This window comes from Nocardia sp. NPDC047038 (genome assembly GCF_040644075.1).
GTDB lineage: Bacteria > Actinomycetota > Actinomycetes > Mycobacteriales > Mycobacteriaceae > Nocardia > Nocardia sichangensis.
In genome coordinates, this window is sequence record NZ_JBEYVQ010000002.1 from 473,048 (window position 1) to 528,105 (window position 55,058).

Genomic DNA, 55,058 nt, shown 5'->3' on the forward strand with positions numbered 1-55,058 from the left:
GCCGCCGCGACCGCGAGTGAGCGGACGCCACCGCTGACGCGAAGCCGCCGCGCCGTAGTCGTTGAAATCCACCATGGCCCAGCGGTTCCCGCTCAGCGCGTTGCGTAGCACCATCGGCCAGGCCTGCCGACCGAACTGTCCTGCGAGCAGAGCACGAAGGCGGTCGAGCACGCGTTCGCCTGTTCGTAGCCGCGCGGCACCCGGCCCGTTCGCAGACCACTGTTCGGCGGCGAACGCGGTGCCGACCTCGCTCACGCGGCGCAAGCGATCGCGCAGCGACCTCTCGCTTTGAGTGCGTTCCCGGTGAGCGTGGCGACGATCTGGCCACCGCGACCGGGTCACGGGTAAGTCAGCTCGCTCGACCGGAGTCGTCGGGCAGCTCCGTTCGCTTCGTGACAGTCGTTGCGGTGCCATCAGGTGCGTTCCCCGTTCCCGCGTCGGCGAAGCCGCGCGCATAGCGGGTACCTGCCAAGAGCAGCAGAATGCCGACTACGAGGAAGGCGGCGACGCGGACCAAGCCGTCCAAGGTGGCCAGGTCGAAGAGAAACAGTTTGGCCAGTGCGGCTGCCGTGACCAGTAAACCGGAACCCAAGGCGAGTTTGGCGACCGCGGGTGCGTCGGCGAGTGCGCGAAGTCCGAACAGGAGGGCGCTGGTCGCGGCTGCCATCCACAGGATGGTCGCGGCGCTGTGGCCGAGGAGGAACCCGTTCGGCGTTCCGGTCGCGACGCCGAGGGAGACCGTCATCGTGGTCACCGCGTAGAGTCCGGCGACGCTCGCGGCGATCCATGGCCACGCGCTGCCCGCGGCAGGTCCGGGCAATCGCCGCGCGCACCACATCGCCACCGCGATCACCGCGAGGGCCAGCGTCGCGCCGAGCACGGTCGCCACGCCGAGGTTCGCCTCCGAGCGATGTTGCGAGGCAAGCACTCCCGGGCTCGCGACATTCAGTAGCGCCAAGCCGCCGAGCACCGCGAACGCCGCGCCGAGGCCCGCCGCCGGGCGGGACGTCCGCTGGCCCGCGACGCCGAGGAAGACCAACGCCACCAGCAGCAGAGCCGTGGGCAAGGTCCGCGTCTCGGTAACGCCGACACATGCCTCGAGCGCAGCGATCGAGCCCGCGACGGCGGCCACGAGGGCCGTGTGCCCCGGGATCCGTACCAACTCGTTCACTTTCGGCGCCATGCTCACCGCGGCGACGAGCAGGAGCACCGCGGCGGCGATCGACGCTACCGACACCGCGATGTGCCGTTCGGAATACATCCCCGGGGCGAGCAGCATCGGCACGAGCGCTGCCGCCATCGTCAGCGAGGCGGTGAGATCGGCGGGCCGGTGCCGGACGACGACGATCGTCCCGGTGATTCCGACCAACGCGACCGCCAGCGCGGCCACGAGCACCCAGGTGCGCTCTCCAGCGCCGGGAGTTCCGAGAACCGCACCCGCGACGAACCCAAACGTCGCCAGTACGGCAGGCAATGTGCGCGCCACGTGCAGATATGGCCAGTTCCGCGTCAATTGCACCGGCACGCAGACCAATTGCAACACGATCAGGAACGCGAGCAGTACCACCCGCGTGGTCACCACCGGAGACAGCGTCGCCGCGGCGAGCACCACCAGGACCGCGAGTGGCTGCGAGCGCCACCGCATCGCCAAACCGACGCCCGCGGTGGCGACACCGAAAGCGACGGCGAGCCCGAGTACCGGATGCAGCCAGTGGTAGATGGCGGTCACCGCGACGACATCGAGATAGGCGCCCGCGATGCCGGTGGCCGCCAGTGCGATACCGCCGACCCGCCCTCCGGTCCGCTGGAAGACTCGTACTCCCACAGCCAACAGCACAGCCGAGAAAACCGCTCCCGCAATCACTCTCGGCACCGGCCCGAAGAATCCCGCCTGGGCAGCCAGAACCAGGAGCATCGCGACGCCGATCAACGTCACCGCGACACCCGCCAGCGCCAAGAGCCGGCTGATCACCCCGTCACGTTGCCACCACGGCGTATGCGGCACCGGTGGCCCCGCGCGCGGTGGGACAGGCGGGCGAGGCGGCACCGCCCCTGGCATCGGTCCCCGCGCGTTGGGCGGCCACTGAGCGCCACCCCACGCACCGCTGGGCGGTGGGGCGAAACGCGGAACGTATGCGGGCTGCGGAGGGGGAACCGGCACACCGGCCGCCGACGATTGTCCCGGCCAAGGCGGCGTAATCGGCGGTATCGCACCGGACGCCGCGTACCCCGCTCCCGCGAAACCGCCGCTGGCAAACGTATCGGCCGCACGCGACGACGACCCCGTGAACCCACCGCTGGCGTGTGCATCCGTCTCACGCGACGACGATTCAGCGAACTCACCGCCGGCGTGTCCATCGGTCTCACGCGACGATGATTCAGCGAACCCACCGCTGGCATGTGCATCCGTCGCACGCGACGACGACCCAACGAACCCACCGCTGGCATGTGCATCCGTCGCACGCGACGACGACCCAGCGAACCCACCGCTGACAGACCCTCCGATTCCACTCGAAGACCCCGCAACCGGGCGTGCGGGCGCACCGGGTGCCGAGGCATCGCCGAACGCCTGTCCGCCGGCCTCGCCGTATACCGACGGTTGCGCGATCGAATCGCGCGCCTCGCCGGACGCTGCCCCGCGCGGTACCTCGTTCCCGGGCACACCCGGCGTGTCGGATGAGGCCGGACGCACCGGGACACCCGCATCCGCGACGACCTGCTCATGTAGCACACGCAGATCCCGGCCGAGCACGCCCAACTGCGTCCCCAGCGTCGTGAACTCGCCGGAGAGACGCGCGAGCAACGCCGGATCGATGGAGGTAGTCATGACTTCATGCTGGTCACCGCGACGCGCGCGAGCATGAGTAGTTACCCCTGGTAGACAGGCGGGTTCTACCCGCCCGACCGGCCCTCACCCGGGGCAGTCGGATGAGGACCGGTCGCGCCAAGTGGTCAGTAGGTGCGCAACCCGACGACCTCGTGCACGGCCTCGATCACCGCGGTGCGCGGCGGCATGCGCAGGACGCCCGGCGCCGGTTCGCCCGCCCAGTGCCAGCCCAGTGCCGAGTCGGAGCTGGGGAGCAGGATGATGCGACCGCCGGGGACCACGGTGACCCCGTGACCGGCGAGACAGCGCCGGACCGCGACCTCGACCGGCCGAGCGGGACTCGGGGGCGTGACGAGAAAGGTCCATGTGCGCTCGCCCGGATCGGCGATGACGGGTGCGGTGTGGTTGCGGTCCAATTGGACGAGCACCTTGCGACCGAGTTCCGGCGGCATGACGATCGCGCCCATGATGGAGCCGGTGGTTATCGTCGGGCGTCCGGCCAGCAACTGAACCGGAAGCCCGTAGGTATGCCGCAGCAGATGCGCGACTTCCTGGGGGTCGTGACAGCCCTCGAACATCGCTTTACTCCGCATCGCAGTAGCCGAATTCGGTCGAAACGAGAGGCTTTCGGGGTAGCAACCCGCGCTGGTCGCGCATCCGTGTTCCGGCGTTCGCGGGCAGAGCGCTGACCTGGCGTAGCGGTCGAATCGCGCGGTGGCGCGCCGGTCGCGTGGTCTGTGCACCAGGCCGCCACGCGCGATCGGCGCGCCCGGCCTGCAAGGTGTTCTTCGGCATGGTTTTCATTGCCGCCGCCCTTTGCATTCAAAGTTGCAGAAAGGCAACGGTATTCCAACCAGCAGCGAACGAGTCGTACGCAATGTCCCACTTCGGTAGTCCCAGATAACATAGCGTCGTACTCTGAAACCCAGATTTAACAAAAGGACTTGGGTATGGACGAATCGTCGATCGGAGTTCGGATCCGCCAGTTCCGCGGGAAGGCGCTCACGCAGCGCCAGCTCGCCGATCAGGCGGGGGTCAGCGTGGATCTGGTGCGCAAACTCGAGCAGGGTGGCCGCCAAACCGCCTCCATCGCCAGCTTGCAGAAGATCGCGCGCGCCTTGGACGTGGATATCGCCGATCTGATCGGCAAGCGCCAAGGCGTGCCGTCCACCAATCCGGACGCGGGCATCGTGGCCATCCGCCGCGCGCTGACGCCGGTAGACGACCTGCTCGGCGAGACAAGGGAAGAGGAGGCGGTCAGCCTCGACGACGGCCGGCGCTCGGTCGAATATGCCTGGGGCGCTTACTGGTCGGGCCGCTACGAGCTGCTGACCTCGATCCTTCCGCCGGGATTGACCCAGCTGCGCGCCACCGTGCACGCCGCGCGCAACGGTTCGGTCGCACCCGCCAACGAGTTGCTGGCCCGGATGTACTGGGTAACCGGATGCACGCTGGTGCATCTCGGCCAGACCGATCCGGCGTTCCTGGCCATCCGGCAGGCGCTCGCCGCCGCCGAGCTGGGCAACGATCCCCTACTGCTGGCCACCATCCGCGGTTCGGTGGCCTGGCAGTTGCTGGTGCAGGGCCGCTACGACGAGTCGCGCGGCGTGGCGCTGAATGCGGCCGCGACCCTGGAGCCCTCCGGCGACGTCACGCCAACGCATCTGTCCGCCTACGGCTCGCTGGTGTTGCAGGGCGCGACCGCGGCGGGCCGGGCCCAGGACGTGCACGACGCCTTGTCCCTGGTGGAAGCGGCGAGCGAGGTGGCCCTGCGGATCGGCACGGACCGGCAGGACTACGAGACCTATTTCGGCCCTTCCCAGGTCGTCATGCAGACGGTCGATGTCAACATCTCCTCCGAGCGCTACCCGGAGGCGCTGGCCGCGGCCAAGGACATGCCGGTCAACGGCAGTCTCCCGCAGGCATCCCGGGCGCGGCACCTCGCCGACACGGCGGTCGCGCTGACCCGCACCGGCCGGCACCAGCGCGCGCTGGACGCTTTGCTGACCGCGGAACGGGTGGGCGGCGCGGACTGGCTGAAATACCAGTCGCTGCCGCGCCACATCGTGTCCGAACTGCTCGACCACGACCGCAAGGTGCCGCTGCGCGCGTTCGCCCGCCGGATCGGGGTCAACACCTAGCCCGCCGGTCGTTCCCCGGCTCGTTCGATCACCTCGTCCAGCACCTCGCGCGAGCGCAGGAGATCATTGATGGTGCGGGTGATCCGTTCGCGCTCGGTGTGCAGCTCGTCGACCAGCGCGGGCGTGGCGTACTCGTTGGGACCGCCGTCCGCGTCGCGCATGCAGGGCAGGATTCGCGCGATCTTCTTGCTGGTGAGTCCTGCCGCGAGCAACTCTTGGATGTGGATGACCCGGTCCACCGCGCGCTCCGGATAGTCGCGGTGACCGCCGCTCGTGCGGTCGGAGGCCAGCATGCCCTGCTCCTCGTAATAGCGCAGCGACCGTTCGCTCACGCCGGTGCGCTCGGCGAGTTCCCCGATTCGCATCCGTTACCTGGCCTTTCGCCTTCGGGCTTGAATCTCACATTGATGTCAAGTTTTACCGTACCAACATGACGAACGCAGCGGCTTCCGATCTCTTCCAGCCCACGACCCTCGGCTCCCTCGCGCTGCCGCACCGCCTGGTGATGGCGCCGATGACCCGTAACCGCGCCGCGGCCGACGGCACGCCGTCCCAGATCATGGCGACCTACTACGCACAGCGCGCGAGCGCCGGCCTGATCATCGCCGAGGCGACCACGCCGAACCGGGTGGGTCAGACCTACGCCGACATTCCCGGCATCTACACCGACGCGCATGTGGCGGGCTGGCGAGCGGTGACCGGCGCCGTCGCGGCGGCGGGCGGGCGAATGTTCCTGCAACTCCAGCACGGCGGCAGGGTCGGCCATCCGGACAACAGCGGGCTGCACCCGGTCGCGCCCTCGCCGGTTCCGTTGCCCGAGCCCATCCACACTCCCAGCGGCGCGCAGGATGCCGTCGTCCCGCTGGAGATGACCACCGCCGATATCGAGGCCACCATCGCCGATTTCGCGTCCGCGGCGGAAAACGCGATCGCGGCGGGATTCGCCGGAGTCGAGGTGCACAGCGCGAACGGCTACCTGCTGCACCAATTCCTGGCGCAGAACACCAACCAGCGCACCGACTCCTACGGCGGGTCGGTGGCCAACCGCATCCGATTCACCGTGGCGGTGGTCGAGGCGGTCGCCGACGCGATCGGCGCCGAGCGCGTCGGCGTGCGGATCTCCCCCGGAGTGTCCGTCAACGGCATCGATGAGGGCGACACCGAGGACATCTACCCCGCACTCGTCTCGGCGCTGGCCGGCAAGGGCCTCGCCTACCTGCACTACGTCTTCGCCGACTCCGATCAGCCCCTGTTCCAACGGATTCGGGCGCTGTGGCCGGGGGCCCTCATCGCCAACCCGAATCTGGGCTGGGGCGTCCCGCTGCCCGAGGACGGCGGCCGGGAAGCCGCGCAGCACCTGCTCGCAGGCGGTGCGGACGCGATCTCGCTGGGCCGTTCCTTCCTGGCCAACCCCGATCTGGTCGAGCGGCTGCGCACCGGCGCACCACTGAACCCGGTGCGCGACGCACATCTGATGTACGTGGGCGGCGCGGAAGGCTACACCGACTACCCCACGCTCGACCTGACTCCCACGGCGGGCTGACCAGCCGCTCAGCGCCCCATCAACCGGCGCCACTGCGCCATGAACGGATGCTTCGCGGTGACCGAGCCGAATCGGATCTTGCCGTGCACCACTAGGTGCAGGGCGCCCAGCGGCGGCCCGGTGCGGACCTTGTTGTTCACGCTGGAACCGATCAGCTCCAGCCCGTTCAGGTCGACGGTGGCCTCCGCGGGCACGATCAGATTGATCGAACCGGCGAAGTCGTCGACCCGCAGCTCGACCACCTGGGTCGACATGATCGCCTCGGTGAAGTCCAAGGTGACCCCGGACAGCCAGTTGTTCAGATACAGGGTGGGCGGCACCTGCCACGGGCCGCGGCGGCTCACCCCGGACAACCGCGAACGGATCACGTTGCTCGCGCCGTTCGAGCCGGATGCCTGCCTGGTGAAGGCGGGCGAGGAGTTCACGAACGTCGACGGCGGCGCGGCTGGCTGCCCCACCAGGCGGACGCCGGGCAGATCGATGAGGACGGCGTTCAATTCGCCGCGGGTCTTGGCGGCCAGCGCGGTGTCCATCCGCTCGGTGAACTCACCGAGCGAGAGCATGCCGAGGCCGACCGCGCGCTGTAGCAGCTGACCGACGTGTTCCCGCTCGGCGTCCGACACGCGCAGTTCCCGGTCGCCCACCGCGCCGCCGGAGCCGACCGCATTCGATACCGATTCGGGCCCACCCATGCGATCGAGGTTACCCAGCGGACGGCCACGACCGCATCAGGGCGATCCCTGATTCGAGAGCACCCTCCGGACTACTCGAGCCCCTGTTCGATGGCGTACCGAGTCAATTCGACCCGGTTCGCCAGCTGGAGTTTGCGTAATGTCGCCTGCACATGGTTCTCCACGGTGCGGTGACTCAGTCCCAGCCGCGTCGCGATCTGCTTGGCGGACAGCCCTTTCGCCACCATCCGCAGCACCTCGGTCTCGCGCTCGGTCAGCGCGGGCCGGTGCGGCTCGTCGGGGCGCACGGGCGTGGTCGCCATCCGCCGGTACTCGCCGAGCACGAGTCCGGCCAGCCCCGGTGTGAACACCGCTTGACCGGCCGCGGTGGCGCGCACCGCGTCGATGAGCTCGGCCGCCGACGCGCTCTTGACCAGGTAACCCGAGGCGCCCGCCTTGATGGCGTCGAGCACGTCGTCACGCTCGGCTGATGCCGAGAGCACCAGCACCCGGCTCTGCGGCGACACCCGCAGCACCTCGGCCGTCGCCTGTGCCCCGTTGCCGTCGGCCAGCTGCATGTCCATCAGCACCACGTCCGGCCGCACCGCCCCGGCGCGCCTGCTCGCCGCGGCGACACCGTCGGCCGTGGCCGTCACCCGGAATCCGGCTTCGGAGAGATCGCGGGAGACACCGTCCCGCCACATCGGGTGGTCGTCCACCACCATCACCGAAATGGACCCGGCCGTCTGGTCCGCCATCAGCGCCTCCGCCTTCGCTCATGCCCGCGCCTCGCCGACGCTCGCTCATCTGGGCACCCGGAATTCCCATTCGGTGCCGAATCCGACCCCGCCATCGATCTCGGTGAGCAGGTCCGCACTGCCGCCGAGTGCCGCGATCCGCCCCACGATGGACCGGGAAACTCCCATGCGCCCTTCGGCTTCCGCCTCGGCCAGCCTTCCTGGCGGGATGCCTACGCCGTCGTCGCGCACGCTGATCACCACTTCGTCGCCGGTGTCCTCCAGCAACACATATGCTCTCGCATCCGGCCCGGCGTGCAGCTCCACATTGGACAACGCCGTGGCCACGGCAGAGGTGATCTCGTTCGCCATCCAGCGGCCGACCCGCACCGGATCGCCGGGCGTGGACACCGACACCGTCGGCGTGGACTGCGCGGTCAGCAGTGGCCGCAGGTCGACCTCGGCTCCGCCCGCGTCCCGGTGATCGGCCTGCTCGGTGATCAGCACGCGCAGCGCCACCTCCTGTTCACCGGCGCGCAGGGCCAATTCCTCCGTGGGTCCGCCGATTTCGCTGCCCCGGCGCTTGATGTAGCTGAGCACCTGCAACACGCCGTCGTGCACCTCGCGCGACAGCCGTTCGCGCTCCTCGGCCGCCGCGGTCAGGCGCACGGCCTGCTCCAGCTGGTCCTGGGCGCGGCGCGCGGTGTTGGCGGCCAAGCCGAGTGCGAGACCCACCGAGACGAGCACCGGCACCGTCGCGTCCGCCCACACGTCCTCACCCCACTGATCGCGCACCGTCAGCGACACCGCGGCGATCAAGGCTCCGGACAGCACGCCCGCGAACGGTCCGCGCAGGATCGCCGCGCCGATCACGGCGTTGGTGGCCCACAGCGTGGTGGGCAGCGTCTGGTGCCCGTGATACCAGTCGTAGTCGGCGACCAGGCGGGTCGCGGCCATCAGCCCGATCACGACCACGTGATCGCCGATCACCACCCAAGTGCGCAGCCGCGCCACCTCGGGGAAATGCCACTGCGACAGCATGATCGCCGAAGCGCCCGACCACACCGCCATCAACGCGATGAGCACCCAGCTCAACCGCTGGTTCGTGTAGTACGGCACCGAAGCGATCTGCTGGCCGACCGCGTACAGCAGCGTGACCAGCCGCAACGCCTGCGCGGCCCGCCACAGCGGTGTGGTCGCCACGTCGGCCGAGCGCAGCTCAGCCCTTCGTCGTGCCGTCGCCGGTTTGCGCGCCGTCATCGGACTCCGCCTTCCGCTGCGCCGACTCCGTGGCCTGCTTCTTGGTCGCCTCGATCAGCGTCGCGGCCACGTCGAACCGGCCGGGCTCGGGCCGATCCGGCTCGGCCGAATACAGCCCGTGATGGTCCTCGCCGGTCTGCAGCTCCTCGTACAGTTCCTCGGGGCCTTCCAGCAACGACCGGATCGCCGTGTTCATCACGGCCACGAACGGCACCGCCAGCAGACCGCCCGCGATCCCGCCGATCACCACGCCCGCCGTGATCGCCAGCACCACGGCCAGCGGGTGGATACTGACCGCCCGCCCCAGCAGCAGCGGTTGCAGCACATGGCCCTCGAGCTGCATCACGGCGATGATGATGCCGAGCACGATCAGGGCGGTGACCAGCCCTTTGGTCACCAGCGCGATGAACACCGCGATGAATCCGGCCAGGAACGCGCCGATGATCGGGATGAACGCGCCGATGAACACCAGCGAGGCCAGCGGCAACGCCAAAGGCACACCGAGAATGGCCAGACCGGCGCCGATGCCGATGGCGTCCACCGCCGCGACCACGACGGTCGCGCGGACGAACCCGACCAGCGTGCCGAACCCGAGCCGCCCGGCGGTGCGGACCCGCTCGCGATGGTCGGTGGGCACGATCCTGGTGACGAACTCCCAGATCTGATCGCCGCCGTAGAGGAAGAAGATCAGGATGAACAGCGTCAGGAAGGTGCCGGTCAGCAATTCGCCGATCACAGTGGCGGTGGTGAGCGCCCCGCTGGTCAGACTGTCCTGATTGGACTGGATCGCCTTGACGATGGCGTCGCCGACGTTGCGGATCTGCTCGTTGCTCAGATGCAGCCTGCCGTTGATCAGCCAGTCCTGGATCTGGTGGATGCTGTCAGTGAACTTGTTCGACAGCTGCGGCACACCGGCGACGAACTGTTCCACGACGAAGGTCATGATGCCCGCGACCACGCCGATCGACCCGACCAGCGCGACGAAGACACCCACCGAGCGCGGCACGCCCAATCGCTGCATCCAGTCCACCAGCGGCGCGAGCAACGCCGCCGCGAGCAGCGCGATGGCCAGCGGGATGACCACGGTCGCCAATTTCTGCACGATCGCCGTGACCGCGAGCCCCAGCGCGAACAGCACCAGCAGCCGCCAGCCCCACTCCGCCGATACCCGGACGATCGGGTGCACCGTCTCCGCCGCGGGCCGCGACAGCGTGATTTTCCGCTCTGGACTTGGCTTCGGGTCGGTCACCTCCGTGAGCCTAACGGGTGCTGTCGGACGTCGTCCGTCTTCAGCTCGCGCATGGCCGGAGCGAAGGCGGAGGTACGCCTAACGGGTGCTGTCGGACGTAGTCCGTCCTCAGCTCGCGCATGGCCGGAGCGAAGGCGGAGGTACGCCTAACGGGTGCTGTCGGACATAGTCCGTCCTCAGCTCGCGCATGGCCGGAGCGAAGGCGGAGGTACGCCTAACGGGTGCTGTCGGACGTAGTCCGTCCTCAGTCCGCGCATGGCCGGAGCGAAGGCGGAGGTACGCCTAATCGGCCCGGCCGTAGCCTGTCGGCCTTCACCGGCGGTCAGCGCCGCGGACAGGCCGACGGGACCGGAACGCTAGATTGGACCCCGTGTCGGCGCCTCTGGAAGCGGTCAAACAGACCATGCGAACGCGCTGGCCGCTGTACCTGACATCGATGCTGCTGGCGAACGCTTTCGGCGCGGTTCTGGTGTGGGCCTTCATCCAGTACGGACTACCCGTCCCCGAGGGCGAGCCAACCGGTGCCAGGAGCACCGGCCTGCTGATCCCGGCCGTCGTCTTCGTGGCGGGCGGCCTGCTCAGCATGGCCGCGTCCGCGCTGATGCTGCGCCCGGTGATGCGCTGGCAGATGCGCGGCGGACCGCCGAGCCGCCAGGAGCAGATGGCCGCGCTGCACGCACCGCTGCGCCAGGCGATCCTGCACCTCGCGCTGTGGCTGATCGGCGGAGCCGTGCTGGCCGCGCTGATCATCAGGGACACTCCCGCGCTGGCGGGCGCGGTCATCGTCACCGAGTGCATGGCCGCGACCATCGTGTTCGGCTTCACCTACATGCTGGGTGAGCGCATCCTGCGCCCGGTGGCGGCCCAAGCTCTGACCGAGGGCACCTTCGACCACACCCTCACCCCCGGCGTCGGCACCAGGATGGGGATGACCTGGGGTATGGGCACCTTCGCCCCCACCATCGCCATCGTGCTGCTGTGCGTGACCCAGATCTCCTCGGACGTGAAGTTCTCCGCCCAGTCGCTGGCCATCTCCATCCTGCTGCTGTGCGGCGTGGTGATCATGCAGGCGCTCGCGCTGTCCATGCTCACCGGTTCGAGCATCTCCGACCCGGTGCGCCAGCTCAGCCAGGCCATCGACCGGGTCCAGGCCGGGGCGCGGGACGTGCAGGTCGAGGTCTTCGACGGCAGTGAGATCGGCCTGTTGCAGGTCGGCTTCAACCGGATGATGGAGGAGGCGGCCAAGCGCCGTCAGCTGCAGGAACTGTTCGGTCAGCACGTCGGCGAAGAGGTGGCGCAGCGGGCGCTGGACTACGGCACCGAACTCGGCGGCGAGACCCGGTTCGTCGCGGTGCTGTTCGTCGACATGGTCGGGTCCACCGCCACCGCGGCCGAGCGGCCGCCCACCGAGGTGGTGAGCCTGCTCAACGAGTTCTTCCGCATCGTGGTCGATGTGATCGACCGCCACCACGGCTTCGTCAACAAATTCGTCGGCGACGCGGCGCTGGCCATCTTCGGCGCGCCGCTGGACCGCCCGGACGCGCCGACCGCCGCGCTCGCCGCCGCGCGCGAATTGCGCGAGACCCTGCGGGAAGTTCCCGGCCTGGACATCGGCATCGGTGTTTCGGCGGGACTGGCCGTCGCGGGGAACATCGGCGCTGCCAACCGCTTCGAGTACACGGTGATCGGGGATCCGGTCAACGAGGCATCCCGGCTCACCGAGCTGGCCAAAGAACGTCCCGGCCGGACGCTGGCCTCGGGCAGCGCGCTGTATTTCGCCGAGGAGAGCGAGCAGGACCAGTGGGAAACCGGCGACGAGGTACAGCTGCGCGGCAGACGCAGGAAAACGCTTTTGGCCTGGCCACGAGAACGGGCCGACGCGCCCGACGATACCGATGTCGAAACGGCGCGTTCGTTAGGCTGACCGCGTGACGGCCGACGGGGAACGAGCAGACGATCCTGCGCCGCCGCCCACGGCGGGTTCCCGCCGTGGCAGATTCCGCTGGTTGAAATGGGTGCTCGGCGCCGCTCTGCTGGCCCTGCTGATCGCCGAGGGCGTGTACCTCTGGCCGCGGCTACACGAGTCCTGGCGCAAGCTCACCGAGATCCACTGGGGTTGGCTGGCGGCCGCGATCTGGCTGCAGGCGCTGTCGATGAGTGGATTCGGCCGGGTGCAGAAGCAGTTGCTCAACGCGGGTGGCGTCGCGGTGAGTCAGCGGAAGTCCGTCGCCGTGGTCTACGGTGCGACGGCGATGTCGGTGACCCTGCCCGCGGGCCAGGTGTTCTCCACCACGTTCACCTACCGGCAGACCAGACGCTGGGGCGCCAGTCCGGTCGTCGCCTCCTGGCAGCTGGTGTTCTCCGGCGTGGTGGCCGCGGTGGGGCTGGCGCTGCTCGGCGTCGGCGGCACGCTGCTGGCGGGCGGGCAGATCGGCCCGCTGAAGCTGATCCTCTCGCTGGCCGCCGTCGTCGCGCTGGTGTGGGCGGGCAATCATGTCTCACGCAATCCCGGTTCGCTCGACGCGTTGCTGCGCAACCTGCTGGCGCTGGTCAACCGGCTGCGCAAACGCCCGCCCGAGCACGGCGCCGCCAAGATCGAGGACATGCTCGGTCAGCTGGAGTCGGTCGAGCTCGGCAAGCGCGACGGCGCCTTGGTCACGCTCTGGGCGCTGGTGCATCGTTTCGCCGACGTGGCCTGCCTGGGCGCGGCCTGTTACGCGGTCGGCGCCGATCCGCGCATCGCCGGTCTGCTGCTCGCGTTCGCCGTGGGCAAGGCTGTCGGGTCCATTCCGTTCGCGCCGGGCGGCATCGTCTACGTCGACGCGACGCTGATCTACGGCCTCACCGCCGCCGCGGGTCTGTCCGCCGCGCAGGCGGTAGCCGCGGCGTTCGTCTATCGGATGGTGAGCTTCATCCTGGTGGCTATCGCGGGGTGGATCGTGTTCCTGTTCCTGTTCCGTAGGCCGCAGGCCGACGACGCGGAGTTCGAGAAGGAGTTCGAGCAGCGGCGGCTGTGACGGAAGCCTCGTCCTGGCTGCCGTTACGCTGGCCCGCGTGAGGAAACTGGTGCCCTTCGTGGTCGATGCGCTGCTCGTCGTCGTCTTCTGCGCGATCGGCAGGCGCAGCCACGACGAAGCGGTGCTCGCCGGGCTGCTGCGCACCGTGTGGCCGTTCGCGACGGGATTGGTCGTCGGCTGGCTGGTCGTGGCGCTCCGGTGGCGCGCCGCCGCGGGCGATGCGCGCTTCGACATCACCCCGCTGTGGCCCGCCGGAGTCGTGATCTGGGCGTGCACCTTGGTCGGGGGCATGCTGCTGCGCGTGGTCAGCGGTCAGGGCACAGCGGTCAGTTTCGTGCTGGTCGCCGGTGTGGTGCTCGCGGTGTTCCTGCTCGGCTGGCGCGCGGTGTACAAAGCCGTGCGGTGATCACGGCTCCGGAGTCGCCAGCGCCTGCAACATTCTGGCCGCCATCCGCGCGGTCGCGTCCTTGCTGTCCACGTCGTTGATGTGGATCGCGAAGACCAGATCGCCCATCGACCCGATCAGCCACCCGTCCGGACCCGCGGTCGCGGCGAACGCGGCGACGTCGCGGTAGCGGCGCACGCTCGCCAGTTCCGGGGCGTTCGTGGCGTCGCGCAGCATGCCGCGCAGCCGGTCGGCGGTCTGCGGCGGCAGCGGGTCGAGCCGGGCGTCGGTGGCGCTCGGGCGTCCGGCCTCGATCATCGGCGGCGGCACGGCCCCGCGCGCGATCGCGGCCGCGGCGATGGCCATGCCGTACGGGCTGGCCAGGACGGCGTCCGAACCACCGCCTTGGAGCACCTGCTCGGCGCTGCGCCCCGCGATGGCCAGACGACCGGTCACCTCGTCGAGGCCGGGCACCTTGAAGTCGATGCCGACGCCGAGCGCGGTCGCCGCCTCGGCCGCGTCCTGCACCGAGACATCTTGCGGCGCCTTGTTCTTCGCCGACGCCGCGACGGCGCGGAACAGGTCCATGTTGCCGCCCACCGGATACAGTCCGGTGAACGCCACCGAGCCGTGCTCACTGGCCTGGCTGTTCTGCGCGACCGCCACCACCGCCCCCGTGGACGGCTGGATCGCCACGATCGAGGCCTGCGTGGGCACGCTGACCACCGCGTCCTCGGCGGCACGTTGCAAGCGCTGGTCCATCGTGCCCGCGATGTCCGGTCCCGGCGGACCCTGCTGACCGGCGAGTTGCGTGATGAACCGCCCATCCTGCTCGAACAGCTGCACGCCCCAACCGGAATGCGCTTCCTGACTCTCCTGCTGCACCTTGCGCAACGCGTCCAGCATCGGCGACCAGACCCGGCGGTCGGCGGAGATCAGCCGTGGCTGCTTCTCCATCACCACGCCGGGTATCGGCGCCATCCGCGGCTCCAGGATCGCGAAGTCCCCCTCGCGCAAGTTCACCGCGATGATCGGCTTGCCCTGCGAGGTGGCCAGCTGCTGCATCAGCGCAGGCCCGGTGATCAGCGGCGCGACCGGCTCGATGGCCTTGGCCAGCGCGTCGGTCGACGCGACCGGGTCGGGCATCTTGGCGGGATCGAGCTTGACGACGTTGATGGTCTGCTCGGTCATCAGCGGTTCACCGGCGATGTCGTTGACCCGCGGCGCCGGCGTCGGATAGGTGCGCACCAGCCGCACCGTCCGGTTGTGCGCCAGCTGCGGCATCACGACCGCGGGCTCCCAGGAGATCCGCCAGCCGATGGCGAGCTTGCGCACGTTGCCCTCGAGACTGTAATTCCAGGTCTTGCGCTCGCCGAAGCTCCACTCGACGTCCATGCTGAAGATCGCCGACTGCGCGTCCAGGCCGATGAACTGGGTCTTGCGGTAGTCGACCTTGGCGCCGTGCAACCCCTCGAACATTTGCTTCAGAGTTGCTGTGGCCGCGATGGGGTACGACGTCAGGTCTGCCGCCTTGGTGTAGTCCTGATCGTCGAGCAGGTCCGTGAAGCGCTCTACGACCGCTTCCGCTTCATTCTGCTTCTCGTGTATCCCGCACGACCCGATCCCGAGCGCGAGCGCCGCCACCCCCATGAGTGCCATTGCGCCGCGAACACGAAAGCGGCGGGATCCCCACACGTCCATGTCGCCCACTCTTCACTCTTGTCACTCCAGTAACAAGACCACCGTACCCGAAAAAGACCAGACCGCGATGCCTCCGTAGCGCGGACGTTACCCATGCTCAGCATCCCAATTCTGCCCCGGGATGACGCATCTCGGGGGGCCTTTCATGATCATCGTCCAGCCGGTTGGCGGCAACCGGCGCCGCTACCGTACCGGCCTTCTCGAAAAGTCGCGCGGTTACTACCCGACTCGACGTTTCGTATCAATAAATACCCCGACGGGTCCGGAGCGAAGCAACCGGACCCTTGTTCGCACTGAGCGCAACTCCCCCGCGTGGTTTGCGACGTAATCTTGTAATCACTGAAAGCAACGCACCACAGTAAGTAGGTGACCCGCCATGAGAAACGCACACCGCGGCCGGGGTTTCGGACGAACGGGCGGTTGGCAGCAAGCCGACCTGCCGGACCCGTCGGACGTACCGGATTGGTTCGCCGGAAGATTGCCAAATGACTGGTTCACCGGTCCGCCGGTGATCGAGATCGACCGGGACGAGATCGTCGTCATCGGTGAGCTGCCGATTCCGCAGCCGGAGAAGAAGCCGGACGCCGACGATTCCGAAGCCTCGACCGAAGACGTACCCCGCGCGACCAAGGAGGGAGCGGTCGCCCGGTTCCGCGAGTCCACCCGGCCCGCCCGGATGCAGATCGCGAACGAAGCGCAGCACCGCTACCGGCGCAATGTGGCCTGGGGTGTCTCGGTGGACGGGGAACGGATTCTGTTCACCCACCTGGCCGTGCCCGTGATGACCCGGTTGCGTCAGCCGGAACGCAAGGTGCTCGACACCTTGGTCGACGCCGGCGTCGCCCGTTCCCGCGCCGACGCGCTCGCCTGGACGGTGAAACTGGCGGGCAAGCACGCGGAGACGTGGCTAGAGGAATTGCGCGAAGCCATGCGCAAGGTCGACGACCTGCGTTCGGAAGGCCCGCAGGGGCTGTAGCCGGTCGGGCCCGGTCGGGCGGCGCGGTGTGACGCGGTATCTTGCCGTGCATGGCTGTGACCGCGGACGCGACACCGGGCCCGATCCTGGTTCTCAACGGCCCGAACCTCAACATGCTCGGCACCAGGCAGCCGGAGGTGTACGGGTCGGCGACGCTGGAGGACGTCGTGGAGTTGTGCGAACGGACCGCGGCGAAGTTCGACCGGAAGATCGTCGCCTTCCAGTCCAACTCCGAAGGCGCGCTGATCGATCGCATCCACCAGGCGCGCGGCGCCGAGTCGGGCATCGTGATCAACCCCGGCGGCCTCACCCACACCTCGGTGGCGCTCCGCGACGCGCTGGTGATCCCGGAACTCCCGATCGTCGAGGTGCACATCAGCAATGTGCACGCACGCGAGGAGTTCCGGCACCACTCCTACATCTCTCCGATCGCGACCGCCGTGGTCGCGGGAATGGGCATCCAGGGTTACGCCGCCGCCATCGAATTCCTGGCCCGCTCGCGCTGAGCTCACTTCAGCTGGAAGACCGGGAACCCCGGCGCGATGGCGGCGAGTTCCTCATCGGTGGCGTCCTTGGTCACGCCCTCGAAGAACTTGCCGACCTCCCAGCCCCACTTCCGCAGGTAGAGGCGCAGCAGGGGCACCTTGTCGGCATCGGGCACCTCGGTGGCGGCGAACACCTCGACCTTGCGGCCGAGCCGCAACTCGCCCCCGCCCGCCACGCGCAGGTTGCGCACCCACTGCGTGTGCCCGCGCGGCGCGACGAGGAAGCGCTCGCCGTCCTCGCGCACCATCAGGTTCACCATCGTCGTGCGCCATTCCCCGCTCTTGCGCCCGCGCACCGCGAGCAGCCGCGATCCCATCACGCTGATGCCCAGCTTGGGCAGCAGGTTGGCGATCCGGTTGAAGACCGCGTCGAATCCGGCGGGGCCGACATAGCGGGTGTTGAGGTCCATGACTACTCCCTTATTGTGAGCACTGCTCTCTATAGAGAGAAGTGTTCCACGAAGGGCGCGACAAAGTCAAGAGCACTGCTCTCTTCGCGCTTCCGAGAGGCCTACGGGGCCGGGAGAGGTTCGCCGGTTTCCAGGAGGGTCTTGAGGTTGGAGAGGATGCTGGGCCAGCCCGTGGTGATCCCTTCGAGGACTCGGCTGTTCGGTTCGAAGCCGTCGTGGATGACGGTCAGCTTGACGGTCTCGCCCCGAGGCTCGAGTTCGAACGTCACTTTCGAGCGGGGCTCGCGGGACCAGGCGGCGACGTCGTCGGGATTCATGTCGAACGTCTCGGCGAAGGCCGGGTCGAAGGTGTGCCAGGTGTAGGACAAGCGGCGGTACGGTTCGGCCTCCAGCACGACTTGTTCGGGATCCTTGCTGCTCCAGTTCTGCTGGTGCCAAGTCATTTCCGATCCGGGACGCCAGTCCGTGTCGAAGCTCGCGCCCCAGTAGCGGTTGGTGAACGCCGGATCGGTCAGCGCTTGCCAGAGCTTTTCGGCGGTGGTCTTGATGTAGGTCGTGTAGACGAATGCGTTGTCGCCCATGGGTTGTTCCTCCAGTGCTCTCTTCAGGTCGGCGAGGGCGTTCACGCGCTCGCGGTCGTACCGGTCGATCCAGCGTTCGGCGATGGCGTTGATGGGCTCGGCATTGAGGTAGTGCAGTTTTTCCCGGCCACTGCGCCGGGTCGTGATGAGGTTGGCCGCCTCCAGCACCGCGAGATGCTTGCTCACCGACTGGCGGGCCATCGCCAGCCCCGCGCACAACTCCCGCAGCGTCTGACCGTTGCGGGCATTCAGGCTGTCCAGCAGCCGCCGCCTGCTCGGGTCGGCCAGCGCCCGAAACACCTCGTCCATCGCCCACCTTTCCAACATGCAGCCTTGCGGCTGCCTATTTACACCATAGGCAACCACAAGGCTGCATATCAACCCCTGGGAAGCAGAAGGCCCCGTCGGGTCCTCGCGTCGACAGTGCGAGGACCCGGCCGACTCCGCGACGTCAGGCGGGGTCGCGCAGCAGGGCGTAGGTGGAAATGGGGGTTCCGGCCCGCTCGCTGGCGGCGATGGCCTTGCGCCACAGCCCCTGGGCGGTGTGCGAGAGGACGGCGTCGACGCCGATTTCCTCGCTCGCGTCGATAACGTGCTGCGCGCCCGCGTCCATCATCTTCAGACTGGCCAATGACGCCCAGCCGCCGTTCTTGTTGGCGACCGAGTGCTCCTCCATGAAGTAGGGGAAGGCGGCGGCCGAGCGGATCGCGAACGGGACGAACGCGGCGACGTCGTGACCGGACCGATCGATCATCGCCGTGGCCTGGTCGAAGGCGAGCAACCAGGGATGGAAGATGGTCAGCAGCCCCTGGTAGAAGATCTGGGCCAGGCCGTCGTCCGCGCCGAGGTACTCCTGCGGGCTCAAGGGGCGCAGCAGCTCGGCGTGGGCGTCGAACACCGCACGCGGGCCGCTGTAGAAGATGTAGGACGCCGGATGCGTGATGTTGTCCCCCGCCGACATGACGCCGCCGGAGAGGAACTGCGCGCCGTGCGAGCGGACCCACGCCGCGCCCTTTCGCGCCTGCTCCGGCGAATCGGAGGACAGGTTCGCGATCACCTTGCCGTCGAGGTGGCCGGTCGCCGGACCGAGCACGTCGTACATCGCCGCGTAGTGGGTCAGGCTGAGCACGGTGACCTCGTTGGCATCGAGGGCGGCGGCGACGGTCGCGGCGCGCTTCGCGCCGATTTCGACCATGGCGTCGACCTTCTCGGGGCTGCGGTTCCACACCGTCACCTCGACGCCCGCGGCCAGGAAGGCCCGGACCATCGCCTGCCCCATCGGCCCGAGGCCGACGACGGAGACAGCGCGGGCGGTGGTCTGTTCGGACATGATGTGTCCCTTCGGTTCTCGTCGGTTACTTGCGTCGGCGCCGGAATTCATCGTCGTTCCCGCAGGTAGAGTCGGGAAGACCGAACGTGGAGGTGCGGTTGCTTACCTCGAGGTTCGAAACGAGGTCAGAGGAGCGCGGTGGGCATGAGCAGTGACGCGGATCACGAAGTGTGCGGCATGACGGTCGCGATCGATGTCGTGGGCGGCAAGTGGAAGATGCACCTGATGTGGGTCCTCGGCATCGGCCCCCAGCGCTTCGGCCAGATCCGCAAACTGCTCGACGGAGTCAGTGAGAAGGTGCTCGCCGAGAACCTGCGTCAGCTCGAGGCCAGCGGTGTGGTGCACCGCGAGGTCTATCCCGAGGTCCCGCCCCGGGTGGAGTACTCGCTCACGCCGCTCGGCGAGGAGTTGGCCGCGGCACTGCGCCCGCTCGAGGAATGGGGCGAACGGCACAAGCACCAACTGGCCGCGAGCACGCTGGCGTCGGCGAGCTAATCCAGCCGGTCGGCGGCGATCCGCGCGCCGACGCGTCGGAGCAGCGACGCCGCCTCGGCCATCGACCGTTCCGGGTCGGGTTCCAGAGCGGCGAGCGCGTAACAGTCCGCGAAGCCCGCGGCCCGGATCTCGTCGGGCGTGAGCAGCGTGCGGCCCGCCACGGCTATCACCGGGACGTCGGCCTTACGCGCGGCCGCGCACACGCCGACCGGCGCTTTGCCGTGCAAGCTCTGCCGATCGAGCGATCCCTCACCGGTCACCACGAGGGTGGCGGTAGCGAGCAGGGCGGGGAAATCGAGCAGTTCGAGCACGACCTCGATGCCGCTGCGGACCCGCGCGCCCAGCACGGCGAGCGCGCCGAAACCGGTACCGCCCGCCGCGCCCGCGCCGGGCAGCCGCGCGAACTCCGGGCCGACGAGTTGCGCCCAAGTGCCGAGAGCGGATTCGAGGACATCGACCTCGGCGGGCCCTGCGCCCTTCTGCGGCCCGTACACCGCCGCCGCGCCGGTGGGCCCGAGTAGCGGATTGTCGACGTCGCAAGCCAGCGTGAACGTCGTTTCCGCGACGCCGGGGTGCAAGCCGGAACGGTCGAGACGCGCGGCACGGGTGAGGACCGCTCCGCCGCGCGGCAATTCCCGTGCGTCGGCATCGAGCACGCGGACGCCGAGCGCCTGCACCATGCCCGCGCCGCCGTCGGTGGAGGCGCTGCCACCGAGACCGAGCACGATGTCGGTCGCGCCGTGCTCCATGGCATGCGCCAGCACGACGCCGAGCCCGTATGTGCTCGCGCCCAACGGGTCCAGTCGACGCTCGGGCAAAATCGACAGTCCGACCACGGATGCCAGTTCGACGACCGCGGTCGCACCGTGCCGGGCATAGGATGTGCGACGCGGAACCCCCGTCGGCCCCGGAGCGGTCACCTCCACCCGCGCCCAACCAGCCGCGACGAACGCCTCGACCGTGCCGTCACCGCCGTCTGCGACCGGCAGCTGCCGGATCTCGGTCTCCGGCGCGCTCCGCCGCAAACCGTCAGCCAGCGCCGCCGCCACCTCGGGCGCGGCGAGCGACCCCTTGAACTTGTCCGGAGCGAGGATGACTCGCGCAGCGGGTGTCATCCCCACATTCTCGGACGCGACCGGGCCGGTCGCACCACGACACATCCGCCACAGCCGTCGTCTTCGCCGACCTCGGACAAGCGTGGACTCCGCACACGAAAGCGGTGAACGGTGTCCTGACCGGCGGATATCGCTGAACTGCGCGACGTGAATCGCACCGGCGTCGACAGGGAACGAACATCCGGACCTGCACGCGGTTGCCGCGCTTCGATCGACCCCGCAGGCCGGATCGACAGCGGGCGAGGACAACGTCGGCCCGATCGAGATGACGAGTTCGCGACCGTGGTGAGGACCACCGGCCGCCGGCGAAAGGCTCGGCCGCCACGGGAGCGAGTGCGGGTTGCCCTACCTGGCGAGAGGCGGAGCCGGACCGCGAATTCGTAGTCGAGGCCGCCGACCGGGCTTTGACGCCGCCATGAGTCCCAGCTCGCGATGTCGGACAGCGGTCACGAACCACTTTCGTGGGGTCGGACTTTCAGCGTGTGGGCAGCGGAGCCTCGTCGGCCCGTGTGATGCCGACCTTTCCGGTGCGCAAGTAGGTGAGCACGGCCTCGTCCACCGCCGGATTGCCGCGACCGAACGTGCCGTGGTCGCCGCCGTCCACGACGACCAGCGCGCCGCCCAGCGCCGTGGCCATGGCCGGGCCGCCTTCGTACTTGGTCAGCGCGTCGTGGCGGCTCTGCAGTACCAGGGGCGGGGTGCGCAGCCCGGCGCCCGTGATCGGCACCGGTTTCGTCACGGGTTTCCAGGAACCACAGGCCATCCCCGAGCGCACCAGGTCGGCGCGCGCGTCCATGGCGTTGCCGCCGGAGGCGATGGTGCCTGCCGCCGCGCCGAGCAGTTCCGGCCTGCCTGCCACGGCGTTCTCGTTGCAGGTGATCGCACTGAACACGAACCGCCCGGTGGGGTCGGTCGAAGTCGCGCCCTCGATGGCCCGCAACCGCTGCACGTTCGCCGGGTCGGCAGCGGCGTCGGCCATCGCGCGGGCGAAGGTGGGCCAGAAGGTGCGGGTATAGGTGGCCACGGTGGTGGCGCCGAGCAACGGAACCTGCGCGGATACGCCGCCGCTCACCAAGGTGCGCAACAGATTCTGCAGTTTGCCGAGTTGCTCTACGCTGCCGGTGTAGCCGTCCCGTGCGATCTCCGCCAACGGCTCCGGCAGCACGCCGGGCAGGTCGGCGATGCTCGCTGGCGGCGGTGTCAGGTTGGCGTACCAACCGCCGCCCTGGCCTGCCGCCAACCGGACCCAGGTGCGGTAGACCTGCAACGCCGTGTCGCCGAGGTGGTATTCGCCGTCGTGGTCGGCGATCCAGGCGAACAGATCGTCCAGGCGCTGTTTGCCCGCGACCTGCTGCTGGGCGAACTCCTCGGTCCACACCCAGTCCGGATTGACGTTGGAGTCCAGGATCATCCGGTCCACGTGGTCGCCGAACAGTGCCGCGTACACCGCCCCGAGGTAGGTGCCGTAGGACGTGCCGAGGTAGTCGATCCGTTCGAAGCCGAACGCGGAACGCACGGCGTCGAGGTCGCGCGCGGTGCTCTCGGTGGTAATGGTGTCCAGGTAGCCGGGCTGCGCCGCGTCACAGGCTTTCTTGATCTCGTCGCGGTTGCCGCCGCCGAGCGAGACCTGCTGCCCCTCCCCGTTCTTCGCGCTCGTGCCGCATTGCAGCGGTGTCGCCCAACGCAGTCCGCGCGGCTGGACGGCGATCCGGTCGTAATGCTCGGCCAGCGCGGCGGGGAACACGTCCAACCGGCGCGCCCAATAGTCCAGCGCATCCGCGCCCGGCCCACCGGGATTGGCGAACAGCACACCTTCCCGCTCGCCGGTAGCCGCGATGCGGCTGACCGTCAGCTCGATCTTCGCGCCATCCGGGTCGGCGTAGTTCATCGGCACGCTCACGACGGCGCACTGCACGCCCCGATCGGCGGGCACGGAACCCTCGGGGCACTTGCCGAACGCGACACCCGGCGCGGCGTCCGCCACGCCCGCGACGATCGATCCACCGAGCAGACCCACGGCGACGACGGCGGCCGCGATCCGCGAAACCCGCGGTGTCCTCAACATATTCCGGTACCTCCCCGAGCCTGCCCGCTCGCGCGCGACGACGGACCCGACCAAGAGCATTCTGCGCAGGCCCGCCCGGACAGACAAGTCGGTGGCGGGATTCCGCCCCGCCGCGTGCGTGATTTACCGGGACACCGGCGCACAGAGTAGCGTCGAGCCATGTCGACCGAGGTCAGCAACAACACCGCACTGGAACGTTTCGAGATCTACGTCGACGGTGCGATCGCCGGCTACGCCGAATACCAGGACACGGCCTCCGAGCGCGCGTTCGTGCACACCGAGATCTATCCGCGCTACGAGGGGCAGGGCTATGCGCGGCTGTTGATCGAGACCGCGCTCGACAGCACTCGCGACGACAAGCTCGGCGCGCTGCCCATGTGCCGGGCGGTCCACCATTTCATCGAGACCCGCCCCGAATACCTGGTGATGGTGCCGCACTGGGCGCGCGACCGGCTGAACCTGCCTCAGTAGGCCGCGACAGCGCCGTCGAGCGCCTGCTGCAGATCGGTGCGCACCAGCCGGGCGATGTCGCCGGGCCGGGGCGGCAAATCGAGCACAGGGACATTGAAGTAGAAGCTGGCTCCCTTGGCCTCCTCCTTCGTCGGCTGCACCGCCGGGTCCGTGCGCGGACCGTAGCTCAGCGCCATGGACACCAGCACGGGCTCGGCGCCGAGTTTCATCGCCCGGAAGGCGATGTGCCCGATGCCGCTGCCCACCGCCTGCACGCGGGAGGGGTCCACGTCGTTGCAGGTGCCCTCGGGGAACACTGCGATGCCGTCGCCACGGGCCATCCGCTCCGCGCAGACGTCCATCATGAGTTGTCCCGCGGCGTTCACCGCGCGAATGCCGTGGTCCTTGCCGCGGAACACCGGGATGCCGCCCATCATGTCGATCTTGCGCCGCTGATCGGGGTCGGCGAACAGTTCGTCCTTGGCCAGCACGCGCACCCGGCCGATCACCCGGCGTAGTCCGCTGCGCCACGCGGCCGCCGCCACGGTGTACGGATCGCTCTCGGAAAGGTGGTTGATCGCGATCAGCAGCGGCCTGTTCTGCCTGATCACCGTGCGGAGCGCTTCGCGCGCGCCCTCGGCGTAGGTGACGCGCGGATGGTAGCGGCGGCCGAGAATGGCGTACGCACCCCATGCCTTCAGACGGTTCTGACGGTGCTCGCGATAGAAGTCGTACACGGCGTCGTTGTTCTCGAGGCGCACCTCGGGCAATTCCATGACGTGGACTCTACGATGTGGCGGCGGTGGCGCAACGTGACGTCCGACGCCCGGTCCGCGACCCGTTCGGCAAATCCGGAACACACAAGTGGGCCGCAGAAGGCGCATTGTGGGCGAACAGCTGCGATGATGTCGGAGTGGCACGCGCAGAAGACCCGGACGATCGGAAGACTCGCGGCGGGCACGGCGACCGCAGGCGACGCGATTTCCGGCACGGTGAGCAGGTGGTTCGTGCCGGGACGCTGCTGGTGTCGGCCACCGAACTGGTCGAGCCGACCTTCCGGCGCACCGTCGTCTACATCATCGAGCACAACGAGGCGGGCAGTCTCGGCGTCGTGCTGAACCGCCCGAGCGACACGGCCGTGCACGAGGTGCTGCCGCGCTGGACCGACGCGGTCGCGGCCCCACGCACGCTGTTCATCGGCGGCCCGGTGAAACGGGACGCCGCGCTGTGCCTGGGCACGGTCCGGGTGGGCGCCCGGATCGATGGTGTCCCCGGGCTGCGCCGCATCGACGGACGCGTCGTGCTGGTCGACCTGGACGCCGACCCCGAGCGGGTCGGCCCACTGGTCGAGGGCATCCGGATCTTCGCGGGTTACGCCGGCTGGACCTTCGGGCAGCTGGAGGGCGAGTTGGAGAACGACGACTGGATCGTGGTATCGGCCCTGCCATCCGATCCGATCAGCACCGGCCGCCCCGACCTGTGGGCGCACGTGCTGCGCCGCCAGCCGCTCCCGCTGTCCCTGCTCGCGACACACCCGATTGAACTCGAACGCAACTGAGCACGTGTACTCCTCGAAAGGATCGAAGGAGACACGGCATGAGACACGACAACTGAACCGGCGAAAGCATGGGTGACGCATCGGGTGCGCCCACCGACCGGCCCCGCAACTCGAGCGGAGAGGTATCCAGTTGTGCGCAAGAAACGTGGCGAGACGGGACAGCCCGACGATCAATCCGAATTGATGCGGGCTCTCTATCGCGAACACGCCACCCCGTTGTGGCGGTACACGCTCGGCCTGGTTCGGGACCCGGGACGGGCAGAGGACATCGTGCAGGAAACGTTGCTGCGAGCATGGCAACGCCCGAACGTCTTGGATCAGTCCACCACGTCGGCGCGGGCGTGGTTGTTCACCGTGGCGCGCAATCTCGCCGTGGATGAGCACCGCAGCGCCCGCAGCAGGCGCGAGTTCCGCACCGACAACCCGCCCGAGCGGGCGACCCCGGACCAGTCCGACCGCGCGCTGGACGGCTGGCTGGTCGCCGACGCGCTCGGCAGGCTCAGCGCCGATCATCGCGAGGTGATCGTGCGGGCCTACTACCGGGGACTGTCGACCCACCAGATCGCCGAGGAACTCGACGTCCCCGCGGGCACGGTGAAGTCCCGGATGCACTACGGCATGCGCGCATTGCGCCTGGCATTACAGGAGATGGGGGTGACAAACCAGTGACAGATATCACCGACGATTTCAGCACGTGGGACGCCCCGTACGTGCTCGGGTCCCTGACCCGCCACGAGCGTTTGCAGTACGAGAGCCATCTCTCGAGCTGCCCCGACTGTCGGGCGTCCGTGGCCGAGCTGGCGGGCTTGCCCGGCATGCTCGCCCTCGTGGATGCCGACATCGCGACGACGATGATCGAGCCGCCCGCGCACGCCGCGCCGGAACCACCGCCTCCGCCGATGCCCGAGTTCCCGCCGCCATCGCGGTTGGCCGACGCGGCCGAGCGGCGGCGCCGCCGCAGCGGGTTGGCGTCGGTCGGCATCGCGCTGGCCTCGGCCGCGGCCGCGGTGGCGATCGCGGTTCCGATCGCGGTCACGGTGTCCGGAACGCACAACGCGCCGGGGCCGGGCACCAGCGAGCAGGCGTTCGCCGAACGTCAGATGACGCCGGTCGAGCCGACTCCGGTCTCGGCGAGCTTCAAGCTCATCCCGGCGGGTGACCAGACGCGACTCGTGATGACCTGCAGCTATCCCCCCGGCGAGCCATTGCCCTATAACCCGAATCTCGTGCTGTACGCCACCCGGATCAACGGTCTGCAGCAGCAGCTCGGCCAGTGGCCCGCGAGCCCCGGCACCGAGCTGACCATCGATCAGACCATCGAGGGCCCGCCCGACCAGATCCGCTCGGTCGACATCCGCGCGGCGAATACCGGAAAGGTTCTGCTCACCGGCACGGTCTGAGCGACGAGCGATCCCCCGCCAGGCGCTGCCCGCGGGGGATCTCTGCGTCGGCGACCGGTTCAGCGCGTCTGCCGCCGGAAGATCGAGGACGACCACAGGTACCCGACCGCCGCGAGCCCGACGCACCAGGCGAGCGAGATGATCCCGTTGGCGCCGATCTCGGTGCCCATCAGCAGGCCACGGATGGTCTCGGTGAACGGCGTGAAGGGCTGGTATTCGGCGAACTGACGCAACCCGGCGGGCATGGTGTCGGTGGCGACCAGGCCGCTGCCGAGGAACGGCAGCATCACCAGCGGAAAGGGCGAGTTGCTGGCGCTCTCAGGGGTCGGCGCGAGCAGGCCGAGCGCCACCGACAGCCAGGTGAGCGCGAACATCACCGACGCGAGCAGCGCGAACACGGCGAGCCACTCGACCGGGTTCGCGTTCGGGCGGAAGCCGATGAGCAGTGCGACGCCCGCCATCGCGGCGATGCCGATCAACGCCTGGATCAGCGCGCCGACCACGTGACCGGTCAGCATGGCCGACTGCGCGATGTCCATGGTGCGGAACCGGTTCACGATGCCCTTGGTCGTGTCGGTGGCGACCGCCACCGCGACCGAGACCGTCATGTACGCCGGAATCATCAGCAGCATGCCCGGCGCGAGATAGTCGATGTAGTTTCCGCCGGACGACTTCTCCAGCGCGCCACCGAAGACGAAGTTGAACACCAGCAACAGCACCGTCGGCATCACGATGACGCCGAAGGTCATGCTCGGATAGCGCTTGGCACGCACGAGATTGCGCCGCAGCATGGTCGCCGAGTCGGCGAGGGCGTAGGACATGCTCATCGCACGGGTTCCTTTTCGGTCGTGGGGTGGCCGGTGAGGGTGAGGAAGACGTCGTCGAGGTTGGGGGTGTGCACGGCGAGGCCCTCGACCTCGATTCGCTCGTCGTCGAGCCGGTCCAGCACGGCGCGCAGGGATTTCACGCCGCCGTCGCTGGGCACCGCGAGGGTGAGGTCCTCGTCGTCGTCCGGCGGCGGGGCCACGGCGCCGAGCGCGTCGGCCGCAGCGGTCAAGGCGGCTCGATCGGCGAATTCCAGACGGATGTGGCCACCCGGCACCAGCCGCTTCAACTCCGCCGCGGTGCCTTCGGCGACGAGCTTGCCCCGGTCGAGCACCGCGATGCGGTCGGCGAGCTGGTCGGCCTCCTCCAGATACTGGGTGGTGAGGAAGACTGTGACGCGGTAATCGTCGACCAGCCCGCGGATGATGTCCCAGATCGCGCGCCTGCTGCGTGGATCGAGCCCGGTGGTCGGCTCGTCGAGGAAGATGATGCGCGGATCGCCGACCAGCGTCATGGCCAGATCGAGGCGCCTGGTCATGCCGCCGGAATAGGTGGACGCCGTCTTGTCCGCCGCGTCGACCAAGTCGAAGCGCTCCAGCAGATCCGCCGCCAGCCTGCGGTTGTCCCGCCGGGACAGATGATGCAGATCGCCCATCAGCAGCAGGTTCTCCCGGCCGGTGAGCAGTTCGTCGACCGCCGAGAACTGCCCGGTCACGCCGATCTGCGCGCGCACCTGCTTGCGCTCGGCGGTGAGATCATGGCCGCCCACCCGGATTTCGCCCGCGTCGGGAGGGATCAGTGTGGTCAGGATCTGCACGGTGGTGGTCTTGCCCGCGCCGTTCGGCCCGAGCAGCGAGAAGACCGTTCCCTCCGGGACGGTGAGGTCTATCCCGTCGAGCACGACTTGCTCGCCGCACGATTTCCGCAGGCCGCGCACCGAGACGGCGGGCACGCGATGGCCGTTCACCATGGTCTTTCCTTTCTGACATACATTTCACTATGCGCATATGGGCATGTGTTATCCACACCGCTCCCCTTTTGGGGCGCGGCGTCAGTCGATTCGGTTGCGGCGGTTAGATATCCAGGTCCTCGATCTTCGGCCCTTCGGCCACGTCGACCACCCGCCGGTAGAGCTTGTCGGGCAGTCGGTCCTTCAACTCGTCGAGGGAATCCACCACGACGAAGATGAAGTCACCCCAGTCCTGCTGCCCGACGCCGAGCAAACGCCGCCAGCTTTTCGGGTCTCGCCAGTCCTTGAGCCAATTCGTGCCCGCCTCGGCGGGATACTCGTCCCAGTTCGAATATTGGGCGTGCATCACGAATTTGCCCTTGCGGCTGCGATACACCTGGACGTGCTCGATGCGCGTATCGTTCACCTCGTGCCACTCCCCTAGCAGGGTCCCGGAGAAGCGGACTTGTCGCACACCATCGCGACCGACCTTGAGCACGATCTCGTCATAGCCCTCCAGCCGCCCCTCCTCGAGTTCGATGAACCGGCGCAGCGCCGTGACCACCGCCCCCGAGAGGTTGCCGCCGACCAACTCCTGCGCGCGCTGGAACAGCGGGAGGTCGTCGTCGGCCACGTAGATCGTCTTGTTGGGCATGGCCCAACTATACGTAGATGTATACGTACACGCAAGGTTGGTCGGCACATCTTCTGATCCGCCGTTGAACCGTTCGGCGACCAGGTCCGTATCACTCGTGTACGCAGTCGAAATTTCGTCAGCGGAAGGGAGTGCGGATGCGGACTCGAGTCGTGGACCATCTGGTGCAAGCGGTTTCGGCGTTGGGCGTGCGACACATCTTCGGAGTGGACGGCGCCAATATCGAGGACCTGTACGACGCGATCTTCGACGCGCCGGACCACGTCACCGGCGTGGTCGCGAAACACGAGTTCTCCGCGGCGACCATGGCCGACGGATATGCCCGTGGCACAGGCGGATTGGGCGTGGTCGCAGCGACATCCGGCGGCGGCGCGATGAATCTCGTCGCCGGGCTGGCCGAATCGTTCGCGTCGCGGGTACCGGTACTCGCCCTGGTCGGGCAGCCCCCGACCGCGCTGGAGGGCAACGGCGCCTTCCAGGACACCAGCGGACGCGCGGGCACCATCGATGCGGTCCGTCTGTTCGGCGCGGTCAGCACCTATTGCGCACGGGTGGAAACCGCTGGCGACCTGGCGGATCGGCTGGATAGAGCGGTGCAGGCCGCCCGCCGGGGCGGCCCGGCGGTGCTGCTGCTGCCCAAAGACGTGCAGCAGGCCGACGCGGGCCCGATCGCGCCGCTCTGTCCGGCCACCAGGACACATCGGTCCGACCGGGCCGGACTCGCTAGTGTTCGCGCCGCGCTCGCCACGGCCCGGCACACCGGGAAGATCGTGATCATCGCGGGTGATCAGGTCGCGCGCGACGACGCGCGCGACGAGCTTGCCCGCCTCGCCACCGCCCTGGACGCCGCGGTGGGCGTCGCGCCGGACGCGAAGGACGTCTACGACAACGCCGATCCGGCCTTCTGCGGCGTCGCGGGCACCATGGGGCACCCGGAACTGGCGGCGGCCATCCGGTCCTCGGCCCTGTGCTTGCTGGTCGGCACCCGATTGCCGGTCACCACCCGCGCCGGCTCGGAGGCCGCGCTCGCCGAGCGAACGGTCGCGAGCATCGGCGTGGCGCCACCGTATCTGCCCGCCATCCATGCGACCAGTACCGATCTGTCGCGAACACTCGCCGAGCTCGCCGACGAATTGGACGACGGCAGTACCGGATCCGAACGCGTGCACGCGACGCAACCGCTGACTTCGCTGCGGGTGCCCGACTCCTCGGGCCCCGGTCTGCGGTACCGGGATGTGGTCGAGACGATCGATGCCGCATTGCCGGAGGGCACCGACGTGTTCGCCGACGCGGGCAACACCGGCGCGTCGGTCGTGCACCACCTCAGGGTGCCGCGGGACGGGCGGTTCGTGGTCGCCCTCGGGATGGGCGGAATGGGTTACGCCTTCGGCGCGGGCATCGGGTCCGCGTTCGCGCGGCACGCGCGGACCGACGGTGTCCGGCGGACGGTGGTCATCGCGGGTGACGGCTCGTTCTACATGCACGGCATGGAGTTGCACACCGCGATCGAGCACGCCCTTCCGGTCACCTTCGTCGTGTTGAACAACAACGCGCACGCCATGTGCGTGACCAGGGAGCAGCTGTATTACCAGGACCGCTACAGCTTCAACCGATTCCGCCCGGCCGACCTCGGCGCGGGCATCGCCGCGATGTTCCCCGGCCTGCCCGCGTTCTCGGTGCGCACCGTCGGCGAGCTCGCCGCCACACTGCGTCGCTGCCTGGAAACCGAAGGGCCGTCGTTCCTTTCGATCGAATGCGATCCCGATGAGATTCCTCCGTTCCTGCCCTTCATTAACGCCGTGGAGCAATCCCGCGATCTTCGATGAACCCCACGCGGCGGCGCCCGCCGACGCCTACCCGAAGGAGTATCACCGTGACCACCAGTTCCCTCCCCGCCCTCAGCGATATCCCGGAACAGGCCGTGCCCGGCGTGCTCCGCATCGAGAACTCCGACAAAGACGCGACCACGCCGATCATCATGGACATGCTGCGGTCGGTGTATCCGCACGAGCAGATCTTCGGCGAATACTGTCCGGTGCAGGCGTACATCGACGCGCCGCCGCGCGAGGTCTACGAATACCTCGCCGACACCAGGTCGCTGGAGGAGTGGACCTACAGCCTGCGCGGGTTCGTGGAGACCGACGAACCCGGACTCTGGCTGGCCTATGACCGGCTGGGCTCGGAGACCGAGATCTTCACCCGCACCGTCGCCAACCCCGACGCCATGACCGTCGACTACCACTGTGCCTGGGACCAGGGACAACACCTGTGGATGATCTACCTGCTGCGCGTGGTCGACGCGCAATTGGTGTTCCACAAGCCGGGTTCGGTGGTGTTGTGGGTCAACTGCAAGCACCCCTTCTACGACGACAACCCGTACCCGGAGTCCGCTCCCCCGAACCGGCCGGTGTGGGTCGGCGACTTCTGGGAGATGTTCTCGGCGGGGCATCAGCTGGAGATGGACAACCTCAAAGCCATCTGCGAGTACCGGGCCGCGCACGGCCTGCCGATCAAGCCCGACTGGATGAAGTGAGGCTCGAGTGACCACCACGCAACAACATCTCCCTGAGGTCAGTCTCGTCGACGTGGCCTCGTACCTACCGGGCGAGCCGGTCGGCACCGAGTACTTCACCCAATTCTCGCGCTCGGACCGGATGGCGAAGAACGTCATGTTCCGCTCGCCCAAGGGCCGCCACCACGTCGCGCGCGACGAGACCGCGGTGGACATGGTCGAGCGCGCCGTCGCACCGCTGATCGAACGCAACGGCGCCGACGCGATCGCCGAGGTCGACGTCTTGATCACGCACACCCAACTGCCGGACAATCCGGTGCTCGGCTGCGGGCCCGAGGTGGCGCGACGGCTCGGCATCCGTCCCTCGTACGTCTACGACGTGCACAACGGCGGGTGTGCGGCGTTCGTGCACATGATGGCGATGGCTCGGATGATCCTGCAGACCACGCCCGCCCGCACCGCGCTGATCGCGGCGACCCAGAACTGCGCGGGACCGGTGTTCACCCAGACCGATATCCGCAAGCTGGCGCAGGCTCCGGTGCCCGGCGACGGCTGCGGTGTCGGACTGCTCCGCAAGGACGACAGCGCGCCGATTCTCGACATCGAATGCCGGACCTATCCCGAATTCGCCGGCGACATGGACTTCTCCACCAACGGCGAGCGCAAGTACTGGGAGCCGGGCGAGGGCCAGGGCTGCGTCAGCTTCACCGAGTCCAAGATCACCAAGGTGTTCGCCAGGGGCAATCGGCTCGTTCCGGAAGTCGCCCTGGCGGTGTGCGATCGGATCGGCGTGCGGGGACGCGACGTCGACACGTTCGTCACCAACCAGCCGAACCGGCTGTTCCTGCGCAACTGGCACGACGCGCTGGAGCTCCCGCCGCACCGTCACCCCGACACCTTCGATTCCTGCGGAAACCTGTTCGCCGCCGGCATCCCGGTGACCCTGGACGTGGAGAACCGGGCGGGACGGCTGCGCAACGGATCGCTGGTCCTGATGTCGGCGTTCGCGCACGCGGGCGACTTCGCGGGCGCGGCCGCCGTCCGCTGGGGAGCCGCGCGATGAGCGTGCGCGTCGTCGACGGCACCCGGCCGTCGCACCGGTATCGGACGCACCGGGTGCCACCCCGCTTCGACCTCGCTCTGAGCGAGAATCCGTTCCCGCCGCTGCCTTCGGTGTTGCGAGCCGTGCACATGACGCTGGCTCAGGCCAATCGATACCCGGAGTTCCTGCCGCGCCGCCTGCCGACGCTGATCGCCCAGCACCTCGGTGTAGGGGCGGACCAAGTGGTGGTCGGGTCGGGGGCGACCGGCGTGGCACTGCAGATCTTGCAGACCCTGACCACGCCGGGAGACGAGATCGTCTACAGCGCACCGACGTTCGACGGGTATCCGATCATGGCCGAGATGGCCGGCGTCACCGCGGTGCCGGTGCCGCTGGATTCGGCGGGGAACCAGGATCTGCGGGCGATGCGGCGGGCCGTCGACCGTCGCACCGCGCTGATCGTGGTGTGCCGTCCGCACAATCCCACCGGAACGGTCATCCCGGCCGACGAGCTGAAGGCATTCCTGTCCGACGTTCCCAGCCGGGTCCCGGTCGTTCTGGACGAGGCGTACGTCGAATTCCTCGGCGCCACCGCATACGTCGACCCGCGGGCGCTGATCGCGAAGCATCCCAACCTTGTTGTGTTACGTACCTTTTCGAAGGCGTACGGCTTGGCCGGGCTGCGTATCGGCTACGCCTTCGGCCGGACCGAGTTGATCGCGCGAATCGGCACACTGCAATTGCCCTTCGGGATGGGCGCGGCGGCGGTGGCCGCGGTCGCCGCCTCGTACGCCGCCGCACCCGAACTCGCCGCGCGCACCCTGCGCATCGCCGAAAGACGCGACGCACTCCGCAGCGCACTACTGGCTCATGGATTCGCGATACCGGAAAGCCACGCGAACTTCCTGTACGTACCCGGCCCTGGTGCGAACACGGCGCTGCGGCGCGCGGGCATAGCCGCGAAGTCCTACGCCGACGGCAGCGCCCGCATCGCCGTCGGCGACCCGGCGTCCGACGACGCGGTACTCCAGGCCCTGACCGCCGATCCACCGCGCGTGACGACCTGATCGGAGTTTCTACACAGAGCGGTCGTGCTGCGCACGCCGCCATGCGGGAAGCATGTGCGTTCGCGTCCCGCTTGCGGTTCGCAGTCCGGAGACCGGTCGTTGCTGATGTCGCCCCGCATCGGATCGCCGAGCGCGGCGTACCTGTCTCGGCCGGATCGAGTGGACCCGGCGCGGAGAGTGGTTCGATCGAAGCGTGTGGTCCGATTTCGAGGTGAACGCGGCGCCCGCTCATGGGACGGCCAGTAGGGTCCTGTTCCGGTTGGCTCTGGGACGGTGGGCGGTCGTGCTGCGCCAGACGCTCATCGAGCCGGGTGGCAGCAGCGGGTGGCACTACCACGACGGGACATTGTTCGTGCTGGTCGCGCGGGGGACGCTGGATCATCCCGGTGCGGACTGCGCGCCGGTCACCTACCGGCGCCCGCGGATCTTCCGGGAACCGAGCGGGCCGCGCTACCCGCACGTGGCGCGCAATCTCGGAACGGTGCCGGTATTGCTGTGTGTGCTCTACTTCACGCCGGTCGACAGTCCGTTGTCCCGCAGCGTCCCGCCGCCGGAGTGCGCCGACGCGGGGTGATGGGCCTCAGCTCGCGGATCGGCAGGCGTCGCGGAGTGGGCGGACACGGGCCATCGGCCTCGACTCATGGCCGACAGACATCGCGCAGTGCGCGGACGCGGGGTGAGCGGCCTCAGCTCGCGGGCTGGCAGGCGTCGCGGAGCGAGCAGGCGCCGCAGGAGTTGCCGCAACCACCGGTCTGCGGCGGCGGGGCGATGGCTTCGGCCGCCTGCGCGGCGGCGTTCGCACCGGCGCCGAGGGTGAACAGGGCGACGACGGCAGCGCAGGCCGCGACGGCCAGCGCGACGAAGCCGCCCGCGGCCAGCCCGACGAGACCACCGGCGAACAGCAGCGCCCCGGCCGCGATCGAGGTGGGAGCGGCGACCCGGTTGGCGACGCGGAACGTCTCGTCCGTGGACAGCGCGGCCTCGGTGTGGACACCGAAGAAACGATTCCGGGGCAACCGGCCGGTCAGCCCGAGTGCTCCGGTTGTGACGGCCACGACAGCCAGCACGAACAGGACGAGAGCGACGACGAACACCCATGCAGGCTAGCGCATCGGTGCTCCGCGCCCGCCGACGGGCGCCTCGTCCGGCGAACCCGGCCGCAACCGCAGGCCAGCCCGATTTTCGGTCCTGCCGATGCGACGTTCTACCCTGATAGACGAAGTTTGTCGGGGATCGGCGACCACAAGAAGGCAGGACCGTGCAAGACACACGTGCAACCGAAAGCGATGTACCTGAGCACCGGTACAACGCGGAGCTTGCCGGCCGCATCGAGAGCCGGTGGCAGCGGACGTGGGACGAACGCGGAACCTTCCACGCGCCGAACCCGGTGGGACCGCTGGCCGGTCCGACACCGGCCGACAAGCTGTTCATCCAGGACATGTTCCCGTACCCGTCGGGCGCGGGCCTGCACGTCGGGCATCCGCTCGGCTACATCGCCACGGACGTCTTCGCCCGCTACCACCGCATGCACGGGCGCAACGTGCTGCACGCCCTCGGCTACGACGCGTTCGGCCTGCCCGCCGAGCAGTACGCGGTGCAGACCGGCGCGCACCCGCGCGACACCACCGAGTCGAACATCGCCACCATGCAGCGTCAGCTGGACCGCCTCGGGCTCGGCCACGACCGGCGTCGCTCGTTCGCGACCACCGATCCGGAGTACTACCGCTGGACACAGTGGATCTTCCTGCGGATCTACAACGCTTGGTACGACACGGAGCTGAACCGGGCCCGCCCGATCGCCGAGCTGGCGGCCGAGTTCGCCTCCGGCGTGCGGGCCGTTCCGGACGGCAAGTCCTGGGACACGATGCCGCCCGCCGAGCGCGGCGCGCTGCTGGACTCGTATCGCCTGGTGTACCAGACCGATTCGATGGTCAACTGGTGCCCTGGCCTGGGTACCGTGCTGGCGAACGAGGAGGTCACCGCCGACGGCCGCAGCGAGCGCGGCAACTTCCCGGTGTTCCGTAAGCACTTGCGGCAGTGGATGATGCGCATCACCGCCTACTCCGATCGCCTGGTCGACGACCTGGACCGGCTGGACTGGCCGGAGAACGTCAAGGCCATGCAGCGCAACTGGATCGGACGATCCCGGGGCGCGCAGGTGAAGTTCGACGCCGACGGGGAGCAGATCGAGGTCTTCACCACCCGCCCCGACACCTTGTTCGGCGCCACCTATGTGGTGCTCGCGCCGGAACACGAGCTGGTCGACAAGCTGACCGCCGCCGCGTGGCCTGCGGGCACCGACCCCAGGTGGACCAACGAGGGCGCCGCCACACCGGCCGAAGCCGTGGCGGCCTACCGCAAGTCGATCGCGGCCAAGTCGGATTTGGAGCGTCAGGAGAACAAGGAGAAGACCGGCGTCTTCCTGGGCAATCACGCGATCAACCCGGCCAACGGCGCGGCCGTGCCGATCTTCATCGCCGACTACGTGCTCAGCGGCTACGGCACCGGCGCCATCATGGCCGTTCCCGGGCACGACCACCGCGACTGGGAATTCGCGTCCGTCCTCGGGCTGCCGATCATCGAGGTGATCAGCGGCGGCGACCTGGAGCAGGGCGCCCACGCGGGCGAAGGCGCGCTGGTGAACTCCGATTACCTCGACGGCCTGTCCGTCGAGGAGGCCAAAGCGGCGATGATCGCCCGGCTCGAGGCCGACGGACACGGCAAGGGCACCATCCAATACAAGCTGCGCGACTGGTTGTTCGCGCGCCAGCGCTATTGGGGCGAGCCGTTCCCGATCGTGTACGACGAGCAGGGCGCACCCCACGCGCTGCCGGAATCCATGCTGCCGGTGGTGCTGCCGGAGCTGGACGATTTCGCCCCGGTGACCTTCGATCCGGACGACGCGAACTCCGAACCCTCCCCGCCGCTGGCCAAGGCGACCGACTGGGTGGAAGTCGAACTGGATCTCGGCGACGGGCTGAAGCGCTACCGCCGCGACACCAATGTCATGCCGCAGTGGGCGGGCAGTTCCTGGTACGAGATCCGCTACGCCGACCCGACGAACACCGAGACGTTCTGCGCCAAGGAGAACGAGGCGTACTGGCTGGGCCCGCGCGCCGACGTCGGCGGGCCGAACGACCCGGGCGGCGTCGACCTGTACGTCGGCGGCGTCGAGCACGCGGTTCTGCACCTGCTGTACGCCCGCTTCTGGCAGAAGGTGCTGTTCGATCTGGGTGACGTGTCCGCGAGCGAGCCGTACCGGCGGCTGTTCAACCAGGGCTACATCCAGGCGCACGCCTACACCGACGAGCGCGGCGCGTACGTGCCCGCCGCCGAGGTGGTCGAGCGCGACGGCAAGTTCTTCTGGACCGACCCCACCGGCGCCGAGATCGAGGTGCGCCAGGAGTACGGCAAGATCGGCAAGTCACTGAAGAACGCCATCTCCCCGGACGAGATGTGCGATCTGTACGGCGCGGACACCTTCCGCTTCTACGAGATGGCGATGGGTCCGCTGGACACCTCGCGCCCGTGGGCGACCAAGGACGTCGTCGGCGCGCACCGGTTCCTGCAGCGCGCCTGGCGTCTGGTGGTGAACGAGGAGACCGGCGCGGTGCGGGTCACCGATGCCGCCGCGAGCGAGGAGACGTTGCGCCTGCTGCACAAGACGATCGCGGGCGTGGACGAGGATTTCGCCGCGCTGCGCGACAACACGGCGGGCGCCAAGCTGATCGAGCTGACCAACCACCTGACCAAGAGCTACCCGGACGGCGCGCCGCGCTCGGTGGTGGAGCCGCTGGTGTTGATGCTGGCGCCGCTGGCCCCGCACATCGCCGAGGAGCTGTGGGACCGCCTGGGTCACACCGCCTCGCTGGCGCACGGCCCGTTCCCGGTCGCCGATCCGGCGCTGCTGGTCGAGGAGTCGGTGGAGTACCCGATCCAGGTGAACGGCAAGGTGCGCAGCCGGATTCAGGTGGCGGCCGACGCGGACAACGCGGCGATCGAGGCGGCGGCGCTGGCCGACGAGAAGATCGACGCGCTGCTCAACGGGAAGGCGCCGCGCAAGCTGATCGTGGTGCCGGGGCGCCTGGTGAACATCGTCGCCTGACGGCGGGTCAGCGCGGCGGGAGCAGCACGTCGTCGAGCGTGACCATGGACAGGTTGCGCTCCTTGATGATGTCGACCAGCTGTCCGTAGCAGTGCGTGACTGCAGGTGCGTTGGCGTGCCCGATGACGATCGTCTGCGGCTGGAAATACCGCCGCGCGCATTCGATCAGATACTCCTCGGTGATCACACCGGAATCGGACAGTGAGCCGTACCACATGGCGGGCACGGTGTAGCCGAGGTCGGCGGCCACCCGGTCGACCGTGGCGTTGTGCCTGCCGAACGGCGGGCGGAAGTACGGGGTGCCGTCCACCCCGAAGTTCTGGCGCAGGTAGGTCTTCGCCCGCTCCAGCTGCCCGGCAACGGCCGACGCGGACAGCTTGGTCAGATCCGGGTGATCCCAGGTGTGGTTGCCGAGCTGGATCTGCCCGGATTCGACCAAGGGCCGCAAGGCGGCCCGGTGGATCGCCCACGAGTCGTAGTAGGCGGTCACGAAGAAGGTGAACCGCGCGCCGGTGTCCTTGGCGAATCGGATGTAAGCGCCGACGACCTCGGGACTGGCTCCGTCGTCCACGGTGAGCGCCATGCTGCTGCCCGGCCCCGGCAGCGCGGTGATCGTGCCCGCCGGGATCGGCGTCTTCGGTCCGCCGGGCGGAGGCGGCAACAACGGCGGTGCGGGCGGCCGGGGCACGCCGCCCGCGGAACCGCTGTCGATCGGGTCGCCCTCGGCCACCGCGCATCCGGTCAGCGCGACCGCCGCGCCCGCTGTCAGCAACGCCAGCATGCGACGTCTGTCCACAACCCGATCCCTCTTGCTCGCTCGAACCTCCCCGCGACGAACCCTCGGGGATGGGGCCGGACGCTAACGAGCGAACTTGACGGGAACCTGAACCCGCGTGGTCCGTTGGGCAAATCACAGGGACGAGAGCACGGCGGTGAGCTACAGCGCGTCATCAGGTCGGTGGCCACCCGTCTCCCCGTCGATCAGCAGGTCGATCGCACGGGCGAAAAGCCGATCGGCGACGTGCGTGCGACAGTCGCGAGGGGAACGCGTGGGCCGATACAGCGTCGGCGGACCTGTACGGGATCAGTACCGACGGAACACACAATCGGCGATGTGCGCGCCGACAGCCGAGCGAGCGCTTCGGCCGAAAGAGCGCCGCCGGGTGACTCCGGGCTCAGTACGGCCGGAGCACGACCTCGGTGGGGTGCGCGTCGCGCGGGGTGTCGATGGCGGAACGCACCGTGTACGCCACGGTCTCGGGGGCGAGGAAGTCCTCGGCCCGGTACTCGCGCCCCTCGCCCGCGATGATCGCCCGCTGCATATCGGTGTCGATCCGGCCCGGATGGATCGAGGTCACCCGCAGCTCCGGCTCCTCCTGGCGCAGCGCGTCGCCGAAGGCGCGCAGGCCGAACTTGCTCGCCGCGTAGGAGGCCCAGCCCGCATTGGCGCGCAGCCCCGCGCCCGAGTTGATCAGCACCACGTGACCCTGGCCCGCCCGCAGCGCGGGCAGCAGCAGCCGGGTGAGTTCGGCGACCGCGATAACGTTGGCTTCCAATGTGTTTCGCCACTGTTCGACGGTGGATTCCGCGATCGTGCCGAGATCGGCGATGCCCGCGTTGTGCACCAGCACGTTCAGGCTCCGGATCGGCTCGACCGCCGCGGCGACGGCGGTGTAGTCGGTCAACTCGACCGGCCAGCCCCGCGCGTCGGGCAACTCCGTCAGGATGCCGCGCAGCGATTCCGCCGACCGGGCGCCGAGCAGCAGGTCGTGGGTCGGCGCGAGCTCCCTGGCGATCGCGGCGCCGAGGCCGCGACTGGCGCCGGTGATCAACGCGGTCGGTTTCGTGGTCGCGGCGGAAGTCATGGGCCCCACCGTAACCGGCTGGGTGAAGAAGGCGTAAAAACCCGTAGCACTGGACGAACGACTAGCGATGCAGGCTGGTTCGGGGCGAGAATCTCGAGCAGCGAATCACGGACGGGGCATGCGAAAGTGAGAACCGCCGAACACGAAGCGGCCACAGGCCGATCTGATGGAGACGAAACGAACACCGCTGAGCGGGCATATCTGCGGGTGACATCGCAGAATAGGGGGATGGCACATCCGGGCTTCACCCCCACTCAGCTCGCGGCCCGCGCTGCCTACCTGCTGCGCGGCAACGACCTGGGCACGATGACCAGCGCGGCGCCCCGGTTGTACCCGCACATGTGGAGCTGGGACGCGGCATTCGTCGCGGTCGGGCTCGCGCCGCTGAGCGTGGAGCGGGCCGTGGTCGAGCTGGACACCCTGCTGTCCGCGCAGTGGAAGAACGGCATGATCCCGCACATCGTCTTCGCCAACGGCGTGGACGGTTACTTCCCCGGCCCGGCCCGCTGGGAGTGCCGCAAGCTGGCGGCCAACGCGCCCGACGGCCCGGACACCTCGGGGATCACCCAGCCGCCCGTGCACGCCATCGCGGTGCAGCGGATCCTGGATCATTCCCGCAGGCACGGCCGCAGCACCAGGTCCGTGGCCGAGGAGTTCCTCAACCGGCGCTGGCCGGATCTGGTGCGCTGGCACCGCTGGCTGGCGCATGCCCGCGACCCCAAGGAGACCGGCCGCATCACGCTGTATCACGGCTGGGAGTCCGGGATGGACAACTCGCCGCGCTGGGATCGCGCCTACGAGCACGTGGTCCCCGGCGATCTGCCGCCCTATCGCCGTGAGGACGTGCTGGTGGTCTCCGATCCGACCCAGCGCCCCACCGACCGCGAGTACGACCGCTATCTGTGGCTGGTCGAGCAGATGCGCCGAGCGGGTTATGACGACTATCAGCTCGCCTCGACCATGAGCTTCGCCGTCGAGGACGTGTTCGTCACCGGAATCTTCGCGCTGGCCTGCGAGGTGCTGGCCAATATCGGCGAGGAGTACAAGCAACCCCACGCCGACGTGCGCGATCTCTACGCGTGGGCCGACCGGTTCCGCGCGGGCGTCGTCGCGACGGCCGACGCCCGCACCGGCGCGGCCCGCGATTTCGACGTGCGGTTGCAGCGGTGGATCAACACCGAGACGCTCTCGATGTTCGCGCCGCTGCTGTGCGGCGGCCTCCCCCGCGACACCGAGCGCGCTCTGCTGCGCCTGTTCGAGGGCCCGCGCTTCTGCGGCCATCCGGATCTGCGTTACGCGCTGCCGCCATCGACCTCGCCGGTGTCCAAGGACTTCCGTTCCCGTGAGTATTGGCGCGGGCCGGTGTGGCCGGTGATGAGCTGGCTGTTCTCCTGGGTCTTCGCTCGGCGCGGCTGGGCCGAGCGCTCGTTCATGCTGCGCGCCGAGGGCTTGCGCCAGGCCAGCGACGGCAGCTTCGCCGAGTACTACGAGCCGTTCACCGGCGAGCCGCTCGGCAGCATGCAGCAGTCGTGGACGGCGGCGTCGGTGCTGGATTGGATGGGGTGAAAGCTCAGAACACTTCTGACACCCCAGCCGTCACACTGGTAACGGCCAGAGCGAATGGCTATCGTCCTGCGGCATGGACATCTGGAGGTCGACCACTCGCCGCGGCGCGGCGCTGTCACTGATCACGCTGTCCGGCATTCTCGCCGCCACGCTACCCGCGACCGCCGCGCCGACCGGTCCGGACGTCTCCTCGTGGCAGCACACCGACGCGACCGTGATCGACTGGTTCGCGGTCAAACGCTCCGGCCACGACTTCGCCATGGTCAAGGCCACCGAGGGGCTCAGCTACGTCAACCCGTACTTCGTGCCCGACAGCCTGCTGATGCGCGCGGCCGGAATGGCTCGGGGCACCTACCACTACGCCCGGCCCAACCTGCCCCCCGAACCGCAGGCCGCGCTCTACGCGGCGGTGGCGCTGGGACAGAACGGGCCGCTCGATCTGCCGCCGGTGCTGGATCTGGAGAACACCGGCGGTCTCGGCCCCGCGGCGTTGATCGACTGGACCCGCCGCTATCTGAACACCGTGGAAATGCTCACCGGCCGCGCCCCGATCGTCTACACCTACCCCAACTTCTGGCGTACCGCGATGGCCGACACCGACGAGTTCGCCGAGTACCCGCTGTGGATCGCCGACTACCGGGGCAACCCCCAACCCGAGGTCCCCGGCGGCTGGTCCACCTGGACGTTCTGGCAGACCACCGACAGCGGCACCATTCCGGGCATCGCGGGCCGCGTCGACCTCAACGTCTACAGCGGCGCCCAGGGCAGTTTCGCCGGTTACGCCAACATGAGCGGCACCGGCAGCGGGTAGGCCTTCATCGACCGACCGCCACACCTTCCCTCCGGGTTTCAGCCGACAGAGGGGCGGCGAAGGCCGGCGAGGAGGCGGGTGATGTGCGCGGGGGCGTCGGCGGGGTCGAGCGGGGCATGGGCGACGAGCAGGCGGTACCAGAAGGGGCCGAAGATCAGGTCGGTGGCGTGGTCGAGGTCGAGGTCGGCGGCGAGTTCGCCACGGGCTACGCCGCGAGAGAGGATGTCGGACACCACTTTTCGGCGAGATTGCACCCATTCGCGGAAATGACCGGCGAAATCCGAGTCGAGCTGGGCTTCGGCCATCATGCCGCGCAGCGCCTCGACGCGGAGCGGGAACTCGACGACGCGATACAGTGCGGCGGCGAAGGCGATCAGGTCGGCCTCGGCGGATCCGGTATCGGGTTCCGGCATGCGCTGCGCGACCGCCTCGGCCTGGGCCTCCATCACCAGCGCAGGCTTGGATTTCCACCAGCGATAGATCGTGCTCTTGGCCACGCCGGAGCGCGCGGCGACACCTTCGATGGTGATCTTGCCGTAGCCCTGTTCGTCCAGGAGTTCGGCTGTCGCGCACAGGACGGCCTGTCGCGCGGAACTGCTGCGCTGCCGTCCGCCGGTCCGACCGATTGTCATGGCGCCGAGTGTATCGGTCTGCTACATTTTTATCGAAACGCTACGGAGCGTTTCGATTGAAACGAGTCAGAGGTGACAATCCGATGAGCACGATCATCGTCTCGCACGGCTACAACGCGGCCGGCGACAGCGTGTGGTTCCCCTACTTGTCCACGGAGCTGACAGCGCTCGGCCACACAGTGGTCGTCCCGAACCTCCCCGACCCCAGCGCACCCCGCCTCGACCCGTGGCGAAAGACTCTGGCGGCGGCAGCTTCCGAGGCCGGCCCAGCCCGCGACACGGTCGTGATCGGCCACAGCATCGGCGGCGTCAACGTACTCCGCATGCTCGAACAGCACGATCCCGACGCCCATGGCCGCTTCGCGGGGGCGGTGCTGGTATCCACCGCCGCCCACGAAGTCGGATACGCCGAATTGGCGGAATTCTTCGAGCAGCCCTTCGATTGGGAACGAATTCGCAATGCCGCCGGCGAGTTCCGCGTCCTCTCCGCAATCGACGACCCGGTCAATATCCCCGACCCCGTCGAACACGTCGGCCTGCTGGTCCGCAACCTCGGCGCCGCCGCTGTCGTCCTTCCCGACGGACGGCATCTGGGCGACTACCCCGAGGACCACATCGAACTCCCGGAGGCGGTCCGCCTCGTCACCGACATCCTGGCGGCCGGCTCGTGACCGCCGAAACCGGTACCGGCCCGACCAAATGGAAGATCTGGCTGCTGACCGTCGTCGGCCTGTATCCCCTGCTCGTCCTCCTGGTGACTGCCACCGCCCCGCAGCTCGAGCAGCTGCCGCCCGCGCTCCGGCTGGCCGTCATCGTTCCCATCGCCGTGGCCGCCATGGTCTGGGTTGTGATGCCGTTCCTCACCCGCCGGTTCGCCGGTTGGCTGGGCGGATGAAGCGGCGTCGGGAGGAAACGCCGAGTCAAGAGTGGAGCCGCTACCCGCCCAGTCGAGTAGCGGCTCCACTCGCGGGAAAGCCGCGGAGGGTGGCCGTGGTTGCAGGGGGCCGGGGGTGCCGCGGCTGTGGTATCAGACCCCGATGCGGCCGCCGGCCTTCTTCCAGACCGCCACCACCGAGGGGCGGGGCTGGGCCGTGCCACCGTCGGGCCAGTGCGACAACGGGTTCTCCGGAGTGGCGTCGTCGGCCTCGCCGGGATGCTGCACACACACCATGACCCGCGCCTCGCTGACCACCGGACCGCAGGTCTCCGCACCGCGCGGGACGGTGAGGAATTGCTTGGTCCGGCCGCGATTCGGGCCGTCGAGCACCACGGAGAACAATCCGTCGTTCGACTTCAACGCGTTGCCGTCGGTGGCGATCCACAAGTTGCCGTACGGGTCGAAGGCCAGGTTGTCCGGGCAGGAGATCGGGCTGACCTTGGACTTGTCGTACCCGGCGAAGTAGGTGTCGGCCGCCGCGGGATCGCCGCAGACCAGCAGCAGCGACCAGGTGAACGTGGTGCCGGTGTGGTTGTCGTCGATCTCCAGGATCTGGCCGTTCTTGTTCAGCTTGCGCGGGTTCGCCTCGTCCGGACCCTGCTTGCCGTCCGCGCCGCGGTTGTCGTTGTTGGTCAGCGCCACGTACACCTTGCCGGTGTAGGGATTGGCCTCGAAGTCCTCCGGGCGGTCCATCTTGGTCGCGCCCACCTTGTCGGCGGCCAGGCGGGTGAAGACCGCCACCTCTTCCGCGCTCATGCCCTCGACCAGCGACTTGCCCTTGCCGTCCGCGCCGGTCTCCAGCAGCGGGATCCACTGGCCGGTGCCGGTGAAGCCCTTGTCGGACGGCTTGGCGCCGGTGCCGTCGATCTTGTCCGCGTGATCGCCCGCGAGCTTGGCGACATACAGCGTGCCCGCGTCCAGGATGGTCAGATTCTGCCGCATGCTCGCCGCGCCGGTGCCCGGCTGGATCTTGCGTGAGGACACGAACTTGTACATGTACTCGAACTTCTCGTCGTCGCCGGTGTAGGAGACGACATCGCCGTTCTTGGTGACGTAGATGGTGGCGGCCTCGTGCTTCACCCGGCCCATCGCGGTGTGCTTGATCGGCGTCGAGTTCGGATCCCACGGGTCCACCTCGATGACGTACCCGAATCGGTTGGCCTCGTTGGGTTCCTGCGCCAGATCGAAACGCTTGTCCGCGCGCTCCCACAGGTTGGTGGTCTTGCCCGCGGCGAAACCGTAGCGCTTCAGCCGCGGCGCGGCGGCCGACTCGGTCACCTTGTCCGCGTTGGCGAAGTAGCCGTGGAAGTTCTCCTCGCCGGACAGCACGGTGCCCCACGGCGTCAGGCCGCCCGAACAGTTGGCGAAGGTGCCGAGCACCTTGGTGCCGGTCGGATCGGCCGAAGTCTTCACGAACTCGCTGCCCGCGGCCGGACCGGTGAGTTTGAACTCGGTGCTCGCGGTGATCCTGCGGTTGTACTTGCCGAAGGCGGGAACGAGCTTGCCGGAACCGGCTTCGCCCTTCACCTCCACCACGGTCAAGCCGTGCGCCGCCATGGTGACCGCGATCTGCTCGTCGGTCGGCGCGTCCTTGTTGTAGCCGCGGAACATGTGCGGGCTGGTGGTGTACTCGTGATTGACCACCAGCAGATAGCCGTTGGCCTGGCCCTCGATCGTCAGGAGGGCGGCGAAGTCGTTGTTGTAGCCGAACTGCTTGGCCTGCGCGGCGGCGGTCTGCTTGTCGAAGTCGAAGGCGGGCGCGTCCGGGAACAGCGGGTCGCCCCAGCGGATCACGACGGACTGCTCGTAGCCGTCCGGGATCACCACGGCGTCTTCCTTGTTCGGCGCGACGGCGGCGAAGTCGGTGCCGGTTCCGGGCGGGCCCGCGGGCGAGGTGGAGCCCACTGTGGTCGGCTCGCTGTCGTCGCCGCAGGCCGCGAGGACGCTGCCCGCACCCACCGCGAGCACGGCGGCAGCACCGCCCTTGATCAGTCCGCGCCGGTTCAGGGAGCTGACGATGTCACCGAAGTAGGCGCCCGAGGAGGTGTTCGGCGCCTCGTGGAAGCACGCGTTCGCGCACTTGTACTCACATGTCACGGCAGCGCGCGACGACTGTCCGTCGTGCTTCACGAAAAGGGCGAGTGGCTGAAGACTCACGGTGACTCCTGGGTTTGGCCGATGGCCGCACGGTAAACCATCCGGACAATCCGGAAGGGACGGCAAAGTGAACAACCGCCCAATTAGGTAACCCTCAAATTGCCGGGCCGCCAGACCTGGGAACAAACGAGTGCCGCGTCGATTCGATGATCTCGAATCGACGCGGCATGGGTGTCGAAAGGCGGCTTCGTCCGGCTCACCCATCAGGCGTTCACCGGAAGGGCGATGACGACCTCGCTTTCGTTCTCGGGAAGGTAGTGCGCCCGCAGTACCCGGCCCACCTGCACGTGGCCGACGCTGGCCGGTGCGAGGAACTTCGTCACGCGGGTCGCGAAGCTCGAGCCATCGGGCCGGGTGACGACCAGTCCGAGTTCGACCTCGGAGTGTCCGTCGCGGATATTGCCGGTGACCGACAGCGACTGCACCACCGCCTGGGTGGCGATGCCGCGCTCGGCGATGTCGAGCTTGTGCCGCGTGGTGATGCCCTTGCGGATCAGGGACTCGTTCATCGCGTGCTGCGCGGCGGCCGCGTCGCCGGACAGGTCGACCTCGACCTTGTCGGTCCGGCCGGGCAGGTAACGCACGGGCAGCACCACCCCGGCGCGCAGCAGGGCCAGTTCGGTGAGCGGCACGATCATCTTCGCGGAGGAATGGAAGATCTTGCCGTCCGAGCCTTCCACGCTGAACTCGACGTGGACCTGCGGCTGGTCGTTGACGGTGACGCCGGTCTGCCGCACCGATCGGACGGTGCCGAGGCCGGTGAGCCCGTCGCGGAACTCCGCGCTGTTGCGTCCGGTCAGCGCGCTCAGGATGCCTTCGCCGGTGAACGCGAACACGATGGGGATCAGGGTGAGCGCGATGATCGGCAGCGCCATTTCGACGCCGAGCCAACCCATTCCGGCGGGCTCCCATTCGCTGGCGGGGACGTAGGTGACGGCGTGGTAGACGTAATAGCCGATCGCGGCGGCGCCGAGGGCGAGGGCGGTCGAACGGATCTTCTTCATGGCACTTCCTTTGTGAGAGTCGAGATTTCACCGCGCCCCGTCATCCCGGTGGGTCGCCAGGATGACGGGGGCGGATCGGAGGGCATGCGGCGATCAGGCGCCGACGATGGACGAGCAGGCGAAGGTGATGTCGAACTTCGACGTCTTCGGCCCGGCCAGCGGGTTGGTCAAGTCGGGGGCGCCCACGCCCTCGCCGGTGACCTTGAAGGTGTTGCCGTCCTTGACGACCTTGGCGGAGCCGCCGGGCATGCCGTTGCCGAAGCCGACCGCGTAGGGCAGGCCGTTGTCGCCGCCCTTGCTGCCCGCGATCGCGACCGCCTGCACGGTGTTCGCGGCGGTGATGGTCGCGCTCACCGAGAGGTTGCCGTAGGCGGAGTTCGCGATGTCGGTCAGCGCGAGCGCCAGGGTGCCGCCCTGCTTGGCGCAGGTGGTGTCGAACTTCGCGTCGAAGGCCTTGCCGTCGACCGAAGCGACCGACTTGCCCGCCGGGGCCGCAGGCTGCGCCGAGGAGGGCGCGGCGGGCGAGCTGCCCTTGCTGTCACCGCATCCGGTGAGCACGCCGACTGCGGCGGCAGCGGCGATGGCGGCGGCGGCGATGCGGAGCGAAGTGGTGTTCATGGTCTGTGTCCTTGTCGTTCGAGGGGCGGCGCCCCTGGTTCGGTTCCTCCGGCCTCCTGTCGGGCCGTTGAGAAAAATGTAGGAACGATTCCCGCCCTACCGATCCCAGGTTTTCGGCGTTTACGCAGGTAGAGGACGTGCGACTGCACCCGGCGCACTCCGGGTGGAACGGGGTCTTCTTCTCGGATAACCGGCTCGACACCTTGGGCAGGATGGGTACGGCTGGATAACGCGCCGCCCAAGCTTCGCTAGATTGGCATGAAAATTACTTCATATGGCTTAGAAGTAGCCTGATATGGCTATCATCGTGACATGGCTCCAGATACTCTCGTCGCTCAGCTGATTTCTCTGGCAGCTGAGCAAAAGGGGCTTGTCACCAGTCGACAGGCGCGGGAAGTCGCATCCGTGTCCCCGCAACAGCTCAAGCGCCTGACCGACGCCGGAGTCCTGGAGCGGCTTCACCATGGCCTCTATCGGCTGTCCCGCGTTCCGCACGACGCGCATCTGGAGATGCGGGTGGCGTGGTTCGCGCTGGATCCGGGCCTCGTCGCGTGGCAACGCCTGGAGCAGGAAGTGCCTACCGGTGTGCTATCCCATCGAACAGCCGCCGAACTGCACCAACTAGGAGACGTGGAGGCCGATGTCGTGGAACTGACCGCTACCCGGCGAATCCGGCTGTCGCTGCCCGACATCACCGTCCATCGTGGCCACCTCGCCCGCGACGACTGGCAGATAGTCGATGAACTACCCGTGACAACCCCCAAGCGCACTATCAGCGACCTCGCCGCAGCGTCTCTCGATTCCGGACATCTCGCTTCGGTCGTCCGGGACGCGCTCACTCGCAACCTGACCACTACCGAAGAGGTCGTCGCGGTACTCGCGCCCCACGCCTTCGGCTATGGGTATCGAGCGCTGGACGGGCATGGCTTCCTCGACGGGCTCATCGCGCAAGCGGGAGTACCGGTCAACACCTTAACCATGGCGGATATCGCGAGACGCCACCCTGAAGCTCCCGCTTTCGAATCCATCCTGCGGGCTGCCGTCGCACAACTGCGGAGGATCGATCCCGACACCTTGAGGTCGCTGCGGCAGGCAGCGGAAAGCCTGAGCAAGATCGATCCCGTCGTCCTGCAAACCATCACACGCAACACGGATGAGGAGTAGCCCCGACCAATGAGCTCGTCATCGCGCTCACCCCATGCCGTTCGGACGAGCATTACGACCCGGCTGAACAACTACGCGAAAGCGAACAAACAGAGCCTCAACCTTGTGCGCCGCCGCTTCGTCATGGCCAGGTTCCTGGCGCGTGTCTTCGACGCGGACCCTGACGGATGGATCCTCAAAGGCGGAGTCGGCATGATGGTGCGCCTGCCTGACGCGCGCTACAGCAAGGACATCGACCTACTCGTAGCCACGGACATGTCAGAGGCGGTGGAAGCTTTGCGCCATGCCGGTCGCGACCACGCTATCGACCACTTCCGTTTCGAAGTCGGGCCGCCAACCCAGTTGAGCAACGGCAAGGGAGTGACTGTGCGTGTCGAGGCGTTGCTCGGCGGCAAAGTTTTCGACGCTTTTTCGATCGACCTCTCCTCGGCCCGCCGTGAACTCGTCGGGCAAGTCGAGCGGCGTCCCATCCCCCGCTTGGTCGATACCGACGACTTCTCGCAGGAGCCCACCGCCCAGCTCTATCCGCTCGCCGACCAGATCGCAGACAAGATCTGCGCGATGTATGAGGTATATGGCGCCGTCGGTACAGAGTCAGGGCGCTACCGCGACCTGGTGGATCTCCTATTGATCAGCAGCTTTCTCACCATCGATCTTTCCTCCACCGTCACCGCTCTCGAACGCGAAAGAGCACTCCGCAGCATCCCAGCACTGCCCACCACCCTCGAGAGTCCCGGCTCTACCTGGCCGGCCAGGTGGTCAGCCACGGCGCGTGAGAGCCCGCTCGCTGCCGACTATTACGACTTCGCCGCGGCGCTCGCAGCGGCAAACCGTTGCTACAGCCGAATCCTCAGTTCGCTACCCGCTGCCGATCACGAAGCGACGTGGAGTCACGCACGAGACACTTGGGAGTACTGACGGTCGGCATCCTCGACTTGTTCTGCCGGACATAGCCGTGCGTCGTGAAAGAGTGGTGTCCATTCGTGAAGTCGGGTTCTGCGATTACCCGATCGGGCGGCCTGTAGGAATCCGAAGCGAGGAGCGGCTTGGTGGAAGCGACATTCGATGTGGCCGGGCAGGTGGGGCATCACTATCGCGTCGATGACTACTACGAGGTGGGTCGGGAGAAGATCCGCGAGTACGCGCGAGCCGTGCAGGACTTCCACCCCGCGCACTGGAGCGAGGACGCTGCCGATGAGCTCGGGTACGCGGGCCTGGTCGCGCCGACCACATTCATCTCGATCGCCGCGATGCTCGCCAACCGCAAGCTTTTCGAGAGTGTCATCACCGGCTACGACGTGTTCGTGCAAACCGATCAGGTCTTCGAGATGCACCACCCGGTGGTAGCCGGTGACCGGCTGATCAGCGATGTCGAGCTCGCTTCGGTTCGCCGCATAGCGGGCAAGGATCTGCTCACCGTCAAGAACACCTTCACCGACCGGACAGGCCGGGTTGTGCAGGTCATGCACACGACCGTCGTCGGCATCACCGGCGAGGACGTCGACGCGGGCATCAGCGGCGCGATCGAGCGCGTGGTCATGCACGGTATCGATGTGCCCTCTCGAACCGCCACCGCAGGCCACGCAGCGGCGGACAGGCAGACGGTGACACATCCGGTTTCGGAGCCCCGCCCGCACCAGTCCACGACCGCCCGGACGCGAGTCCCGCGCACCGGCATCCGCTTCGAGGACATCTCGGTCGGTGACGAGCTTCCCGCACGGATCGCGCGGCTGACGCGGGGCGACCTGGTGAACTACGCCGGCGTCGCTGGAGACGCCAACCCGATCCACTGGCACGACGACATCGCGGCTCTCGCGGGCCTTCCGGACGTGATAGCGCACGGCATGCTCACGATGGGTTTGGGAGCAGGCTTCGTCACCGAGTGGCTGGGTGACCCGGGCGCGATGACCAGGTACGCGGTCCGGCTCTCGAACTACACGATCGTGGAAGCCGCCTCCGCCGGAAGTGTCGAGTTCACCGGGCGCGTGAAGTCGGTAGACCCCGACACCAGGACCGCCGTCATCGTCATCGTCGCCAAATCCGCAGGTCGCAAGATCTTCGGACTGGCGACCGCGGATGTGCGCCTCGCATAGTCGCGCCAACTTCGACCGCCAGGCTACGCACGGCTGAACCGGCTATCTAACACCGCCACATAGCGCCGCGAATCTCAACGAAAACGGCCCGGTCCCTGTCCATGCTGACAGTGTGCCGGGCCGCAATTGTTGCTACTGCTACGGGCGCTTGAACTCGCCGTCGTTCATGCCAGCGGTGAATGCGTCCCACTCGCGGGGGGTGAACACCAGGGCGGGGCCGGTCGGATTCTTAGAGTCGCGGACGCCGACCTGGCCACCGTCAAGGAACGCGACTTCGACGCAATCCTTCGACCCGCTGCTGCGGCTGCTCTTAAACCACTTCGCACCGGATAGGTCAACGCTCACGGTCATACTCCTTTGCAATCCTGGAGATGAGGGCTCGACTGCCTGCCTCATCCAGCGCCAGACGGTCCAGTTCGGCGCAGGCTTGACGGTACTGCCGGACCTCGTCTGCGCTTTCAAGGTACAAGTCGCCCAGGAAACCTTGCACATAGACCACAGGTGGCACCGTCAAATCTGCGGTCGGGTGGCGCGGAAACTCCAACAGCACGAACATGCCGACCAGAAGAGCGCGGTACGCGCCAACTGACGCGGGCACAACCCGGATCGACACGTTCGGCAACTGTCCAACCTCCAACAAGTGTCGGAGCTGGGCAGTCATGATTTCGGTGTTTCCTGTCGTGCGTCGAAGCACAGACTCATCGACAAGCACATTCAAGGTGAGGGGATTGGATTCGTCGGTGAGCCGTGATCGGCGTTTGAGTCCGACCTGCAACATGCGTTCAGCATCCTCGGCAGGCTTGTTCGGGAACTCCGTCCAAATCAGCGCCCGCTTGTACTCCTCAGTGTGCAGCAGGCCAGGCAAGAACGTCGTCTGGTACGACGTGATCCGGTTGGCGGCATCTTCTAGGCCGACGAACAGGTTGAAGTCTTTCGGGATCGCGTCATCGGTGAACGCCTGCCACCACCCTTTCGCGCCCTTGGTTTCCTTCACCAGTTCGAGTACGACCTGGGTTTCCTTCTCAGTGGCGTTGTAGAGCTGACACAGTCGCTCGATCAGGACAGGGTTGAAGCGGACGGGTTGACCGGTCTCCATCTTCCAGATCGTCGACCGAGCCGAGGCGATCGCGGTTGCTGCGGCCTCTCTGGTGATGTCGGCGCGCTCGCGCAGCGTCTCCAGCTGCATGCCCAGGATGCGCCGGGCGATTGTGGAATCTGTTGCCATCTCTACCTTCCGGAGTGTGTTGCAACTCGAACAAGGATGCCGCAACAACTAAAACAGCGCCAGATTTTTGGAAACGTTTGCGATGAAACAGTCGCGACGGCACGGGTTTTGGTTGTCTCCTTGTAGTGCGCCCGGCGGCGTGAGCAGGCGGCGGCGATCTTCCGCTCACGTTCCCGACACCGGTTCACCGCCCAGCATGGGTGGCCGGGCCGGGCGCACCTAACCCGCCAGTCGATGTGAGCTGAGGCCTACCGATGGACGAAGGAGAGTTCGGGGACACACCGCGTTCCCGTTGCATGTTCTACCGCAGGAGTTGCGGTTTCAACGCCGTGATCGACCCACCGGAACTCGGCCGGATCGTGATGCGCGCCGGTTCGGTGTGGGCGGTGACGATGCCCAGCAGGTTGGGGCGAGCGGTGAAAGCGCACATGCAGAGCAGAGGCGTCGCGCTCGGACCAATTGTCGGACACCCGCGTTCGGGTCGCTGGACGTTCCTCATCAGTCCCGACATCGAAGACGACGACGTCAAACTGTTCGCTGAGATGTTCCGCAGGGACGTGAGCATCGCGCGAGAGGGAGCCGTCATCGCACTGCCCTCCCCCAGCCCGAACGGGTCGATCCGGCAATGGATTGTCCCGGCTCGGAGCGCCTTCCTTCCATCCGGCCTCGCTGTCATCGATGCCGTGCGGGCATGGTCGGAAGTGGCTCCACAAACACCGGCTCCGCGCTATGGCCGATAGCGCAATGATCTCTGTGCTCATCGCCTTCGGCGTCGTCTCGTGGCTCGCGATCTGCTTCTTCGTGAGCGCCGCCATCCTGGATTACCGCGTCACCTGCGCCGAAAAGCTCTATCTGGAACTGGCCGCGAGCCGACCGCTCCCATCCGACGCCGATATCCAGCACATGTGTGACCTCACCGAGCCGCGCCGCGATCCGTGGGCGCACGCGGAGCCGATTCCGGCGTAACCGCTGCGGCCTGCATCTGAAGCGTGGCGGCCATACGCACTTAACTCCGAAATTCCGTCGCGGCTCCGTGCCGCCGTTTCGCGGGAGGTGTTCGAACAAGATGGCAGCCAACGGCGATGCCGAGGCCGACCCGAGCGGACCGTGCTACGACACCAACGTCCTCGCCCGGACGCTTTCGTGGTTGGACCACAACAACCCGCACTGGCCGATGCAAAGCTACGAGGCCGCGCGCACGGCCTACCACCATCACCAAGATTGCCCACCCATGACCTGCGCCACCTACATAGCGGCGCTGTACAAACTGAGGAAATCGGAGCGTCCAGGGGGCGCGCTCCTCGGTACTTCCGAAGATCATCGTCGGCGAGTGATCATGCAAGCCGCCCACGCGGACTCTTCCGTGCGGCGCAAGCACCAACCGGCCCTCGACCACACCCGAGAGCAAGTGTCGCCGCACCCGGAGCAGCCGGACGTGCGCCTGGCGGTGGTGATCGACGGTCACCGCCTGGACTTCGCCGCCTGCCTCACATCCGCACTATGGTTCCTCCAAGAGCAGCACCGGCGACGCTTCGTCGACTCCGTCGAGGTGATCCCCGGCGACACGACCGGCCTACGTCGGTTGCCGAACGAGCGCCTCTACGACGGACCATGAACGCTCAACGCCAACAGGAAGAGATCCGCGAGTGGCACATGGTGGAGAGGGCTCTCGGGCTTTGCCGCAGCCATGTGCCACTCGTGGTCTTCCCACCATGCGAACTACATACGTCCGAGTCGGAATCAGCGAGGGGTGACGATGACCTGGTAGGGATCGTCGTAGAGAACATGACCTGGGTCATCCGATTCCAGACGAGTCCATGCGACGCCGTGGGCGTCCAGTATCGCGAGGTAGCCGTCCACAGGGGCGATGAACCGAGTGGCTGAGGACTTGAACCATGCTTCTGCCCGAGGGTGGCGGGTTCGGTCGTAGGGCGAGAAATCGAGTTGTCCGGGATCGATGAGATGTTCCCGATACCAACTATTTTCACGTCGCCGGAACGCCTCCTGCTCGACGGTGAGGAATCCCGACCACGCCAAACCGTTGACCAGGGCGAATACACCCGGATAGCGGCCGTGCCGATTCGGCGCCGCCGCTTGGTACCGAACGAATGCTGCCTCGGCATCGCCGGTGTCGGAAGCGGACTGCACGAGTTCAGCAGAGTAGCTCGGGTCTGTTCGGGTGCGTAGAGCTCAGGCTCGACGCGCTGCTGCGGCGTGCTGCCGCGTCGAGAGTTCATCGAAGAAATAACAGGAGGTTGTACGTGGACGACGACGAACACCAAGTGTGGGAGTTCGCGATAGGACTCGGGCTGCCGGACGTGACCGGGCCCAGCACCCTCGACGGCGAGGGAATCCACCCCATCGCGATGGCGCTCGAAGAGAGCACCCATCGGATCCGCGGTTGGAACCGTATCCCGTGCTTTACCAGCTTCGGACCGGTCACCGCGGTCGATGAGTTCGCTCAGCGCGCGTGGGGCGACGCGTACGACCCGACGCGCGTCCCGGTCGAATGCCGTCTCGCCGTCTCTGTGACCGATGACGAGCTGGATGAACTGGTACTGGCGGTCGCAGAGGATCTCGGCATCGACCAGGACGGATACTCGACAGTAGTCGGCCGGAAGGTCACCCTCGGCTTGCGAGCCATCTCGCTGGAATCGCCAGAGAACGCCTTCTACCAGCACCTCGTCGACCAGTATCGGGAGCAACCCACCACGAATTGACTACAGAAGGTGGCCCTGGAGCATTTGAAATCGCCACGCCGGAACCTGGCCAAGGCACAGGGTGGTTACGAAGGCCGCCGACAAAGGTCCGCATCCCCTGAACGGCGCGGTGGCTGCTCTAGGGTTCGGAAGATGGGCGCTGTCCTGGGCGATCTGTTGCCTCTCGCGGTCGGGGTCGCGATCTCACCGATTCCGATCATCGCGGCGATCTTGATGATCCTGTCGGCCCACGCGGGCGGAGCCGGTCGCGGGTTCGCGCTCGGCTGGGTCGTGGGCATCCTCGCGGCGACAACGCTTGTGGCGCTGGTGTCCGGGTCGCTGGGCGGTTCGGCTGATCGGCAACCCTCGACGGCGGGCGCATGGGTCAAGATCGTGCTCGGGATACTGCTCCTCGCGCTGGCCGTGGCACAGTGGCGGTCGCGCACCGATACCGAGGTACCCGGGTGGATGCGCGCGGTCGACCGACTCACCGTCGCCAGGGCCACCGGGCTGGGGATCTTGTTGTCGGCCGTGAACCCGAAGAATCTGCTGCTGTGCCTGTCGGCAGGCGTGATCATCGGCTCCAGCAACACCAGCATCGGCGGCCAGGTGGTCGCCGTCGCCGTCTTCACTCTGCTCGCCGCCTCCAGCGTGCTGGCCGTGATTCTCGGCTACA

General features: G+C 67.9%; 58 protein-coding genes (2 of these 58 running past the window's edge). 31 read left to right on the forward strand and 27 right to left on the reverse strand.

The genetic code is table 11. From position 1 onward, the window contains the following. Positions 1-20, forward strand: partial view of an MMPL family transporter gene (locus ABZ824_RS10395; RefSeq protein ID WP_356962990.1) — the final stretch only. The gene continues 2,995 nt to the left of window position 1, outside the view; only the last 20 of its 3,015 coding nucleotides appear in the window; its start codon lies off the left edge, out of view; the stop codon is at positions 18-20. A gap of 329 nt (positions 21-349) precedes the next feature. Here the strand turns inward: ABZ824_RS10395 and ABZ824_RS10400 are convergent, their stop codons facing one another. Next, the gene (locus tag ABZ824_RS10400; RefSeq protein WP_356962992.1) at positions 350-1,972 is read right to left on the reverse strand and encodes a DUF2339 domain-containing protein; all 1,623 of its coding nucleotides are present in this window, start codon (positions 1,970-1,972) and stop codon (positions 350-352) included. A gap of 980 nt (positions 1,973-2,952) precedes the next feature. Next, the gene (locus ABZ824_RS10405) at positions 2,953-3,420 is read right to left on the reverse strand and encodes a hypothetical protein (protein WP_355071326.1); all 468 of its coding nucleotides are present in this window, start codon (positions 3,418-3,420) and stop codon (positions 2,953-2,955) included. A 357-nt stretch (positions 3,421-3,777) separates the two neighbouring features. On the opposite strand from ABZ824_RS10405, the gene ABZ824_RS10410 reads away from it, so the two are divergent. Beyond that, positions 3,778-4,968, forward strand: a complete 1,191-nt coding sequence (locus tag ABZ824_RS10410; protein WP_355071325.1) for a helix-turn-helix transcriptional regulator — start codon at positions 3,778-3,780, stop codon at positions 4,966-4,968. Here ABZ824_RS10410 and ABZ824_RS10415 read toward each other — a convergent pair. Further along, entirely contained in the window at positions 4,965-5,333 is a 369-nt protein-coding gene (locus ABZ824_RS10415) for a MerR family transcriptional regulator (protein WP_355072089.1), read from the reverse strand. The genes ABZ824_RS10410 and ABZ824_RS10415 overlap by 4 nt on opposite strands. Before the next feature lie 65 nt (positions 5,334-5,398). Between ABZ824_RS10415 and ABZ824_RS10420 the strand changes: the two genes are divergently transcribed. Then, positions 5,399-6,511, forward strand: a complete 1,113-nt coding sequence (locus ABZ824_RS10420; protein ID WP_356962995.1) for an alkene reductase — start codon at positions 5,399-5,401, stop codon at positions 6,509-6,511. Positions 6,512-6,519: 8 nt separating this feature from the next. On the opposite strand, the gene ABZ824_RS10425 is transcribed toward ABZ824_RS10420, so the two are convergent. The 4 genes from ABZ824_RS10425 to ABZ824_RS10440 all read right to left on the reverse strand — a co-directional run bounded on the left by ABZ824_RS10425 (position 6,520) and on the right by ABZ824_RS10440 (position 10,365). Next, positions 6,520-7,155 (reverse strand): DUF1707 domain-containing protein, encoded by a 636-nt coding sequence (locus ABZ824_RS10425; protein WP_356963483.1) that lies wholly within the window; start codon positions 7,153-7,155, stop codon positions 6,520-6,522. A 119-nt stretch (positions 7,156-7,274) separates the two neighbouring features. Next, entirely contained in the window at positions 7,275-7,940 is a 666-nt protein-coding gene (locus ABZ824_RS10430; RefSeq protein ID WP_355071323.1) for a response regulator transcription factor, read from the reverse strand. A 45-nt stretch (positions 7,941-7,985) separates the two neighbouring features. After that, a complete protein-coding gene (locus ABZ824_RS10435) occupies positions 7,986-9,179 on the reverse strand; it encodes a DUF5931 domain-containing protein (protein ID WP_356962996.1) in 1,194 nt (397 codons plus the stop codon). Beyond that, positions 9,139-10,365, reverse strand: coding sequence for an AI-2E family transporter (locus ABZ824_RS10440; RefSeq protein ID WP_356963484.1), 1,227 nt, complete (start codon positions 10,363-10,365; stop codon positions 9,139-9,141). Before ABZ824_RS10440 ends, ABZ824_RS10435 begins: the two co-directional genes overlap by 41 nt. A 466-nt stretch (positions 10,366-10,831) precedes the next feature. Here ABZ824_RS10440 and ABZ824_RS10445 point away from each other — a divergent pair, with 466 nt between their 5' ends. Genes ABZ824_RS10445 through ABZ824_RS10455 form a run of 3 tightly spaced genes read left to right on the forward strand, consistent with a single transcriptional unit; the run spans position 10,832 to position 13,851 of the window. Continuing rightward, positions 10,832-12,352 carry an adenylate/guanylate cyclase domain-containing protein gene (locus ABZ824_RS10445; protein ID WP_355072083.1) on the forward strand — a complete coding sequence of 507 codons (1,521 nt, stop codon included), beginning with the start codon at positions 10,832-10,834 and terminating at the stop codon, positions 12,350-12,352. A 4-nt stretch (positions 12,353-12,356) separates the two neighbouring features. Then, positions 12,357-13,445 (forward strand): YbhN family protein, encoded by a 1,089-nt coding sequence (locus ABZ824_RS10450; protein ID WP_356962998.1) that lies wholly within the window; start codon positions 12,357-12,359, stop codon positions 13,443-13,445. 37 nt (positions 13,446-13,482) lie between these two features. Beyond that, positions 13,483-13,851 carry a DUF3054 domain-containing protein gene (locus ABZ824_RS10455; protein ID WP_356963000.1) on the forward strand — a complete coding sequence of 123 codons (369 nt, stop codon included), beginning with the start codon at positions 13,483-13,485 and terminating at the stop codon, positions 13,849-13,851. On the opposite strand, the gene ABZ824_RS10460 is transcribed toward ABZ824_RS10455, so the two are convergent. Beyond that, the gene (locus tag ABZ824_RS10460; RefSeq protein WP_355071315.1) at positions 13,852-15,531 is read right to left on the reverse strand and encodes an NTF2-like N-terminal transpeptidase domain-containing protein; all 1,680 of its coding nucleotides are present in this window, start codon (positions 15,529-15,531) and stop codon (positions 13,852-13,854) included. Positions 15,532-15,907: 376 nt separating this feature from the next. Here ABZ824_RS10460 and ABZ824_RS10465 point away from each other — a divergent pair, with 376 nt between their 5' ends. Both ABZ824_RS10465 and aroQ read left to right on the forward strand, forming a co-directional pair. Next, on the forward strand, positions 15,908-16,507 hold the full coding sequence (locus ABZ824_RS10465) for a hypothetical protein (protein ID WP_355071314.1): 600 nt from the start codon (positions 15,908-15,910) through the stop codon (positions 16,505-16,507). Positions 16,508-16,557: 50 nt separating this feature from the next. After that, the gene (gene aroQ, locus ABZ824_RS10470; RefSeq protein WP_355071312.1) at positions 16,558-17,013 is read left to right on the forward strand and encodes a type II 3-dehydroquinate dehydratase; all 456 of its coding nucleotides are present in this window, start codon (positions 16,558-16,560) and stop codon (positions 17,011-17,013) included. Between the two features lie 2 nt (positions 17,014-17,015). Here aroQ and ABZ824_RS10475 read toward each other — a convergent pair whose 3' ends face one another. The 3 genes from ABZ824_RS10475 to ABZ824_RS10485 form a co-directional block, all read right to left on the reverse strand. Further along, positions 17,016-17,462: a nitroreductase family deazaflavin-dependent oxidoreductase gene (locus tag ABZ824_RS10475; RefSeq protein ID WP_356963003.1), complete on the reverse strand. Its 447-nt coding sequence runs from the start codon at positions 17,460-17,462 to the stop codon at positions 17,016-17,018. Between the two features lie 101 nt (positions 17,463-17,563). Continuing rightward, on the reverse strand, positions 17,564-18,352 hold the full coding sequence (locus ABZ824_RS10480) for a metalloregulator ArsR/SmtB family transcription factor (RefSeq protein ID WP_355072081.1): 789 nt from the start codon (positions 18,350-18,352) through the stop codon (positions 17,564-17,566). Between the two features lie 142 nt (positions 18,353-18,494). Continuing rightward, on the reverse strand, positions 18,495-19,373 hold the full coding sequence (locus ABZ824_RS10485) for an NAD(P)-binding domain-containing protein (protein WP_355071308.1): 879 nt from the start codon (positions 19,371-19,373) through the stop codon (positions 18,495-18,497). 138 nt (positions 19,374-19,511) lie between these two features. On the opposite strand from ABZ824_RS10485, the gene ABZ824_RS10490 reads away from it, so the two are divergent. Beyond that, positions 19,512-19,868 (forward strand): helix-turn-helix domain-containing protein, encoded by a 357-nt coding sequence (locus ABZ824_RS10490; RefSeq protein ID WP_355071306.1) that lies wholly within the window; start codon positions 19,512-19,514, stop codon positions 19,866-19,868. On the opposite strand, the gene ABZ824_RS10495 is transcribed toward ABZ824_RS10490, so the two are convergent. Both ABZ824_RS10495 and ABZ824_RS10500 read right to left on the reverse strand, forming a co-directional pair. After that, complete coding sequence (locus ABZ824_RS10495) at positions 19,865-20,983, reverse strand: glycerate kinase (RefSeq protein WP_356963005.1); 1,119 nt, start codon at positions 20,981-20,983, stop codon at positions 19,865-19,867. The genes ABZ824_RS10490 and ABZ824_RS10495 overlap by 4 nt on opposite strands. Before the next feature lie 475 nt (positions 20,984-21,458). Continuing rightward, positions 21,459-23,048 (reverse strand): alpha/beta hydrolase, encoded by a 1,590-nt coding sequence (locus ABZ824_RS10500; RefSeq protein WP_356963006.1) that lies wholly within the window; start codon positions 23,046-23,048, stop codon positions 21,459-21,461. A gap of 159 nt (positions 23,049-23,207) precedes the next feature. Between ABZ824_RS10500 and ABZ824_RS10505 the strand changes: the two genes are divergently transcribed. Beyond that, entirely contained in the window at positions 23,208-23,519 is a 312-nt protein-coding gene (locus tag ABZ824_RS10505) for a GNAT family N-acetyltransferase (RefSeq protein ID WP_355071301.1), read from the forward strand. Here the strand turns inward: ABZ824_RS10505 and ABZ824_RS10510 are convergent. After that, complete coding sequence (locus ABZ824_RS10510) at positions 23,513-24,274, reverse strand: 1-acyl-sn-glycerol-3-phosphate acyltransferase (RefSeq protein WP_355071299.1); 762 nt, start codon at positions 24,272-24,274, stop codon at positions 23,513-23,515. The two genes, ABZ824_RS10505 and ABZ824_RS10510, sit on opposite strands and share 7 nt — an antisense overlap. Before the next feature lie 137 nt (positions 24,275-24,411). Between ABZ824_RS10510 and ABZ824_RS10515 the strand changes: the two genes are divergently transcribed. The 3 genes from ABZ824_RS10515 (at position 24,412) to ABZ824_RS10525 (ending at position 26,456) form a co-directional block, all read left to right on the forward strand. Then, entirely contained in the window at positions 24,412-25,056 is a 645-nt protein-coding gene (locus tag ABZ824_RS10515) for a YqgE/AlgH family protein (RefSeq protein WP_039803016.1), read from the forward strand. 132 nt (positions 25,057-25,188) lie between these two features. After that, positions 25,189-25,725 carry a sigma-70 family RNA polymerase sigma factor gene (locus tag ABZ824_RS10520; RefSeq protein ID WP_355071297.1) on the forward strand — a complete coding sequence of 179 codons (537 nt, stop codon included), beginning with the start codon at positions 25,189-25,191 and terminating at the stop codon, positions 25,723-25,725. Then, positions 25,722-26,456 carry a zf-HC2 domain-containing protein gene (locus tag ABZ824_RS10525; protein WP_356963009.1) on the forward strand — a complete coding sequence of 245 codons (735 nt, stop codon included), beginning with the start codon at positions 25,722-25,724 and terminating at the stop codon, positions 26,454-26,456. The genes ABZ824_RS10520 and ABZ824_RS10525 overlap by 4 nt, the downstream gene beginning before the upstream one ends. A 59-nt stretch (positions 26,457-26,515) precedes the next feature. On the opposite strand, the gene ABZ824_RS10530 is transcribed toward ABZ824_RS10525, so the two are convergent. The 3 genes from ABZ824_RS10530 to ABZ824_RS10540 form a co-directional block, all read right to left on the reverse strand. Further along, a complete protein-coding gene (locus ABZ824_RS10530) occupies positions 26,516-27,283 on the reverse strand; it encodes an ABC transporter permease (protein WP_355071293.1) in 768 nt (255 codons plus the stop codon). Beyond that, entirely contained in the window at positions 27,280-28,251 is a 972-nt protein-coding gene (locus tag ABZ824_RS10535; protein ID WP_356963011.1) for an ATP-binding cassette domain-containing protein, read from the reverse strand. The genes ABZ824_RS10530 and ABZ824_RS10535 overlap by 4 nt, the downstream gene beginning before the upstream one ends. A gap of 103 nt (positions 28,252-28,354) precedes the next feature. Further along, on the reverse strand, positions 28,355-28,885 hold the full coding sequence (locus ABZ824_RS10540) for an EXLDI protein (protein WP_355071290.1): 531 nt from the start codon (positions 28,883-28,885) through the stop codon (positions 28,355-28,357). A 137-nt stretch (positions 28,886-29,022) separates the two neighbouring features. Here ABZ824_RS10540 and ABZ824_RS10545 point away from each other — a divergent pair, with 137 nt between their 5' ends. The 5 genes from ABZ824_RS10545 (at position 29,023) to ABZ824_RS10565 (ending at position 34,080) form a co-directional block, all read left to right on the forward strand. After that, on the forward strand, positions 29,023-30,711 hold the full coding sequence (locus ABZ824_RS10545; RefSeq protein ID WP_356963012.1) for a thiamine pyrophosphate-binding protein: 1,689 nt from the start codon (positions 29,023-29,025) through the stop codon (positions 30,709-30,711). A gap of 47 nt (positions 30,712-30,758) precedes the next feature. Next, positions 30,759-31,418, forward strand: coding sequence for an SRPBCC family protein (locus tag ABZ824_RS10550; RefSeq protein ID WP_355071286.1), 660 nt, complete (start codon positions 30,759-30,761; stop codon positions 31,416-31,418). A gap of 7 nt (positions 31,419-31,425) precedes the next feature. After that, a complete protein-coding gene (locus tag ABZ824_RS10555; protein WP_356963014.1) occupies positions 31,426-32,460 on the forward strand; it encodes a 3-oxoacyl-[acyl-carrier-protein] synthase III C-terminal domain-containing protein in 1,035 nt (344 codons plus the stop codon). Continuing rightward, positions 32,457-33,506 carry an aminotransferase class I/II-fold pyridoxal phosphate-dependent enzyme gene (locus ABZ824_RS10560; protein ID WP_356963016.1) on the forward strand — a complete coding sequence of 350 codons (1,050 nt, stop codon included), beginning with the start codon at positions 32,457-32,459 and terminating at the stop codon, positions 33,504-33,506. Before ABZ824_RS10555 ends, ABZ824_RS10560 begins: the two co-directional genes overlap by 4 nt. A 193-nt stretch (positions 33,507-33,699) precedes the next feature. Continuing rightward, complete coding sequence (locus ABZ824_RS10565; RefSeq protein ID WP_356963017.1) at positions 33,700-34,080, forward strand: hypothetical protein; 381 nt, start codon at positions 33,700-33,702, stop codon at positions 34,078-34,080. Positions 34,081-34,192: 112 nt separating this feature from the next. On the opposite strand, the gene ABZ824_RS10570 is transcribed toward ABZ824_RS10565, so the two are convergent. Continuing rightward, positions 34,193-34,600 (reverse strand): SdpI family protein, encoded by a 408-nt coding sequence (locus ABZ824_RS10570; protein ID WP_356963019.1) that lies wholly within the window; start codon positions 34,598-34,600, stop codon positions 34,193-34,195. Between the two features lie 164 nt (positions 34,601-34,764). Between ABZ824_RS10570 and leuS the strand changes: the two genes are divergently transcribed. Further along, on the forward strand, positions 34,765-37,611 hold the full coding sequence (gene leuS / locus ABZ824_RS10575; RefSeq protein WP_356963021.1) for a leucine--tRNA ligase: 2,847 nt from the start codon (positions 34,765-34,767) through the stop codon (positions 37,609-37,611). A 7-nt stretch (positions 37,612-37,618) separates the two neighbouring features. On the opposite strand, the gene ABZ824_RS10580 is transcribed toward leuS, so the two are convergent. Together ABZ824_RS10580 and ABZ824_RS10585 are read right to left on the reverse strand one after the other, a co-directional pair. Next, positions 37,619-38,392, reverse strand: coding sequence for a polysaccharide deacetylase family protein (locus ABZ824_RS10580; protein WP_356963485.1), 774 nt, complete (start codon positions 38,390-38,392; stop codon positions 37,619-37,621). 394 nt (positions 38,393-38,786) lie between these two features. After that, positions 38,787-39,476 carry an SDR family oxidoreductase gene (locus ABZ824_RS10585; RefSeq protein ID WP_356963022.1) on the reverse strand — a complete coding sequence of 230 codons (690 nt, stop codon included), beginning with the start codon at positions 39,474-39,476 and terminating at the stop codon, positions 38,787-38,789. A gap of 228 nt (positions 39,477-39,704) precedes the next feature. Between ABZ824_RS10585 and ABZ824_RS10590 the strand changes: the two genes are divergently transcribed. Both ABZ824_RS10590 and ABZ824_RS10595 read left to right on the forward strand, forming a co-directional pair. Continuing rightward, positions 39,705-41,042 carry a glycogen debranching protein gene (locus ABZ824_RS10590; protein WP_355071273.1) on the forward strand — a complete coding sequence of 446 codons (1,338 nt, stop codon included), beginning with the start codon at positions 39,705-39,707 and terminating at the stop codon, positions 41,040-41,042. A 73-nt stretch (positions 41,043-41,115) separates the two neighbouring features. After that, positions 41,116-41,853 (forward strand): glycoside hydrolase family 25 protein, encoded by a 738-nt coding sequence (locus tag ABZ824_RS10595; RefSeq protein WP_356963023.1) that lies wholly within the window; start codon positions 41,116-41,118, stop codon positions 41,851-41,853. A gap of 38 nt (positions 41,854-41,891) precedes the next feature. On the opposite strand, the gene ABZ824_RS10600 is transcribed toward ABZ824_RS10595, so the two are convergent. Then, on the reverse strand, positions 41,892-42,485 hold the full coding sequence (locus ABZ824_RS10600) for a TetR/AcrR family transcriptional regulator (RefSeq protein ID WP_356963025.1): 594 nt from the start codon (positions 42,483-42,485) through the stop codon (positions 41,892-41,894). Between the two features lie 83 nt (positions 42,486-42,568). Here ABZ824_RS10600 and ABZ824_RS10605 point away from each other — a divergent pair, with 83 nt between their 5' ends. Next, positions 42,569-43,156 carry an alpha/beta fold hydrolase gene (locus ABZ824_RS10605; protein WP_356963027.1) on the forward strand — a complete coding sequence of 196 codons (588 nt, stop codon included), beginning with the start codon at positions 42,569-42,571 and terminating at the stop codon, positions 43,154-43,156. Next, entirely contained in the window at positions 43,153-43,380 is a 228-nt protein-coding gene (locus tag ABZ824_RS10610; protein ID WP_051021448.1) for a hypothetical protein, read from the forward strand. Before ABZ824_RS10605 ends, ABZ824_RS10610 begins: the two co-directional genes overlap by 4 nt. A gap of 132 nt (positions 43,381-43,512) precedes the next feature. Here ABZ824_RS10610 and ABZ824_RS10615 read toward each other — a convergent pair whose 3' ends face one another. From ABZ824_RS10615 to ABZ824_RS10625, 3 genes are all read right to left on the reverse strand, one after another. After that, a complete protein-coding gene (locus ABZ824_RS10615) occupies positions 43,513-45,579 on the reverse strand; it encodes a PhoX family phosphatase (protein ID WP_356963028.1) in 2,067 nt (688 codons plus the stop codon). Between the two features lie 203 nt (positions 45,580-45,782). Continuing rightward, positions 45,783-46,583, reverse strand: coding sequence for a hypothetical protein (locus tag ABZ824_RS10620; RefSeq protein ID WP_356963029.1), 801 nt, complete (start codon positions 46,581-46,583; stop codon positions 45,783-45,785). A gap of 93 nt (positions 46,584-46,676) precedes the next feature. Then, complete coding sequence (locus ABZ824_RS10625) at positions 46,677-47,201, reverse strand: lipoprotein LpqH (RefSeq protein ID WP_356963030.1); 525 nt, start codon at positions 47,199-47,201, stop codon at positions 46,677-46,679. A gap of 312 nt (positions 47,202-47,513) precedes the next feature. On the opposite strand from ABZ824_RS10625, the gene ABZ824_RS10630 reads away from it, so the two are divergent. The 3 genes from ABZ824_RS10630 (at position 47,514) to ABZ824_RS10640 (ending at position 50,458) form a co-directional block, all read left to right on the forward strand. Beyond that, complete coding sequence (locus ABZ824_RS10630; protein ID WP_356963032.1) at positions 47,514-48,365, forward strand: type IV toxin-antitoxin system AbiEi family antitoxin domain-containing protein; 852 nt, start codon at positions 47,514-47,516, stop codon at positions 48,363-48,365. Between the two features lie 9 nt (positions 48,366-48,374). Then, complete coding sequence (locus ABZ824_RS10635; protein WP_356963033.1) at positions 48,375-49,283, forward strand: nucleotidyl transferase AbiEii/AbiGii toxin family protein; 909 nt, start codon at positions 48,375-48,377, stop codon at positions 49,281-49,283. Positions 49,284-49,411: 128 nt separating this feature from the next. Beyond that, positions 49,412-50,458: a fused (3R)-hydroxyacyl-ACP dehydratase subunits HadA/HadB gene (locus ABZ824_RS10640; RefSeq protein WP_356963035.1), complete on the forward strand. Its 1,047-nt coding sequence runs from the start codon at positions 49,412-49,414 to the stop codon at positions 50,456-50,458. 138 nt (positions 50,459-50,596) lie between these two features. Here the strand turns inward: ABZ824_RS10640 and ABZ824_RS10645 are convergent, their stop codons facing one another. Next, positions 50,597-50,803 carry a DUF397 domain-containing protein gene (locus ABZ824_RS10645; RefSeq protein ID WP_356963037.1) on the reverse strand — a complete coding sequence of 69 codons (207 nt, stop codon included), beginning with the start codon at positions 50,801-50,803 and terminating at the stop codon, positions 50,597-50,599. Further along, positions 50,793-51,683 (reverse strand): helix-turn-helix transcriptional regulator, encoded by an 891-nt coding sequence (locus tag ABZ824_RS10650; RefSeq protein WP_356963038.1) that lies wholly within the window; start codon positions 51,681-51,683, stop codon positions 50,793-50,795. Before ABZ824_RS10650 ends, ABZ824_RS10645 begins: the two co-directional genes overlap by 11 nt. A 254-nt stretch (positions 51,684-51,937) precedes the next feature. On the opposite strand from ABZ824_RS10650, the gene ABZ824_RS10655 reads away from it, so the two are divergent. From ABZ824_RS10655 to ABZ824_RS10665, 3 genes are all read left to right on the forward strand, one after another. Then, complete coding sequence (locus ABZ824_RS10655; RefSeq protein ID WP_356963040.1) at positions 51,938-52,423, forward strand: DNA-directed RNA polymerase subunit beta; 486 nt, start codon at positions 51,938-51,940, stop codon at positions 52,421-52,423. A gap of 4 nt (positions 52,424-52,427) precedes the next feature. Then, positions 52,428-52,649, forward strand: a complete 222-nt coding sequence (locus ABZ824_RS10660; RefSeq protein WP_356963041.1) for a hypothetical protein — start codon at positions 52,428-52,430, stop codon at positions 52,647-52,649. Between the two features lie 100 nt (positions 52,650-52,749). Next, on the forward strand, positions 52,750-53,298 hold the full coding sequence (locus ABZ824_RS10665) for a hypothetical protein (protein ID WP_356963042.1): 549 nt from the start codon (positions 52,750-52,752) through the stop codon (positions 53,296-53,298). Positions 53,299-53,423: 125 nt separating this feature from the next. On the opposite strand, the gene ABZ824_RS10670 is transcribed toward ABZ824_RS10665, so the two are convergent. Continuing rightward, complete coding sequence (locus tag ABZ824_RS10670; protein ID WP_356963044.1) at positions 53,424-53,831, reverse strand: hypothetical protein; 408 nt, start codon at positions 53,829-53,831, stop codon at positions 53,424-53,426. Positions 53,832-53,944: 113 nt separating this feature from the next. On the opposite strand from ABZ824_RS10670, the gene ABZ824_RS10675 reads away from it, so the two are divergent. Together ABZ824_RS10675 and ABZ824_RS10680 are read left to right on the forward strand one after the other, a co-directional pair. After that, positions 53,945-54,403, forward strand: a complete 459-nt coding sequence (locus tag ABZ824_RS10675) for a hypothetical protein (protein ID WP_356963046.1) — start codon at positions 53,945-53,947, stop codon at positions 54,401-54,403. A gap of 132 nt (positions 54,404-54,535) precedes the next feature. Continuing rightward, positions 54,536-55,058: the 5' portion of a GAP family protein gene (locus ABZ824_RS10680; RefSeq protein ID WP_356963047.1), read on the forward strand. The gene runs 137 nt beyond the window's last position; the window shows 523 of its 660 coding nt (coding positions 1-523); the start codon lies at positions 54,536-54,538; its stop codon lies beyond the right edge, outside the window.

Excerpts from the sequence above, each read along its gene's own strand:
- ABZ824_RS10405 (WP_355071326.1), bottom strand. The coding sequence starts at position 3,420 with ATGCGGAGTAAAGCGATGTTCGAGGGCTGTCACGACCCCCAGGAAGTC.
- ABZ824_RS10410 (WP_355071325.1), top strand. The coding sequence starts at position 3,778 with ATGGACGAATCGTCGATCGGAGTTCGGATCCGCCAGTTCCGCGGGAAG.
- ABZ824_RS10415 (WP_355072089.1), bottom strand. The coding sequence starts at position 5,333 with ATGCGAATCGGGGAACTCGCCGAGCGCACCGGCGTGAGCGAACGGTCG.
- ABZ824_RS10420 (WP_356962995.1), top strand. The coding sequence starts at position 5,399 with ATGACGAACGCAGCGGCTTCCGATCTCTTCCAGCCCACGACCCTCGGC.
- ABZ824_RS10430 (WP_355071323.1), bottom strand. The coding sequence starts at position 7,940 with ATGGCGGACCAGACGGCCGGGTCCATTTCGGTGATGGTGGTGGACGAC.
- ABZ824_RS10435 (WP_356962996.1), bottom strand. The coding sequence starts at position 9,179 with ATGACGGCGCGCAAACCGGCGACGGCACGACGAAGGGCTGAGCTGCGC.
- ABZ824_RS10445 (WP_355072083.1), top strand. The coding sequence starts at position 10,832 with ATGCGAACGCGCTGGCCGCTGTACCTGACATCGATGCTGCTGGCGAAC.
- ABZ824_RS10460 (WP_355071315.1), bottom strand. The coding sequence starts at position 15,531 with ATGGACGTGTGGGGATCCCGCCGCTTTCGTGTTCGCGGCGCAATGGCA.
- ABZ824_RS10465 (WP_355071314.1), top strand. The coding sequence starts at position 15,908 with ATGAGAAACGCACACCGCGGCCGGGGTTTCGGACGAACGGGCGGTTGG.
- aroQ (WP_355071312.1), top strand. The coding sequence starts at position 16,558 with ATGGCTGTGACCGCGGACGCGACACCGGGCCCGATCCTGGTTCTCAAC.
- ABZ824_RS10475 (WP_356963003.1), bottom strand. The coding sequence starts at position 17,462 with ATGGACCTCAACACCCGCTATGTCGGCCCCGCCGGATTCGACGCGGTC.
- ABZ824_RS10480 (WP_355072081.1), bottom strand. The coding sequence starts at position 18,352 with ATGGACGAGGTGTTTCGGGCGCTGGCCGACCCGAGCAGGCGGCGGCTG.
- ABZ824_RS10485 (WP_355071308.1), bottom strand. The coding sequence starts at position 19,373 with ATGTCCGAACAGACCACCGCCCGCGCTGTCTCCGTCGTCGGCCTCGGG.
- ABZ824_RS10495 (WP_356963005.1), bottom strand. The coding sequence starts at position 20,983 with ATGACACCCGCTGCGCGAGTCATCCTCGCTCCGGACAAGTTCAAGGGG.
- ABZ824_RS10500 (WP_356963006.1), bottom strand. The coding sequence starts at position 23,048 with ATGTTGAGGACACCGCGGGTTTCGCGGATCGCGGCCGCCGTCGTCGCC.
- ABZ824_RS10505 (WP_355071301.1), top strand. The coding sequence starts at position 23,208 with ATGTCGACCGAGGTCAGCAACAACACCGCACTGGAACGTTTCGAGATC.
- ABZ824_RS10510 (WP_355071299.1), bottom strand. The coding sequence starts at position 24,274 with ATGGAATTGCCCGAGGTGCGCCTCGAGAACAACGACGCCGTGTACGAC.
- ABZ824_RS10530 (WP_355071293.1), bottom strand. The coding sequence starts at position 27,283 with ATGAGCATGTCCTACGCCCTCGCCGACTCGGCGACCATGCTGCGGCGC.
- ABZ824_RS10535 (WP_356963011.1), bottom strand. The coding sequence starts at position 28,251 with ATGGTGAACGGCCATCGCGTGCCCGCCGTCTCGGTGCGCGGCCTGCGG.
- ABZ824_RS10540 (WP_355071290.1), bottom strand. The coding sequence starts at position 28,885 with ATGCCCAACAAGACGATCTACGTGGCCGACGACGACCTCCCGCTGTTC.
- ABZ824_RS10545 (WP_356963012.1), top strand. The coding sequence starts at position 29,023 with ATGCGGACTCGAGTCGTGGACCATCTGGTGCAAGCGGTTTCGGCGTTG.
- ABZ824_RS10560 (WP_356963016.1), top strand. The coding sequence starts at position 32,457 with ATGAGCGTGCGCGTCGTCGACGGCACCCGGCCGTCGCACCGGTATCGG.
- ABZ824_RS10580 (WP_356963485.1), bottom strand. The coding sequence starts at position 38,392 with ATGCTGGCGTTGCTGACAGCGGGCGCGGCGGTCGCGCTGACCGGATGC.
- ABZ824_RS10585 (WP_356963022.1), bottom strand. The coding sequence starts at position 39,476 with ATGACTTCCGCCGCGACCACGAAACCGACCGCGTTGATCACCGGCGCC.
- ABZ824_RS10590 (WP_355071273.1), top strand. The coding sequence starts at position 39,705 with ATGGCACATCCGGGCTTCACCCCCACTCAGCTCGCGGCCCGCGCTGCC.
- ABZ824_RS10595 (WP_356963023.1), top strand. The coding sequence starts at position 41,116 with ATGGACATCTGGAGGTCGACCACTCGCCGCGGCGCGGCGCTGTCACTG.
- ABZ824_RS10600 (WP_356963025.1), bottom strand. The coding sequence starts at position 42,485 with ATGACAATCGGTCGGACCGGCGGACGGCAGCGCAGCAGTTCCGCGCGA.
- ABZ824_RS10605 (WP_356963027.1), top strand. The coding sequence starts at position 42,569 with ATGAGCACGATCATCGTCTCGCACGGCTACAACGCGGCCGGCGACAGC.
- ABZ824_RS10620 (WP_356963029.1), bottom strand. The coding sequence starts at position 46,583 with ATGAAGAAGATCCGTTCGACCGCCCTCGCCCTCGGCGCCGCCGCGATC.
- ABZ824_RS10625 (WP_356963030.1), bottom strand. The coding sequence starts at position 47,201 with ATGAACACCACTTCGCTCCGCATCGCCGCCGCCGCCATCGCCGCTGCC.
- ABZ824_RS10630 (WP_356963032.1), top strand. The coding sequence starts at position 47,514 with ATGGCTCCAGATACTCTCGTCGCTCAGCTGATTTCTCTGGCAGCTGAG.
- ABZ824_RS10635 (WP_356963033.1), top strand. The coding sequence starts at position 48,375 with ATGAGCTCGTCATCGCGCTCACCCCATGCCGTTCGGACGAGCATTACG.
- ABZ824_RS10650 (WP_356963038.1), bottom strand. The coding sequence starts at position 51,683 with ATGGCAACAGATTCCACAATCGCCCGGCGCATCCTGGGCATGCAGCTG.
- ABZ824_RS10655 (WP_356963040.1), top strand. The coding sequence starts at position 51,938 with ATGGACGAAGGAGAGTTCGGGGACACACCGCGTTCCCGTTGCATGTTC.
- ABZ824_RS10660 (WP_356963041.1), top strand. The coding sequence starts at position 52,428 with ATGATCTCTGTGCTCATCGCCTTCGGCGTCGTCTCGTGGCTCGCGATC.
- ABZ824_RS10665 (WP_356963042.1), top strand. The coding sequence starts at position 52,750 with ATGGCAGCCAACGGCGATGCCGAGGCCGACCCGAGCGGACCGTGCTAC.